50 protein-coding genes (1 of these 50 running past the window's edge) are annotated in these 57,671 nt (G+C 49.3%); 24 read left to right on the forward strand and 26 right to left on the reverse strand.

Annotated features, from left to right (window positions below):
• Positions 1 to 242: 242 nt before the first annotated feature.
• The 9 genes from AC4IE7_RS16665 to AC4IE7_RS16705 form a co-directional block, all read right to left on the reverse strand.
• A complete protein-coding gene (locus AC4IE7_RS16665) occupies positions 243 to 953 on the reverse strand; it encodes a sulfite exporter TauE/SafE family protein (protein WP_490777989.1) in 711 nt (236 codons plus the stop codon).
• A 7-nt stretch (positions 954 to 960) separates the two neighbouring features.
• Positions 961 to 1,767 (reverse strand): acyl-CoA dehydratase activase, encoded by an 807-nt coding sequence (locus AC4IE7_RS16670; protein WP_490777990.1) that lies wholly within the window; start codon positions 1,765 to 1,767, stop codon positions 961 to 963.
• A complete protein-coding gene (locus AC4IE7_RS16675; RefSeq protein WP_490777991.1) occupies positions 1,764 to 3,035 on the reverse strand; it encodes a double-cubane-cluster-containing anaerobic reductase in 1,272 nt (423 codons plus the stop codon). The genes AC4IE7_RS16670 and AC4IE7_RS16675 overlap by 4 nt, the downstream gene beginning before the upstream one ends.
• Entirely contained in the window at positions 3,022 to 4,005 is a 984-nt protein-coding gene (locus AC4IE7_RS16680; RefSeq protein ID WP_490777992.1) for a 4Fe-4S binding protein, read from the reverse strand. The genes AC4IE7_RS16675 and AC4IE7_RS16680 overlap by 14 nt, the downstream gene beginning before the upstream one ends.
• A gap of 35 nt (positions 4,006 to 4,040) precedes the next feature.
• The gene (locus tag AC4IE7_RS16685; RefSeq protein ID WP_490777993.1) at positions 4,041 to 5,015 is read right to left on the reverse strand and encodes a hypothetical protein; all 975 of its coding nucleotides are present in this window, start codon (positions 5,013 to 5,015) and stop codon (positions 4,041 to 4,043) included.
• Between the two features lie 87 nt (positions 5,016 to 5,102).
• Complete coding sequence (locus tag AC4IE7_RS16690) at positions 5,103 to 7,136, reverse strand: TonB-dependent receptor (protein WP_490777994.1); 2,034 nt, start codon at positions 7,134 to 7,136, stop codon at positions 5,103 to 5,105.
• Positions 7,137 to 8,346: 1,210 nt separating this feature from the next.
• Positions 8,347 to 11,475: an efflux RND transporter permease subunit gene (locus tag AC4IE7_RS16695; protein ID WP_490777995.1), complete on the reverse strand. Its 3,129-nt coding sequence runs from the start codon at positions 11,473 to 11,475 to the stop codon at positions 8,347 to 8,349.
• The gene (locus AC4IE7_RS16700) at positions 11,472 to 12,674 is read right to left on the reverse strand and encodes an efflux RND transporter periplasmic adaptor subunit (protein WP_490777996.1); all 1,203 of its coding nucleotides are present in this window, start codon (positions 12,672 to 12,674) and stop codon (positions 11,472 to 11,474) included. Before AC4IE7_RS16700 ends, AC4IE7_RS16695 begins: the two co-directional genes overlap by 4 nt.
• The gene (locus tag AC4IE7_RS16705) at positions 12,671 to 14,068 is read right to left on the reverse strand and encodes an efflux transporter outer membrane subunit (protein WP_490777997.1); all 1,398 of its coding nucleotides are present in this window, start codon (positions 14,066 to 14,068) and stop codon (positions 12,671 to 12,673) included. The genes AC4IE7_RS16700 and AC4IE7_RS16705 overlap by 4 nt, the downstream gene beginning before the upstream one ends.
• A gap of 651 nt (positions 14,069 to 14,719) precedes the next feature.
• Between AC4IE7_RS16705 and AC4IE7_RS16710 the strand changes: the two genes are divergently transcribed.
• On the forward strand, positions 14,720 to 14,836 hold the full coding sequence (locus AC4IE7_RS16710; RefSeq protein ID WP_490778035.1) for a GyrI-like domain-containing protein: 117 nt from the start codon (positions 14,720 to 14,722) through the stop codon (positions 14,834 to 14,836).
• A 697-nt stretch (positions 14,837 to 15,533) separates the two neighbouring features.
• Here the strand turns inward: AC4IE7_RS16710 and AC4IE7_RS16715 are convergent.
• On the reverse strand, positions 15,534 to 16,151 hold the full coding sequence (locus AC4IE7_RS16715) for a DUF1294 domain-containing protein (protein WP_490777998.1): 618 nt from the start codon (positions 16,149 to 16,151) through the stop codon (positions 15,534 to 15,536).
• Positions 16,152 to 16,434: 283 nt separating this feature from the next.
• Between AC4IE7_RS16715 and AC4IE7_RS16720 the strand changes: the two genes are divergently transcribed.
• On the forward strand, positions 16,435 to 16,917 hold the full coding sequence (locus AC4IE7_RS16720; RefSeq protein ID WP_490777999.1) for a hypothetical protein: 483 nt from the start codon (positions 16,435 to 16,437) through the stop codon (positions 16,915 to 16,917).
• A 37-nt stretch (positions 16,918 to 16,954) separates the two neighbouring features.
• Here AC4IE7_RS16720 and AC4IE7_RS16725 read toward each other — a convergent pair whose 3' ends face one another.
• The 3 genes from AC4IE7_RS16725 to AC4IE7_RS16735 form a co-directional block, all read right to left on the reverse strand.
• A complete protein-coding gene (locus tag AC4IE7_RS16725; protein ID WP_490778000.1) occupies positions 16,955 to 17,131 on the reverse strand; it encodes an ABC transporter permease in 177 nt (58 codons plus the stop codon).
• Positions 17,103 to 17,417, reverse strand: a complete 315-nt coding sequence (locus AC4IE7_RS16730; protein ID WP_490778001.1) for an ABC transporter permease — start codon at positions 17,415 to 17,417, stop codon at positions 17,103 to 17,105. The genes AC4IE7_RS16725 and AC4IE7_RS16730 overlap by 29 nt, the downstream gene beginning before the upstream one ends.
• Positions 17,418 to 17,525: 108 nt before the next feature.
• Entirely contained in the window at positions 17,526 to 18,332 is an 807-nt protein-coding gene (locus AC4IE7_RS16735; protein ID WP_490778002.1) for a MipA/OmpV family protein, read from the reverse strand.
• A gap of 378 nt (positions 18,333 to 18,710) precedes the next feature.
• Here AC4IE7_RS16735 and AC4IE7_RS16740 point away from each other — a divergent pair, with 378 nt between their 5' ends.
• The 3 genes from AC4IE7_RS16740 (at position 18,711) to AC4IE7_RS16750 (ending at position 22,218) form a co-directional block, all read left to right on the forward strand.
• Positions 18,711 to 19,457 carry a hypothetical protein gene (locus AC4IE7_RS16740; RefSeq protein ID WP_490778003.1) on the forward strand — a complete coding sequence of 249 codons (747 nt, stop codon included), beginning with the start codon at positions 18,711 to 18,713 and terminating at the stop codon, positions 19,455 to 19,457.
• 546 nt (positions 19,458 to 20,003) lie between these two features.
• A complete protein-coding gene (locus AC4IE7_RS16745) occupies positions 20,004 to 21,821 on the forward strand; it encodes an ATP-binding protein (RefSeq protein ID WP_490778004.1) in 1,818 nt (605 codons plus the stop codon).
• The gene (locus tag AC4IE7_RS16750; protein WP_490778005.1) at positions 21,811 to 22,218 is read left to right on the forward strand and encodes a GNAT family N-acetyltransferase; all 408 of its coding nucleotides are present in this window, start codon (positions 21,811 to 21,813) and stop codon (positions 22,216 to 22,218) included. Before AC4IE7_RS16745 ends, AC4IE7_RS16750 begins: the two co-directional genes overlap by 11 nt.
• Positions 22,219 to 22,245: 27 nt before the next feature.
• Here AC4IE7_RS16750 and AC4IE7_RS16755 read toward each other — a convergent pair whose 3' ends face one another.
• Both AC4IE7_RS16755 and AC4IE7_RS16760 read right to left on the reverse strand, forming a co-directional pair.
• On the reverse strand, positions 22,246 to 23,832 hold the full coding sequence (locus AC4IE7_RS16755; protein ID WP_490778006.1) for an ATP-binding protein: 1,587 nt from the start codon (positions 23,830 to 23,832) through the stop codon (positions 22,246 to 22,248).
• A gap of 8 nt (positions 23,833 to 23,840) precedes the next feature.
• A complete protein-coding gene (locus AC4IE7_RS16760) occupies positions 23,841 to 24,569 on the reverse strand; it encodes a response regulator (RefSeq protein WP_490778007.1) in 729 nt (242 codons plus the stop codon).
• 513 nt (positions 24,570 to 25,082) lie between these two features.
• On the opposite strand from AC4IE7_RS16760, the gene AC4IE7_RS16765 reads away from it, so the two are divergent.
• From AC4IE7_RS16765 to AC4IE7_RS16775, 3 genes are all read left to right on the forward strand, one after another.
• Positions 25,083 to 26,093: a dihydroorotate dehydrogenase-like protein gene (locus AC4IE7_RS16765; RefSeq protein WP_490778036.1), complete on the forward strand. Its 1,011-nt coding sequence runs from the start codon at positions 25,083 to 25,085 to the stop codon at positions 26,091 to 26,093.
• A gap of 122 nt (positions 26,094 to 26,215) precedes the next feature.
• Positions 26,216 to 26,983, forward strand: a complete 768-nt coding sequence (gene zapD, locus AC4IE7_RS16770; protein ID WP_490778008.1) for a cell division protein ZapD — start codon at positions 26,216 to 26,218, stop codon at positions 26,981 to 26,983.
• Positions 26,983 to 27,174, forward strand: a complete 192-nt coding sequence (locus AC4IE7_RS16775) for a DNA gyrase inhibitor YacG (protein WP_490778009.1) — start codon at positions 26,983 to 26,985, stop codon at positions 27,172 to 27,174. Before zapD ends, AC4IE7_RS16775 begins: the two co-directional genes overlap by 1 nt.
• On the opposite strand, the gene AC4IE7_RS16780 is transcribed toward AC4IE7_RS16775, so the two are convergent.
• The gene (locus AC4IE7_RS16780; protein WP_490778010.1) at positions 27,171 to 27,842 is read right to left on the reverse strand and encodes a hypothetical protein; all 672 of its coding nucleotides are present in this window, start codon (positions 27,840 to 27,842) and stop codon (positions 27,171 to 27,173) included. The genes AC4IE7_RS16775 and AC4IE7_RS16780 overlap by 4 nt on opposite strands.
• Before the next feature lie 269 nt (positions 27,843 to 28,111).
• Between AC4IE7_RS16780 and AC4IE7_RS16785 the strand changes: the two genes are divergently transcribed.
• From AC4IE7_RS16785 to AC4IE7_RS16825, 9 genes are all read left to right on the forward strand, one after another.
• Positions 28,112 to 28,489, forward strand: a complete 378-nt coding sequence (locus AC4IE7_RS16785) for a thioredoxin family protein (RefSeq protein ID WP_490778011.1) — start codon at positions 28,112 to 28,114, stop codon at positions 28,487 to 28,489.
• Positions 28,489 to 29,127 carry an MBL fold metallo-hydrolase gene (locus AC4IE7_RS16790; protein ID WP_490778012.1) on the forward strand — a complete coding sequence of 213 codons (639 nt, stop codon included), beginning with the start codon at positions 28,489 to 28,491 and terminating at the stop codon, positions 29,125 to 29,127. Before AC4IE7_RS16785 ends, AC4IE7_RS16790 begins: the two co-directional genes overlap by 1 nt.
• 246 nt (positions 29,128 to 29,373) lie before the next feature.
• Positions 29,374 to 31,419, forward strand: a complete 2,046-nt coding sequence (locus AC4IE7_RS16795) for a ribonucleoside triphosphate reductase (RefSeq protein ID WP_490778013.1) — start codon at positions 29,374 to 29,376, stop codon at positions 31,417 to 31,419.
• The gene (gene nrdD, locus AC4IE7_RS16800) at positions 31,403 to 31,576 is read left to right on the forward strand and encodes an anaerobic ribonucleoside-triphosphate reductase (RefSeq protein ID WP_490778014.1); all 174 of its coding nucleotides are present in this window, start codon (positions 31,403 to 31,405) and stop codon (positions 31,574 to 31,576) included. The genes AC4IE7_RS16795 and nrdD overlap by 17 nt, the downstream gene beginning before the upstream one ends.
• On the forward strand, positions 31,576 to 32,223 hold the full coding sequence (locus tag AC4IE7_RS16805; protein ID WP_490778015.1) for an anaerobic ribonucleoside-triphosphate reductase activating protein: 648 nt from the start codon (positions 31,576 to 31,578) through the stop codon (positions 32,221 to 32,223). Before nrdD ends, AC4IE7_RS16805 begins: the two co-directional genes overlap by 1 nt.
• 177 nt (positions 32,224 to 32,400) lie before the next feature.
• Entirely contained in the window at positions 32,401 to 32,967 is a 567-nt protein-coding gene (locus AC4IE7_RS16810; protein ID WP_490778016.1) for a NapC/NirT family cytochrome c, read from the forward strand.
• Positions 32,968 to 33,015: 48 nt separating this feature from the next.
• The gene (locus AC4IE7_RS16815) at positions 33,016 to 33,948 is read left to right on the forward strand and encodes an ankyrin repeat domain-containing protein (protein ID WP_490778017.1); all 933 of its coding nucleotides are present in this window, start codon (positions 33,016 to 33,018) and stop codon (positions 33,946 to 33,948) included.
• Positions 33,949 to 34,136: 188 nt separating this feature from the next.
• Positions 34,137 to 34,754: a c-type cytochrome gene (locus AC4IE7_RS16820; RefSeq protein WP_490778018.1), complete on the forward strand. Its 618-nt coding sequence runs from the start codon at positions 34,137 to 34,139 to the stop codon at positions 34,752 to 34,754.
• 14 nt (positions 34,755 to 34,768) lie between these two features.
• Positions 34,769 to 36,067 (forward strand): FCSD flavin-binding domain-containing protein, encoded by a 1,299-nt coding sequence (locus tag AC4IE7_RS16825; protein ID WP_490778019.1) that lies wholly within the window; start codon positions 34,769 to 34,771, stop codon positions 36,065 to 36,067.
• Positions 36,068 to 36,170: 103 nt separating this feature from the next.
• On the opposite strand, the gene AC4IE7_RS16830 is transcribed toward AC4IE7_RS16825, so the two are convergent.
• Both AC4IE7_RS16830 and AC4IE7_RS16835 read right to left on the reverse strand, forming a co-directional pair.
• Positions 36,171 to 36,953 carry a c-type cytochrome gene (locus AC4IE7_RS16830; RefSeq protein ID WP_490778020.1) on the reverse strand — a complete coding sequence of 261 codons (783 nt, stop codon included), beginning with the start codon at positions 36,951 to 36,953 and terminating at the stop codon, positions 36,171 to 36,173.
• A gap of 338 nt (positions 36,954 to 37,291) precedes the next feature.
• Positions 37,292 to 37,543, reverse strand: coding sequence for a hypothetical protein (locus tag AC4IE7_RS16835; protein WP_490778021.1), 252 nt, complete (start codon positions 37,541 to 37,543; stop codon positions 37,292 to 37,294).
• Positions 37,544 to 37,659: 116 nt separating this feature from the next.
• Here AC4IE7_RS16835 and AC4IE7_RS16840 point away from each other — a divergent pair, with 116 nt between their 5' ends.
• Both AC4IE7_RS16840 and AC4IE7_RS16845 read left to right on the forward strand, forming a co-directional pair.
• Positions 37,660 to 38,277, forward strand: coding sequence for a c-type cytochrome (locus AC4IE7_RS16840; protein WP_490778022.1), 618 nt, complete (start codon positions 37,660 to 37,662; stop codon positions 38,275 to 38,277).
• 50 nt (positions 38,278 to 38,327) lie between these two features.
• A complete protein-coding gene (locus AC4IE7_RS16845; protein WP_490778023.1) occupies positions 38,328 to 38,837 on the forward strand; it encodes a DUF302 domain-containing protein in 510 nt (169 codons plus the stop codon).
• A 506-nt stretch (positions 38,838 to 39,343) separates the two neighbouring features.
• Here AC4IE7_RS16845 and AC4IE7_RS16850 read toward each other — a convergent pair.
• A complete protein-coding gene (locus AC4IE7_RS16850) occupies positions 39,344 to 39,784 on the reverse strand; it encodes a CBS domain-containing protein (protein ID WP_490778024.1) in 441 nt (146 codons plus the stop codon).
• Positions 39,785 to 40,513: 729 nt separating this feature from the next.
• On the opposite strand from AC4IE7_RS16850, the gene AC4IE7_RS16855 reads away from it, so the two are divergent.
• Both AC4IE7_RS16855 and AC4IE7_RS16860 read left to right on the forward strand, forming a co-directional pair.
• Positions 40,514 to 43,342, forward strand: a complete 2,829-nt coding sequence (locus AC4IE7_RS16855; RefSeq protein ID WP_490778037.1) for a ribonucleoside-diphosphate reductase subunit alpha — start codon at positions 40,514 to 40,516, stop codon at positions 43,340 to 43,342.
• A 38-nt stretch (positions 43,343 to 43,380) separates the two neighbouring features.
• Positions 43,381 to 44,541 (forward strand): ribonucleotide-diphosphate reductase subunit beta, encoded by a 1,161-nt coding sequence (locus tag AC4IE7_RS16860; protein WP_490778025.1) that lies wholly within the window; start codon positions 43,381 to 43,383, stop codon positions 44,539 to 44,541.
• Positions 44,542 to 45,214: 673 nt separating this feature from the next.
• On the opposite strand, the gene AC4IE7_RS16865 is transcribed toward AC4IE7_RS16860, so the two are convergent.
• Both AC4IE7_RS16865 and AC4IE7_RS16870 read right to left on the reverse strand, forming a co-directional pair.
• Entirely contained in the window at positions 45,215 to 46,174 is a 960-nt protein-coding gene (locus AC4IE7_RS16865) for an NAD(P)-dependent alcohol dehydrogenase (RefSeq protein WP_490778026.1), read from the reverse strand.
• Between the two features lie 199 nt (positions 46,175 to 46,373).
• The gene (locus AC4IE7_RS16870; RefSeq protein ID WP_490778027.1) at positions 46,374 to 47,402 is read right to left on the reverse strand and encodes a hypothetical protein; all 1,029 of its coding nucleotides are present in this window, start codon (positions 47,400 to 47,402) and stop codon (positions 46,374 to 46,376) included.
• Positions 47,403 to 47,505: 103 nt separating this feature from the next.
• Between AC4IE7_RS16870 and AC4IE7_RS16875 the strand changes: the two genes are divergently transcribed.
• Together AC4IE7_RS16875 and AC4IE7_RS16880 are read left to right on the forward strand one after the other, a co-directional pair.
• Positions 47,506 to 48,633: an HDOD domain-containing protein gene (locus AC4IE7_RS16875; RefSeq protein ID WP_490778028.1), complete on the forward strand. Its 1,128-nt coding sequence runs from the start codon at positions 47,506 to 47,508 to the stop codon at positions 48,631 to 48,633.
• A gap of 85 nt (positions 48,634 to 48,718) precedes the next feature.
• Positions 48,719 to 49,609, forward strand: a complete 891-nt coding sequence (locus AC4IE7_RS16880) for an MBL fold metallo-hydrolase (RefSeq protein ID WP_490778029.1) — start codon at positions 48,719 to 48,721, stop codon at positions 49,607 to 49,609.
• A gap of 136 nt (positions 49,610 to 49,745) precedes the next feature.
• Here the strand turns inward: AC4IE7_RS16880 and AC4IE7_RS16885 are convergent, their stop codons facing one another.
• A complete protein-coding gene (locus AC4IE7_RS16885; protein WP_490778030.1) occupies positions 49,746 to 51,284 on the reverse strand; it encodes a fused MFS/spermidine synthase in 1,539 nt (512 codons plus the stop codon).
• Between the two features lie 809 nt (positions 51,285 to 52,093).
• On the opposite strand from AC4IE7_RS16885, the gene AC4IE7_RS16890 reads away from it, so the two are divergent.
• Positions 52,094 to 54,568 (forward strand): beta-propeller domain-containing protein, encoded by a 2,475-nt coding sequence (locus AC4IE7_RS16890; RefSeq protein ID WP_490778031.1) that lies wholly within the window; start codon positions 52,094 to 52,096, stop codon positions 54,566 to 54,568.
• Here AC4IE7_RS16890 and AC4IE7_RS16895 read toward each other — a convergent pair.
• From AC4IE7_RS16895 to AC4IE7_RS16910, 4 genes are all read right to left on the reverse strand, one after another.
• Positions 54,538 to 55,446 carry a GNAT family N-acetyltransferase gene (locus tag AC4IE7_RS16895; RefSeq protein WP_490778038.1) on the reverse strand — a complete coding sequence of 303 codons (909 nt, stop codon included), beginning with the start codon at positions 55,444 to 55,446 and terminating at the stop codon, positions 54,538 to 54,540. The two genes, AC4IE7_RS16890 and AC4IE7_RS16895, sit on opposite strands and share 31 nt — an antisense overlap.
• A gap of 204 nt (positions 55,447 to 55,650) precedes the next feature.
• The gene (locus AC4IE7_RS16900) at positions 55,651 to 55,926 is read right to left on the reverse strand and encodes a hypothetical protein (RefSeq protein WP_490778032.1); all 276 of its coding nucleotides are present in this window, start codon (positions 55,924 to 55,926) and stop codon (positions 55,651 to 55,653) included.
• Positions 55,927 to 56,034: 108 nt separating this feature from the next.
• A complete protein-coding gene (locus tag AC4IE7_RS16905; RefSeq protein WP_490778033.1) occupies positions 56,035 to 56,826 on the reverse strand; it encodes a response regulator in 792 nt (263 codons plus the stop codon).
• 145 nt (positions 56,827 to 56,971) lie between these two features.
• A protein-coding gene (locus tag AC4IE7_RS16910; protein ID WP_490778034.1) for an OmpA family protein crosses the window boundary here: on the reverse strand, positions 56,972 to 57,671 show its 3' portion. The gene runs 296 nt beyond the window's last position; 700 of the gene's 996 nt are visible here — the last part of the coding sequence; its start codon lies beyond the right edge, outside the window; the stop codon is at positions 56,972 to 56,974.

Genomic DNA, 57,671 nt, shown 5'->3' on the forward strand with positions numbered 1-57,671 from the left:
AATTGATCGGATCGTACCGCATAGGATTCAGTTCATAAGCGCTTCGCGCGCACCCTCTCCCCAACCCCTCTCCCGTCAAGGGAGAGGGGCTTTTAGAGTAATCGTAGGGTGGGGCCATGCCCCACCAAGTGTGCCGAAATGTCATAAAAAACACTTCGTCTGATTTTTTTGGTTAAGTGGAAAGAAGTACTATCCTCGAAGGGATGCAAAAGTTATTGCATGCCAGGTCTCTCTATTAGTGATTATCGCCACAGATTACCAATCCCACTCAGTATAAGAAGGCCGGCACTCAGTCGAATGATGATCAACTGTCTATGCTGAAGCTGCTCTCGCAGACGGCTACCGAGATAGGCAGCTCCAATGCCGTAGATAAGAGAAGGGATGATAATGGCACCGACACCGAAACCCAGGCCGAGCATCAGACCATGCCAGGGGCTGGCAACGGCTGCAGCGGAGAAGAGTACCGCCCCGAGTGGTGCACATGGGGTTAGCGTCATGCCTATACCAAGCAGAAAAAGACCACCTGGGAGCAGCGGACGGGGTACGTTGTCTTGAGAGGCAGGCGTGCCAATCTGCTCAACCGGAACCGTGGCAATCGATGATCTACTATCTTTACTGCAGGCTGTGACGCCTGGGCCACGCAGCCACAGTGCGATACCGATCAATATCGTTGCCCCCCCCACTATGGCGCGCACCTGGGTATCGTCGGTGATGGCTCCCTCAAGGTAGTGGCCGGCAATTCCTGCCAAAGTAGCCAGGCTGGCGTAACCGCTCAAACGTCCAACTGAAAAAGGCAGCAGGATGCGCCAGGATCGGCGGATACCACCATCGCTTGCAAGGAATACAGGCCCCAGGTAGGGCAGACAGGCGATGGTGCAGGCACCCATACCGAATACCAGACCAAGCGCCAAAGCCATGGGGAAGGTCACCAGTGTTTGTTCAATCGGAATCATCCCAGGATCACCCCTCCTGCTCCGCATAGTATTCACTGCGGGCCAGAGTGGCCGCGCCAAAAGCGGTAGTGGTCTGAGGATGCTCAGGGACAACCAACTCCCGTTGCAGTTCATCTTCAATGGCGGCCACCAGACCTTTGTTGAGGGCAGGACCGCCATCGAAGTAGACCCGATCCTCAATACCGACCCGCTTCGCCAGGCGCACAGTGCGTTTAGCAATGGAGTAGTGGATTCCGGCGATGATGCTCCCTTTTTGATGACCATTCGCCAGCAGGCCGATGATCTCGGACTCAGCAAATACGGTACAGGTGCTATTGATGGTCATTGGCGCAGCTGTGCTGTTGAAGTGGTAGTCACCAAGCTCTTCCAGATCGATCTCCAGGTTGCGTGCAGCCACGTCTAGGAAGCGTCCGGTGCCGGCGGCGCATTTGTCATTCATGGCGAAGTTGGCCACATGGCCGTCGTCATCAATCTGAATCGCTTTGGAGTCCTGGCCGCCAATGTTGATGATGGTGCGTACGCCACCGAATGCCTTACCGGCCTCGTGTGCGCCGATGGCATTTGCCGTGATCTCACTGATCGAGTCATCCGCCTCCTTGAACAGCTTACGGCCGTAGCCGGTTGCAATGAGGTAGCTTACATCATCCTGGTGTATCTCCTGTTCGGTGAGCAGTCGTGCCAGCGCCTCCTTAGCGTTTTTGTGGAACAGACTGCCAGAGGCAGTGACCTGGACGCCTGCGATAGTGCCACTCTCGTCCACCAGAGCAACCTTGATGGCGGTTGATCCAATATCGATACCTGCGAAATAGTTCATGATCGTTTTTTTCTCTTGCGTGTCTTGATCGATTCAAGAAAGGCTTCAATGCGGGTGGAGAGTTGGCCCATATCATCCGGGCTATAGTCGGTCTCCACATAGAGCATGGGAATGTTTTTGGCGCTGAGTGCATCGGCGATACTGCGTTGCTCCATCTCGTAGACCTGGCAACCCGAGAAGGCCTGATAGACCACGCCATCAGCGGCAAAGCCCTCCGCCAGTTCGAGCAGGCGGCGTTGTCGATCGTCATTACGGGTAAAGATGGGACAGGTACAGGGTTTGAGATAGCGATCCGCAAGGGCATCGACCATATCATTCAGCCGCCATTCGTCCACTGCACTCATGTCATACAGCATACGGTTGGCCGAACAGGTCTCGTCAGCCACCACCACACCACCTGACTCCTCGATCAGTAGCGGTAGCTTGAGGTTGGGAAAGATCGGTGGTGAACCGGTAAAGAGAATGCGGGGTGCTTTGCGCTGAGCAGCTTGAAAGCCCTCCTGCTGGCGCTGTTGAAGTTCAGCATTGAGTGTATCTACCGCCTCTGTCCAGCGCTCTATATCATCGAAGAAGAAAGCATTGGTAACCAGGAAAGCATCCTTTCCAAGGAATAGGGTCGGACTGCTCTTGCGCAGATTGTGCAGGGTGCGAAATGCCGCCTGAGCACGGGCGGTGCGCGCCATCGCTGCTTTGAGCGCTTTGCGGGTCATCTTTTTCCCGGTGACCTTACTCAGCTGAACTGCAAATCGCCGTACTGTCCGTTGCCAGTAGAGTCGCGACTCCTCGCTCTCCTTGGCGGAGGGTAGCTCCAGGTCGTGGACCTGGTAGCCCATTCCCTCGATCATCGTGCTCGCTTTCTTTTTCTGGTCACAGGTGGTTGGGTTGACCACCAGGTCGAGCTCTCCTATGCGGGGGACTGGATTCTCGCTGTTGAGCATGCCTAAGGTCGCTTTGACCAGAGAGCAGGATTTGGCGGGCATGAAGTCACCGCCGATTTGATCATAGTGATAGGAGCCGTTACAGAGTCGTATCGGCGTTGCACCTACCGCATAGATCAACTCCTCCGGCGCCTGGATGCAGGTGGTGCCGATTTGCATGCCCTTTCGTGGCAGCGCTTCACCACGACAGTAGACAGAGCGGAACAGGTCATAGAAATATGCCATGCTTTGCGGGTTATCATCGAAACGATCGGTGATCTGATCGATCACACTCTCCGCCTCTCTGGCCTGTCGGCTCTGGTGAAAGGCTGGTTGTTCAGGACGGGTCACTATCGGCTCCTTTATTCATGCGTTTGATGAATCCCTCTTCGGTCGCTTTAAAGATCGGAATACCAACGAAGGTGGCTTTGAGTGCATCTTCTTCCGGGCAGGCAGCGACACACTTCAGACACATGATGCAGTCATCCTTCATGATGCGTGGATCATCCACCTGATCAGCAATTTCCGGGATCTCCATATCGCATACCCGGTAGCAGTCGCCACAGCGGGTGCACTTGCTGCCATCTTTTTTCAATTTCAGAAACGCGGGCTTGCTTACCAGATAGTGGAGTGCAGCCATCGGGCAGAAGAAGCAGAAGAAACGTTTTTTTATAAAGGCACCTGCGAAAAAGAGTCCAGTGATCAACATCCCAAGGCCGGTCAGAACCATGCTGGTCTTGCTGGAGAAGTCGATGGTGAACTGTGAGTAGTCTCCGGTGAACAGAGGGATAATCATGCGTCCTGGACAGATGTCGCAGAAAGGTGTGCCCATGCTGTGAGGCAATAAACCGCCACCGATCGCCAAAGGGATCAGAATGGTAAGCGCCAGCAATCCATATTTGACCCAGGTCAGAGTGCGGAATGAGCGTTCGCTATAGCGGGCGAAGTGTATACCCAGGGCACGGCGCAGGCTGCTGAGCCAATCCTGCAGGGTGCCGAGAGGACAGGCGTAACCACACCAGGCCTTGTTGAGCACAATGAACCAGAGGGTGAAATAGAGAAAGCCCTGCAAGACCGCGATACCGGCCCAGCTGAAGAGTCGTTCCCAGGAGCCACTGAGTTGATGCTGCAAGGGCAGCAGATAACAGACACCACCACGTCCCTGGTCGTTAAATCCGCAGGCGAAGGTGGGCAGGCTGTTACCCAGGTTGATCGCCAGATATCCACCATAGACAAACAGTACGAAGAAGCCGAGCTGCAGCCAGAAACGGAATCGCTTGAGATCAGCGTTATAAACGCGTTGCCGAATGTTAGCCAGCATGATTAAACCCTCTATGGCTGAGCCTGTGGTTCCATTTAGTCATCGAACCGAACCTCTTTGTATGGCCGCACCCGACGACGACGATAGAGATAGATGGAGAGCCCGCTGAAAGTAAGCCCGAACAGACCGAACGTTAAGCCGTAGCCATAGGATTGATAGTCGCGGCTGGAGGGGAAATAGGCGCCAGGCAGGGTTGCTATATAACTCACCTCTTTGTAATCCTCTCCCTGGTAGCTACCTATTTCATCGCTCTGCAGTCTGGCGACTGCCAGGAACTCCTGCCGATGACGCGACTTGAACAGCTCCCAACTGGGGAAATAGTCACGAATAATGGTGAATTTAACCCGTCCCTGCTCATCGCTGGTCGAACTGTTCTGCCAACCCGAGCTGGTGTGGAGTGTTACCTCGGCACCTGATACGGGTTCTCCGTAGGCCAACACTAGCAAGGAGATGAGATCACCATAGGCAACCCGGCCATGAAAATTCTCATCTGGCAGACGCTCGCGCACGATCTCTAACGGGATAACAGATAGATGGTTTGGTGGCATCAAGTCTTTGACGTGGTCGTGGCCTTCTCGACAGCTGTGTTTGAGTACCTCTGCTTTTGCAGTAGTTATTTCTAATCGGTTGTTCTCTACCAGGCGTTGGGTCAGGTAGGCGTTGTAGAAGCCCTCATCAGGCATGTTGAAGAGCAGTTGTGCCTGTTGATCCTTTACCGGTTGTTTCAGTTTGCCTTGCTTTTTATCAGGCGTGATCAACTCCGCAGACAGTTTACCTTCGGGTGCAACATAGGCAGCTTCAGCCAGTCTCTCCCCGCTGCGTATCCATAGTCGTTTTCGCGATACACCACGTGGCCCTCGCTCTATCGGCCCACCATGAGATCGGCGTTGAAGACTTGCCGACTCTTCATCTGGCGGAGCATCTGATAACCACAGTGGTACGTTTGCATGGATGCTCTGACTACACAGTGCCAGGAGGAAAAATGTTCCTTGCCAGATCTTTCTCTTCATGATTGATGCTCTCCTGGAAGACGCCGCAATTCACTGCGGCGTCCAGATTCAACCTGAATCCGTGGATTCAGGATTGCCAAATTTTGCCTACCAGTTATAAGCGATACCGGCATAGAGGGTTCTTGGTTTACCGGACTCATACTTACGACCGCTACGGGAGCTATAGGAGATCCGCTCTGCATATTTTTTATCAGCCAGGTTCGATACGTGTCCCCAATAGGACCAGGAACCACGCTCGTATGAAACACGAAGATTGAAAATACTGGGGCGGTACGCCTTGCCTTGCGGATCGCTGTTATCAGTTGAGGTGTAGTAGTCGGAGGTGCGATTCCACTCCAACTCGGCTTTGAGCCCCTGAACTGGCATCCAGATAGTGCGTAAGTCGATATGATGCTTGGGCGAGTAGGCTAGAGTGTTGCCACTATAGTCATTGGTGCCGTCGACGAAGTCGACATACTCATTGTCGGCATAGGTATGGGTCACGTCGAAGCGCAAGCTCTTGAATGGCTTCCAGCCGAGCATGGTCTCCAAACCTTGGACACGTACCTCACCGGCATTGACGTACATTTCGAGTTCGTCCTCTGTCACCAGCATATCTTTAATGTTGGTGTGGTAGAGGGCAAAATCGTAACTCAATTTTGCTGGACGATATTGACCTCGGAAGCCTAACTCGTAGTTTTCCGCCTTCTCGGGATCAAGGTCGGGATTGGGGGCTGTACCCCGGCTGCCGACAAATAGATTGGTGCGGCTTGGGGCAACGAAACCTTGTCCATAACCGAACCAGAGACTGTTCTCTTTGTCCAGTTTGTAAGTAATGCCGGCTTTGGGGCTGGTATTGCTGAAAGTAGTTGATTCGTCATACTCGGTGGTCGTGCCACGTGAAATTGTGTAGCCCTCAGCTGAGTAGCGGATACGGTCATAGCGTGCGCCCAGGGAGACGCGGACTTTGTCAATTGGTGTAAATTCGTACTGGGCAAATGGCGAGGTATTGTTGGCTACCACATCCCAGTGCTGGGCAATGCTGCTGGAGGTGGTGCGCTCAGTATAGGTATCTGAGTCCGATGAGCTACGTACCAGGTCAGTACCGACAATGAAAAGAGAATCCAATGTTTCAAGACTATGGCGATAGAGAGCAACTACATTGTGGTTGGTAACATCGCTACTGGAGAAACCGCCGGTCGCGTTGTATGAGGGAGGACCTTCACTCTCAGTGTTCCTAACGCCATAGGAGATCTCGACGCCTGATTGCTCACTGAGATCGTGCTCATACTTGGTGGAGAAAGATTTAGCCTGTGTATCGGTATAGGCGTCTTCGACAGCCGCTTGCATCCAATCTTCTTCGTATTGGGCTTGGGTTAGATTGCTCGGATCCTCAAGGTAAGTGTCAAGGTATTCGGCCCGCATCGTGAGTAACGAGTAGTCACTGGTTTCAAATAGGAGTTTGCCACTGACCTGTTTGCGCTCGTTCTCGGTGCGGTCTTGTGAGCCTTCGAAGTTCAGGCTGTTGGCATCCAAAAAATAACCAACAGAGTTGGCAGTTCCTGCCGCAGAAACGCCAGCTCGCTGACGGTTGTATTGCCCGCCCTCAGCCCAGACCCGGTATTCCGGTTCAAGAGGCGGTTCACGAGTGATGATGTTGATAACCCCACCCAAGGCATTACTACCATAGAGTGCTGAGGCTGGCCCTCTGATTACTTCAACGCGTTCGATATCGAAGGTGTTGGTACTGTCTCCAAAACCGATAGTGCCACTACCGAAAGTTGATCCAATAGAGAGTCCGTCGATCAGATTGATAGTGTAGTTTTTGCCACCCATGGGGATTCGAAGGTTGCGCGACATACTGTAGCCGGGGATGCGTTTCATCAACTCTTCGCGGGCATCGGTGTATTTAATCCTATCCAGCTCCTCCTTTTCGATCACAGTGATGGCAGCTGTAGTGTCTTGCACTTCAGATTCGAATCTTGTTGCGGTAACCGATATGGAAGGCACCCCTTCTTCATCAGACTCATCATCGAGAGGCTGCTCAGCTTGGGCCCCCAGGGAGATGAACATACCTATCACCAGGGCAGTGCGTTTAAAACCTTGCCTGGAACGAAGGCGATGATCGAAACATAATTCCACTATTCTCTCCTTACTACTGTTCTACTGTTCTACTATCAGAAAGCACTGATTAAGCCTGTGCCATGCAGATTGGCTATCAATGACTTGTTCAGAGATTCCCCTGTTACCTGGGTGTGATTTTGTTATCTGAAGTCAGCACTCAGTTTGAAATTTTCCATCAAGCAAACTCACCACGTACGCCAAAGCGGATGACCGGGGTCATTTTAAAAATCACATTTTGGGTAACGGGTATAGGTACCGAGTATGAGGAAGTGCGCAAGCGTATCTACACTCTGCTTTTTCTACATCATATTGAGTTAACTTGGCGTCACTTTTTTCTACTTAGAAGTAATCTGTCTGGGTTATCTCTCCTTAGATTAAGATGCTGATTTCAGTCACGAGAACTACTTCAGCTGCTATTACACTGCTCAAGAAACATGCCATTTGTAATTGATTGATTGTTATAGAGATGATTTTTCCTACAGCTTAAATATAAGGTCATATAACTTAAGGGATGGGTGATATCCCGCATTGAGGTGCAGATAGATGAGAGGCGTGTGGGTCGAAAGGGGAGTGACCAATGGGTTGAAATAGAATTGAGTAGAGGTCAGCAACTGAGCTGAATAACAAGTTGCATTTTAAGAGAAATCGGGTGAGGGAGAGAGGGTACTTACTTAGCAGTTTTTTGGTGGGGCATGGCCCCACCCTACGCTTTGAATCAAAGGGTCTTGTCCCACTGCACTCCAATTCACAGGTGGGGCATGGCCCCACCCTACGCTTCGAATCAAAGGTCTTGTCCCACTGCACTCCAATTCACAGGTGGGGCATGGCCCCACCCTACGCTTCGAATCAAAGGATCTTGTCCCACTGCACTCCAATTCACAGGTGGGGCATGGCCCCACCCTACGCTTCGAATCAAAGGGTCTTGTCTCTCTGCACTCCAATTCACAGGTGGGGCATGGCCCCACCCTACGCTTCGAATCAAAGGATCTTGTCCCACTGCACTCCAATTCACAGGTGGGGCATGGCCCCACCCTACGCTTCGAATCAAAGGTCTTGTCCCACTGCACTCCAAATCACAGGTAGGGTGGGGCCATGCCCCACCATAGCAAGGTGAATAGAAGACGGGTGCAGCAGGGCCGCGCCCTTGCTCGAATTTACTCCGGAGCTTCAGGTCATATAACACGAGACTAAAGAAATAACTGGGAGAGTAAGCAACCTCTGATTACTTCTACACCACTTCATTCTGCTCTTCCTCTGCTTGCTCTTTTACCTTACGACCTGTCACTCTTACCACATCATCCATAATCACATATAGGCTTGGCACAAGCAGCAACGTTATAGCAGTTGCAAATAGAATTCCGAAACCCAGGGATATAGCCATCGGGATTAAAAAGCGAGCTTGACGTGAAGTCTCAAAAATCATCGGAGCAAGACCTCCGAATGTAGTTACCGTAGTCAGCAGAATCGGTCTGAATCGACGCACACCCGCAGCAACCATCGCCTGAAATGCAGACAATCCTTCACTACGACGAGCATTGGCATAATCAATCATTACCAGGGCGTCATTCACTACCACACCACCCAGTGCAATTATTCCCATAACGCTGATCAAGCTGAGGTTATAACCCATTATCAGATGCCCTAGTATCGCCCCGACAGCACCAAAAGGAATGGCGCTCATGACGATCATAGGTTGAATATAACTGCGAAAGGGAATAGCCAGCAGCGCATAGATAATGATCAAGGCGCCAGTGACACTAATAAAGAAACTGCGCACAGCATCCCGCATACTTGCCTGGCGTCCTTCGAAACTGTAACTGAGTCCAGGGTAGTCACGTAACAGTGCGGGTAACAACGTCTCTTTGACCTCCGCCAATATCCGAGCTGTCTCACTGATCGGTTCAACATTGGCGGTCACAGTAACTGTTCGTCGACCACCACGTCGGCTGATCTTGGTGAAGGCTCGGCCTGATTCGAATTCCGCCACCTGGGTAAGGGGCACATAGCCGCCATCAGGCGTTCGTATCAGCAGCTGTTCAAGATCGTACAGTCGACTACGTTCACTCTCAGGCAGCCGAACCACTATCTTGACCTCATCGTTACCTCGCTGTTGTCGCAAGGCTTCAGCACCATAAAATGCCGATCTGATCTGACTGCCAATCTCATTACTTGTAAGCCCCAGGCTTCTCGCTGCGGCGGTCAACTTGAAATCAAGTTGCCTCTTCCCTGGGGTAAAACCATCATCGATATCTTTGATGTTGGAGAACTGCTGCAAACGATCCGCCAGTGCACTACTGGCTTGATCAAGCATAACTGTATCCCGATGACTGAGCTCAACACTGATCGATGCGCCACTGCCTGGCCCTCCCCGATCTGACTCGTATCGACTTGATTCCGTACCGGGGATAACACCGACCTCTTTTCGCCATAACCTGGCCACTTGCGCTGTGCTGATGGGACGCTCATCCGGGGATTGCAGATAGGCGCGAACGGAGACCTTGTTTTCATCCACCAGGGCAAATGTCCCCTTGCTGAGTCTCTCTCCCCCATTCTCTTCAACCACCTTATCAAGCGCAGTAAGTAGACGATCACGCACAGCTTCGACCCGTGCCATTGGTGTACCCACTGGCATGGTCACCCGGGTATCAGCACGATCAGACTCCACCTTGGGCATGAGAATAAAGTTCATGCGTCCACTCAGGGGAAGGGATATCACCACCGCCATAATTGCCAACGCACAGGTCACAGTAAAATAGCGATGACGAACCGTTGTATGCAGGAAAGGCCCGTAATAGTCTTCGACAAAATGGCGGAATGCGAGACTGAATCGCTGCTGGCGCTGATGCAACGCTTCACCCAAACGGGTACTGCGCTTATCTCGCACATGGGCTAAATGGGCCGGTAGTATAAACAGAGCCTCCAGCCAGGAGATCAGGAAGACACTGCTCACAACCAGTGGGATCACCCCCCAGATCTTGCCGAACGATCCAGGGATAAACAGCATCGGCATAAATGCAACGATATTGGTTAGAATACTGAAACTGATTGGTATGGAAATATCCTGAGCACCACGGATAGATGCTTCCAGAAACCCCATACCCCGCTGGCGATATTCGTAGATATTCTCGCCTGCGATGATGGCATCATCCACGACGATACCCAGCGCAACAATAAAGGCGAACAGGGAGACCATATTGATCGAGACATCCACCCCTGGCAGAAACAGTAATGCGCCTAGAAAAGCGGTGGGAATACCCACAGTCACCCAGAAAGCCAGTTTGAACTCCAAAAACAGACTGAGCAAAACCAGTACCAGCATCAACCCCATAAAACCGTTCTTTAACAACAGACGGAGTCGTTGCTGGTAGATTTCTGATCGATCCCTGAGTATCGCCACCTCGATCTGCGGCGGCAGGTTGGCCTCAATTTCGGGTAACACATCTCGGACTGCTTCTGAAACTCCGAGGGGCGTCTGCTCCCCTACCCGGGAGACATTAACGCCAATCGCGCGCTTACCATCGAAGGTCGCAATCCGATTGCTGTCGGCAAAGCCTTCACTGACATCGGCTATATCCCCAAGCCTGAGTAGAACGCCACCTTCGCCGTTGATAATGGGCAAAGCTGCAAATTCAGTCGCCCACTGACGACGCTCTTTAACCCGTAACAGAATCTCACCACCCTGGGTTTCGAGGGTACCGCCAGCACGATCGACAGCCATCGCCCGCACTGTCTGAGCCACCTCGGTCAAGGTCAGTCTATGGGAACGCAGCACTGCTTCAGGGATTGAGATATGCACTTCCAGATCACGGGCGCCTTCGAGATCCACCTGAGTGATGCCGGATTGTTGCAGTAGACCCTCCCGCACACGCTGGGCCGCATGGTAGAGGGCCTGTTCATCGGCGTCGCCATAGACCTGGATATCTATAACGCCATGTTTATGTACATCCAGGGTAATACTGGGGCGCTCAGTCTCTGATGGCAGGGTCGTGACCCGCGCCACCGCTTGCTGCACATCCTGATAGAGCTTCTGGGCATCGGCGTCTGTGAGCAGATCTATGGTGACCGAGGCACTACCCTCAGATGCTGTGGAGTGCACCTCATCAATACCTTCGAGAGTGCGCACTGCCTCTTCCACCGCCAGTATCACACCCTGCTCCACCTCTTCCGGGGTAGCACCGGGATAAGCAATACTCACTGTGACCCGATCCATTTCGAAGGCAGGAAATACCTCCTGCTGAATCTTGGTGGTCATGAACAGACCGCCCAGGATCAATACCAGCATCAGCAGATTCGAGGTGACTGAATTCCTCGCCATCCATGCGATGGGGCCTTTGTTCCAGACTTCGTTAACACTCATGGCCTGGCTCTTTCCTGAGCAAGTCTCAGTGGCATGCCTTCAACGGCCACAGCCAATTCACTGGTAACCACACGATCCCCTGGTTCAAGGCCACCCCGTACAAACACTTGATTGACGCCCCGGTAGACCACTTGCGGAAGACGAATCGCGAGCTTGTCATCTCTGTCCATAACCCATACTTTGTCATCATCTCTCAACCAGCCCCGTTCCAGGGTAACTACATCCTTTAACTCACGCCCTTTGATTTCAGCGCGAACAAAGGCGCCAATCAGCAGCGGCTGCTGGGATGGGTCTTCCAATCCCAGTGGGTCAGTCACCTCAACCAGCAGACGGGCCATTCGGCCTATCTCCTCCAGGTCGCCTCGCAGTCGAATCACGCGGCCTTGCCGAAAATAGCCTCTGTCCCACACCTTGTCCTGATAGATATAAACCTCAGCACCTGGGGTGTCCTGATTAGCTAGATCGATCCAACGAAGCGTAGCGGCAGGTAGTGCCAACTCCACCCAAAAGGTGTCAGTGCCCACCAGGGTTGCGATATTCCCGCCAACCGCAACCCGCGCGCCAAGATCGGTATGACGTTCCAGAATCAAAGCATTGAATGGTGCTGTTACCCGGGTTCGTGTCAGATCCAGCTCTGCAGCGGCCAATATCGCCTCCGCTGAGGCTACACTTGCACGGGCGGTTGCCTGTTGCGGTTCACGTAACATCAGACGGCGCTGTGCCGGTGAAGGCACTGCCTCCTGACTCAGCAGACCAAACTCCTGCTCCGCTACTGCTGCCTTACCCACCTCCAACGCCAGATCCGCCTTGGCTTTGACCAGATCGGCACGACGCTGGCTTAGCGTTGACTCGTAGTCCGCTGTGTCTATCTGCAACATCAGCGATCCCTTGTCAGCATAAGCACCAGGTTCGAACTGTTTACCGATTTCCCGAATCTCGCCCGCCACCTGAGACTGCAGATTGATCTCTCGTGCCGCTTCAACAGTTCCCCAGGCTTCAATACTCAAAGGTACTGTAGCTGAGGTAACCTCAACAACATCAACCAGGCGAGCCTCACGGGTTGGCTTCCCCCGTTTCGCATGTTTGCTTGTATTCATCATATAAGTTACCGCAACTGCAGCCACTACGATTACCACAACCGGCAACACAGCCCGTTTAAGATACCCGGTCAGTGATGACACATGGGTTTTCTGATTCATTGGGGATCATCCTCTGAGGTCATCGACCAGCCACCGGCCAAGGAACTGACCAGATCAATTCGGTAGCTGATCAGCTCACGCCGGGCACTCAATTGCTGACGCTCAAGCGCCTGCCTGGAGCGCAAGGCATCAAGTACTGAAAGGTAATCTGCATCACCCTGGAAATAGCGTTGGCGCTCCTGGGTTGCTACTGTCCCCAAGGCATCTAGCTGTGCATCGATAGTAGCAAGATAGCGTCGCTGACCAGCTTCAGAGACGAGCGCATCCTCCACTTCGACGAGGGCTTCCAACAGCGTTTGAGCATAGTCATTCAGTGACTCTTCGACAACCGCCTGGGTACGTGTTACTTCTGCACGACGCTGACCACCATCAAACAGAGGCGCACTCAGCTGGGCAATAATATTGCCAAGCCAGTTATCAAACACCCCACCGCTGACGCCCGGTGTTGTCAGAGTGGCACTGAGATCAAGACGTGGATAGCGTGCTGCCACGGCCGCCGCCGCCCTGGCATCTGCAGACCGCAAACGTAATAGTGCCGCCTGAAGATCGGGACGACGGCGCAACAGATCCGCAGGCAGGCCAGTAGCTGGCAGAGGCCCCAGCAGAGGCAAGTCAGAGTTCTCTGGCAGGCTCGTACCGCCTGGAACACTTCCCACAAGAATCGCCAACTGGTGTTCCAGATTGCGAAGCTGAGTCTCCGCCTGTGTTGCCTCGCCCTCGGTCTGGGCCAGTAGCTGACGCTGGCGATAGACATCACTGGCATTCACCTGACCGATGCGGAACCTGGCTTCAATCAGTTTCAACAGCTGTCGATTCAGTTCGAGCTGACTCTCTATAAGCTTGCGTTGCGCCCGCTGCTCCAACAGCTGATACCAGGTATCTGCCAGAGTTACACTGAGACTCAAGGCCGCCGTCTGCAGGTCAGCTTCTGAAGCCTCGGCATCCAGAGTCGCCGCATCAGCTGTGGCCTGAACACGCCCCCAAAGATCAAGCTCATAGGCGGCGTAGAGCCCAAACTGGCGACTGGTACTCCCCTTCGCTTCATTCGAATCCTGATGGGTAACACTACCTCTCATGTCCAGGCTTGGCAGTCGTGCTGCACCCTCCCGTAGCGCCACGGCTTCAAATTGCTGCAACCGTGCCCAGGCAGCACGCAAGGAGAAATTATCGGCCAAGGCCTGTTCTATCAGGTGCTCGAGACCCGAATCGGAAAAATCTCGCCACCAGCGATCCGAAACTGGACGCTCACCACCCTCAACACTGAATTGCGCAGGCGGTTTCAATGGCAATGCCTCACGAGAAGGCATAGCGCTACAAGCCGACAGCAACCAAGCCACCAGAAGGAGTGAAAAGCAAAAATGGTGGGAACAACAACGCAGTAACAAACAGCACACCCTTAGTTAAGCCAGGAATCCGGTCAAAATATTGCTCATCATTATCCCGACCTGACAGAGAATGGAAAACTCTTTTCTTGTATCACAATGTGTCTTCTTACTCCTTTGAAACATCTTGACACAATCGAGACTCTGTCAGGTTTGAAATATTCATTTCTAACCGATTGATTGATGCTGCAGCGGCAGAGATAGGTTAGCTTGCTTGTGTACGACAGCAGAATTGCAGATATTCTCAATCTGGAAGTCACTCACCTCCGGCCGGGCATCGACAACATAACACCACTCTCTGACATTTATCAGTGGCAGAGTGAGTGTATAACGATAAAAGTGCGCTACGTATCCACCTGGCCAGAAAAAGGAGCACGCTCAGTCAGGATAGAGATCAATATTCACCCTACAGTGTCCGCCTGATTGAGGAGATATCAACGTGAAGCAAGGGCAAGTCACAAAATATGCGGATCGAATGAACCGAGTTTTCGATAAGATCGATCAACATCTTGATGAGGATCTATCAATTGATCAGCTGATATACCTGTGAATGCGCAAGGGGTGACAACGAAACGAATTCCAGCAGGCCGCTGTGCGAAGGTACGCCACATCGGTTCTACGGATCGTATCGACGAGAGCATCTACCCCTAATATCGCGACTGGCTGCCAGAGAGCGGCGAAGAGTTACGGGATTTTCCACCCTTCTTCCACTACTTGAAGCGGGTTCCGGATGTACCGGAACACGAACAGATAACAGATATCTATCTGCCTTTAAAATAAGACTCCTCGAAAAAACCCGGAGGTCGATTTTGAATGACAACCCCCAACAACCAACCGAAAGATATAGACAGAATTGAGTTAAATTGTAATATCTTGCGGAGGTCAGCCCTCAATACCGAAATTGCCAAAATGATTGACGAGCTGAAAACCAACGATCACCATATCACCACTATCCGGAATAGATTCAGAAGCTGAATTCCACCAAAAGCCATGATGAATCGTAGGGTGGGGCCATGCCCCACCTGCAGGGTGTGGTTTTCAAAAAACCCAGATATTTATTCATTACCAGCAGCGTATCTATATCGACTCATCAGGTGGTTTTATTTCAGTTGGGCATGGTGCGGCAGGGCCGCACCCTCGCCTATTCACCTTACCATGGTGGGGCATGGCCCCACCCTACCTGTGAGTTAGAGTGTGGTGGAGCAAGACCTTTCATTCAAAGCGTAGGGTGGGGCCATGCCCCACCTGCAGGGTAAGGTTTTTCTAAAAAACCCAGATATTTATTCATTACCAGCAGCGTCTCTATACCGACTCATCAGCTGGTTTGGTTTTAGTTGGGCATGGTGCGGCAGGGCTGTACCCTCGCCTATTCACCTAACCATGGTGGGGCATGGCCCCACCCTACCTGTGATTTAGAGTGTGGTGAGGTAAGACCTTTGATTCGAAGCGTAGGGTGGGGCCATGCCCCACCTGGCACTCAAGTTACCGCACCAATTACTGATCGCCATAAAACCCCACCCTGTGGTGTAAGTAGCCCTATCAATGCCGCACAGTTCAGCACAACAGTCATCCAAAAGAGTGCCCGAAATGGCTGCTTCTTTGTTTTATGTCGCAAATGGCTTTGCGCCATCAATGCACCAGGCCAACCGCCAACAAGAGACATTAGATGGAGCGCATTCTCACTGGTACGCCAACCGCCTCTTACTGCAGCGACCTTATCAAGCGCATAGGCAGAAAAAGTTATTGCACTGGCAACAACATAGAGAAATATGACCGGTACTGGAATGAGGGAGAGATAGACAGCTCCACCAACAAACATCAGGAAACCTAATACTGAAAGGTTTGCCAGAACGCTTGAAGAAACTTTTCGCTTTACAGTTTTAGCAACACCGGCAATATTAGCTTTATCAGCACATGGCCTGCCACGGGAATCGCTCGAAATCGAATAGGTAACAACATCGCCAACGACTGGACGACGAGCCCTGTTCGCAAAGGCTTTGATATGAACAAATGTTCGCTTACCTCCAGCAAGCGGAACGATGAATCCATAACCTTTATCGTCATACCAGGATGTGATTTTTCCCTTTCTTCGCACCAATATACCTCGTCAAAGATTATGTACCATATGGTTGATCGGTTCATCTTACAAGAGCAAGGGGCTTGATAGTTCCTGGCGCTTGATAACACAAATTGCTAATGTCAATTGCAAACAAATCTTCTACAATCATACTTGGCTTTACGAGCTTATATTAATAACAGGGGTCGGAGTCGAGAGTCCACATATCGTGAATTACTTCAAAAAATAAACTAGTGCGATTCTATATCAAACCATTCAGCTCTCGATTCGACTCCGACCCCGGGAGATACGAGATATCAAAATGAGCAAAAACAACAGGGATGATTACCAATCATTATGGGAAAAACTATCAGTCGAATGTTTCAATAAATGCTGGGAATATATCGACAAAGAAAGCCGAAGTGTTGAAGATAATGAGGAGATGATACTTCTGGCTTCTACCTCTCTCTGGAGTTGGAAAAACCGCTCCGATTGCACACCTCAGAACCTATCAACAGCTTATTGGCAAATGGCGAGAGTTCACTGTCTGTCCGGCAACCTGCAAATTGCTGAAGAGTATGGCAAAAGAAATGTGGAAATTTCAAAAAAACATCAACTACCTCCTTTTTTCCTCGGGTATGCCTATGAAAATTTAATTCAATGCTCTGTTCTCTCCAACAACCTGCATGAGGCAAAGGCGTATCTTCAACTGGCAAAGGAGCAATTGGAGAGAATAAAGATTGAATCTAATAGAGAGTTACTTTCGGCTGACCTCAAAACATATAGCCAAGCAGTTGAAAAATGATCATGACAATATCTGTTTTCATTTACTGAAATTGACCCTAGTCTCTACGTAAGGCTTCAACAGGTAGATAGTTTGCGGCCCGTCTTGCAGGATAGTAACCAGAGGCCAGGCCCACCAGAACCGAAACGATTAATCCTGTTAAAACACCACTCAGCGTTGGCATCAACGGAAAACCGGTGACCAGATCAAGCACGCACCGCAGGGCAACACTCACCCCGTAATATCGCCAGGTCACGGGTCTCCACCCCAGAGCCTGTGCGTACTCGTCTCTGTGGATCTTTATCTCCATAATCACGAAACACCCATACTGAACGCAGCCCAAAAGTCTCCAGCTCTTTCAAGACGAATGCTTTACCCCCACTGCTTACCGCACTGACAGTCATCACTGCTGCAATACCGATGGCAATACCAACCACACTAAGCAGTGATCTCAAGCGGTTCTGCCATAGGGCATAGATTGCTTCATTCAAAAGCTCGATGAAGACCCGCAAACCGTTCACACCACCACTCCATCATGCAGCATGATCACCCGATCAGCATCAGCCCAAGGAACAGCAGAGCAACGATCGTCAATACAAGAGTGCGCTTCAGTTTCATATCGGTTGAGATCAGAAATGGTATACCGCGCCGATAAAGCCACCAGCCATATTACGCTTATCAACGATGGGACTGTCACCGATACCATCACCTAAACGTCCGACACCAACGCCACCAACCAAATGGGTATGCTTCGTAAGTTGATACTCTGCCTGAATGCCAAGGAATGGCGTGACAGTGGATCTCCCTTGATAGGCCTCACGTTGGGAATTCACCTCATCCTCGTCAACACCAAAGTAGTAGTCAGCCAGGTCACTGCTTTGCCAACTGACTCCAACCTCAGGTCTCAATGTCCAACCACTAAACTGCATGGGATAGGCATAACTGACAACCAGCTCCTGACCTTTCGAACGACCGCTGATATCTGCCAAAAGTTGTCCATTCAACTGACCGAGTTCACTGCCCCAGCTGAAATCTATGCCGGCATCAAAGCCAGGTTTACGTTTATGTAAACCCTCCAGCTCATCATTGTCATCAGGGTCAATACCCATGGCACGAAATCGTCCTACCAGGTCAAGGTTAAAATTTTCTTCTTTAATCAGACTGTATCCCAGGCCACCAAAATTTGTGCTTCCATTGAAGTAAGAGAGGCCAGGGTTACCCAGATTGGCATGAAAGCGATCCCCCCGGTAGGCCACTACCGGAACCAGTGCAGCATAACCGTCTTCACCGACAACCGGATTACGCCCTCCCCCCAGATTGGCGCCGACAAGCCATTCACCAGCGGATGTCTGAGCAGATAGAAGTGATATACCCAGGGCAAGCGCAACAGTCGGGATATTGCTCGTACTTGAAGAGTGAAAAACAGGGTTTTGCATAGTAACGTCTCCTTTTTATTGATTGACGTCACCAGAGTAAGAAACCGGCCTGTTAATGTCTGTGGTGGTATTGTTTGGGAATGTATCTCTCTGTAACAGACTCTTGTAAAAGGCCTGCCATTCCCTGCGAGCCACGCCTTGATCTGACGTATTGGGGCGGCTCTGAATGGTACAGAATCTATGACGAGGTACACTAGTGCCTGCAGAATTCTGAATCATGGACGATATGCATTAAGCGCAGTTCAATTTTCAGCGTAGATTAAGTAACTAATAGATTTTAGAAATATCCATTAAAACTATATAGTTAGCCCTTATCTCAGCGCTTGAGCCAAATTGTCAGCTAATAGTATTTTTTTTCGTATTGCAGCAGGTAGCAGGATGTTCAGGTTATTCTCAGCTCTATTTACCGCGATGGTAGTCAGCACAACGTCAGTCTGGGCGACACCGGTCTTATATATCAATGACAGTGCGAGCTTTGAAGACGCTACAGAAAACCTGATCTTCAGCCATGAGAGTTTCGAACAGACCTCGCAACAGTGGTCAGAACGTTGTGGTGATGTTTCACCTGACGCCTGTGCACCGTCCAACCGCTATGCCGAACAGCTACAATTTGACCAGGTCAATGTCTCCACTGAAGAGGGTGAACACTTCAGACTCGAAACAGCCTACAAAAATAGTGGAGACTTTGTCAGTGACGGCCTCTCTTCTATCTCTGCTGCCCCAGGTGGCTATCAGAATTGGGGACCGGTGACATTCAGCTTTGAAAATGCGATCAATGCGATTCAGTTCGACCTGCTGGATGTAGCCACCTCTATTGGTGACACTGTACTGACCTTCACAACCAACAGTGGATATGAGTCACTTCTGTTCCACCTGCCGGGATCAGACGATAATAACGGCCGATTGGATATCATCTCTTTCTACGACCCTACTCAGAGCTTTACAGCTTTCACGCTCAACTTTGACTGTTCTCAAGCAACAGGTTCGAGTTGCGCCACTGACGATTTAGTGGGCGTGGATGCCATGCGTTTTGCTGCGGTACCTGAGCCAGATCTGCGCTATCTGATGTTCGCCGGCTTGCTCATGTTACCTTGGCGCACCCGGCGCTATTGCAGAAATCGATAGATCATCCATTGGCAGATAGCTGACTGATTTAAAGACAACCACAAACCTATCACTGTTTAATTAACCCACAAATTCACCATTACCCTCCATCCCAACTTCAAGAGACTCTTGAAAACAAACACAAAACAGACGTAGGGTGGGGCCATGCCCCACCATAAGGCGTTAGATGCAAAGTCCTAGTGGTGGCTAACAGACCCTAGATCATGAGTTAACAGCAGCAACATCACTACAGTGTTTATCACCCTATTTTGTAGGGCAAAGCCCCACACCACAGCAAGTTGATAGCTACATTTTTCTCGCAGCAGTCATACCTTAGAGTATGAGTAATTTAAACTGACGGGTTGAAGCAACAATGACACTGATTACAAATATTTGAAAGTTGATGCTATATTGTAAACCCTATTTAATTTAGGAGGTTACTCGATGCCACATAAATGCCAGACAGCAGATGAGCAGTAGTTCTATTCATGAGGAACATCTCCTTTATACTAGGCAGGATTAAAAAATAATCCGCCAAAGCCAAGAAGAGAGACCTGGAAAACCATCTTGATAGTCGATACTAAGCTAAGCCTGGAGTTAGCAAAGGAGTATTACAAGCTAGCAATAAAATCCAGTATCGGTTTTTATGCTTTACTTGCACTGGTTACCTATTTCTACTGGGATTATATTTCGACACCGATTCTGCTTTCCCTGGTAGGCTTTAGCTGCATCACTGCGACTCTCTTCCTAATCTCTGCCTATCTATTCAAACGACTTGGAACAGAGGTCAATGCTGCGCGCTGGTTGAGAATCTTTACTTTTCTCGCACTACTCAATGACATACCCTGGGGATTGATTGGCCTAGCAGGCTACTCGATAGAGGTAGAGACCTATCAGACGATAACCCTGTTTATGCTTGCAGGTATAACTGCAGGTGGCATCATAACCCGCGCTTCGATATTCAAGAATTATGTTTTCTCACTTGTAGCAATACTCTCACCAATCTCTTTCACACTGGCGCTGGAGAATTCTGAAAAATCTATAATCATGCTAGGCATGATACTGATCTATACCCTCTTCGTGCTATCAGCAGCAAAAGAGTACAGCACAGCCATAACTCGAAATATTCGCCTCTGGCTTGATAATGAGAAACTGGTCAGTGAGCTAAGAAACTCAAACGCAAACGTTGAAGAGGCCAGGGAGAGAGCAGAACAGGCGAACATTGCCAAAAGCCAATTTTTGGCCACGATAAGTCACGAACTTCGCACGCCACTGAATGGCGTTATAGGTTTTACCGATTTATTGCAGAGTGAACCACTTGATTTGAAATATAAAGAGTCTGTAGATCAGATTGAAAAAGCCGGTAAGAGTCTTCTGCATATCGTAAATGATATTCTTGATATCACTGCTATCGAAGCAGGGCATATTCACATCACTGAGGAGTCTTTTTCTCTAACTAAGGAGATGCAGGACCTTGTTGCCATGCTCCAGCCCATAGCCAACAAAAAAGGGTTATCCTTCACATTGAAAGTCGATAGTGACGTAGAGGATGTGATACGCGGAGATGTCAGTCGAGTTCGACAGATTGTGGGCAACCTGTTATCCAATGGACTTAAGTATACCGAATCTGGGTATGTCACTCTTCATATCAGTACAAAAGAGAAGTCACCAGATAGCACAATTCTAATATTTGACATACAAGATTCCGGCATTGGCATCCCTACAGATAAATTGACCTCCATATTTGAGAACTTTACACGACTAGAGGGGTTTGAGACTCGTCGAAATGAAGGAACCGGCCTCGGCCTGGCTATTGTCAAGAACCTGGTAAATCGGTTGGGTGGTCAGCTTTATGTCCAGAGCGAAGTTGCTCAGGGAACCTGCTTCAGTTTAATTCTGAGATTTGAATCAGGGAATAGGAACGAAATAGTTGAAAAACAAAAACCCGTCAATACTGATACCGAGTTACACAACCTAAAAGTGCTTATCGTTGACGACAACGATATAAATCGTCGACTGCTTAATGTCTTTCTCACCAAGCTGGGCGCAAAATTTGATGAGGCTAAAAATGGAACAGAAGCTCTGAAGCGAATGCGTAACGAACAATATGATGTTGTACTGCTTGATATTCAAATGCCCGACATCACTGGCCTGGAGGTTGCAGCTGTAGTTCTTGAAGAGTTTCAATCCCCACCTATACTGATCGCTATTACAGCTCATGCATTTCCTGAACAACGCAATAGCATACTCGATGCAGGCTTTACTGATTTCCTGAGTAAACCAGTCACGTTGAATGTGCTTACAAATATGCTCCTCAAGGTTTATGAGGAGAAATCCGAAAATTTCTTTCACAGCAGAGAAACACCGAATCAACATGGAAGTTAAAATTCAAATCAACGATTCGATTGAAGAGAATGAAGTGGTTGAGCTGTACCGTGCAAATGGATGGTCTTCAGCTGAAAAACCAAAACCACTATTACTCGCCTTAGAAAACTCCCACACACTGGTAACAGCTCGCATTGATGGTAAATTAGTTGGTATTGGCAACGCGATATCAGATGGGCATTTAGTTGTTTACTACCCACACATGCTGGTTCACCCGGTGTACCAAGGCAAAGGAATTGGTTCCAAAATGATGCACGCCATGCAGTCAATCTATAAAGAGTTTCACCAGCAGATGTTAACTGCTGACATTAATGCAATCGAGTTTTATAAAACAGTAGGCTTTGAACCAGCGGTGAATACTCAATCGATGTGGATTTATGAAGGTAACGATCACTAGTGTGCTGTACCTGAATAGATATCATACTCAGACTTGTGTAGCTGGCCAGGCAACAATAAAACGTGCCCCACCACTGTCGGCACGCTCTACCCAAACCTTGCCATCATGCCAACGCACAATCTGCTGCACAATGGCCAACCCCAAGCCAACACCACCAGATTCCCGGTCTCGTGCAGCGTCCAGTCTGGCAAAAGGTTTGAATATTCGCTCGCTCTCTTTCTCAGGCACTCCGGCACCATCATCTTCAACAACGATTCTAGCCATACCCTCTCGATACTCCCCTCTGATCACTAAACTCGATTCTGCGTGACGACGTCCATTTCTGAGTAGATTCTTAACCGCTCTGCCCATCAGTTTTGAATCGAGAGCAACTTGTAGTTGATCATATTTTGCCTGTGAAATAAGTTCAGGCTTAAGTTCTGAAAAATCATCCTCAATCTCAATCAGCAGTGCCTGCAGCCAATCCTGCAAGTAGACGGTATCCAACACCAATTCCGGACGCTCCCGGTCGAGACGTGAATAGCTGAGCGATTCATTCACCAACTCTTCCAGCTCAACAATATCTTTGCGCATGGCGGTGATATGGCGATCTCTATCCTCCTCTGCAAGCGGTTCTGCCAACATATCCACACGAAAGCGTAAGCGGGCTATTGGTGTACGCAGTTCATGGGAGACTGCTCCGGTCAACTCTCTGTGAGATAGAATCAGCTTTTGTATACGCTTTGCCATGGCATTAAAGGTCTCAGCCAGGGCTTTCAGAGCCGCACCTTTACCTACTGTCAAACGGGTATCGAGATCCCCTGCTCCTAGCCTGCTGACCCCTTGATCAAAACGGTTCAACTCCCGCCACACAGGACGCACCCAGAGGTAGACAGCCAAAGCAACCACTAAGGCAAAAACAACCAGTAACAGCATATTGAAATGGCGCAATACAAAAGGCGCTTCATAAGGCCCGGCGCGAAACACCAGATCAGAATCAAGCACTCGGGCATAGTAAGTTTCACGGCTATCCTGCATACCGAGCACTACAACCTTGCCTGCTTTTATCTCAGTCAACCGGTCTGCTGGTAGCGAAGGGTCATCGAGGGGCAGCAAACTCAACGGCATTTTGAATCTTTGGCCCAGCATCTGCAGAACCTGTGGCCACTCTGCCTGCTCTTTCTGCAGAAACAGATCTTCAATCAAACGTACTATACCCTCGACATCCTCCACCTCCTGCTGCTCTTGACTCACACCCAGAGCCAACATCAGATAACGATCAGAAGCGGGCACTCGTTTGTAAAACCGAGTCTGGCCATCCTTGTCAGTAAAAACAAATTCACCCTGCTTGAGTTCGGATTGTTCGGAAACCTCCGTTGGCAACTCATCAAAATCGAATAACACCAAGCCACTTTTGAAATTTACTTCCAGCTCAACAATCACCTGATCCCATTCGTCATTGGGTCTGGCTTTCAATCTATCTTCCACCAGACCAAAAACGCCAAACATGGAACGTTCATAGTGATCATGAATCGTCCCTTTCAGTGCCACTTCGGGCAGCCAGATGAGCCCTAAAACAAAAAGGGTACAGGTAAAAAAGAGTACGCCGTAGAGGGTAAGGTAGAGCCGCACCATGATTCCGATCAGCCCCAGGCATCTGGCACGAACAGATAACCCCGTCCGCGCACTGTCTTGATGCGGTAGGGTCGATGGGCGTTGTCGTTCAGTTTACGTCGCAATCTCGAAATACCAATATCCACAGAACGATCCAAGCCGTCATAACCAAAACCGCGCAACGTCTTCAATGCACTATCCCGGTCAACTACTCTGCCGGCAGTGCCAGCCAGCAACCACAACAGATCAAATTCCCCCGTTGAAAGCTCAATCGGCTCTCCATTGAGGGTTGAGGTTCTTGCACTGGCATCAACATGCAATCCACCAAAGGTAAGTTGATCACCTACAGGAGTAGTTGGTGGGGAGGTGATAACGCGATATCGTCGCAGTAAGGATCGCAGTCGAGCCAGTAGCACACGAGGTTCAACAGGCTTGGTCAGATAGTCATCAGCACCCAACTCCAATCCCACCACTTCATCCACATCCTCATCCCGGGCGGTGAACATGGCGATAGGGCCGTTAAACTCCGCCCGGATCTCACGACAGATCTCCAAGCCATCACGCCCTGGCAGATTCAGATCCAACACCAGAATATCCGGCTTGAGTGTTCGCACTCTCTCGATCGCTGTATCCCCTCGATGCTGCAGATGCACTTCAAATTCATATCTCTGCAGATACTCCTGCACCAACCCTGCCAGCTGAACATCGTCTTCCACCAACAGCACCCTGGGCGGTCTATCTGTGGTATTTTCGTGCATTTAAAAAAACCTCTACTTTCGTCACCCCTGACATTAGCACGCCATGCGCAAAAAGCCTGTTGCGCTGGGTATTCGACTGTAACATAGTGTAACAACCTGCCTGCATCCCAGGTATTTACTAACCAGGCCATCGATATTAATACACGACGGCCTGTCATTAAATATATGAGGATAGGGGCTACAAGCATGACTCAGCTCGGTGTTGCGGCTCTTGACAAGGGATGGGCTATTCCATCCTTAGCTCCGTAAACGGCACATCCCTGTGCCACTCCTGCCGGCGAGCCGCGCCCCGAAGGAAGTGCCCTTGGGGTGCGCCTTGATCTGAGCTACGCTTGTAGCCCTGAGTCTATTAATATCGTATGGCCTGGTTAGTATCAGCCAGTGAGACCTGATTGGGCATCGCGCTAAATTTGGCGCATTTCAACAGGGGTATGTTGACCGAGAAGGAAATGCCTATACTCTGCAAATAATATTTTGTAAACGTAATTTGGAATTCGATCTCAGATGAGTGATATGGACCTTACAACCGACTACCTTGGCTTAAGCCTCAAAAGCCCATTAGTACCTTCAGCCTCTCCGTTGTCACGCAGCATTGATGACGTGCGAAGAATGGAGGATGCCGGCGCATCGGCCGTAATCATGTACTCACTTTTCGAAGAGGCAGTTACTGCAGAAGAGGAGAGCATGGTGCGCTTTCTGCACCACCAGGACACCGGGTTTTCTGAAGCCGATGGATTTCTTCCTGATCATTACGACTTCTCCAACGGTCAAGAGCGTTACCTGGAAAACCTCCAGACACTCAAGAAAGCCGTCGATATCCCGATTATTGCCAGCCTCAATGGCACCACCCCAGGCGGCTGGATTACCCACGCTACTGAGATGGAACAGGCTGGCGCCGATGCCATTGAACTGAACATATATCAGGTTGCGGCCGATATCGAAACCAGCGGCACGGAGATTGAACAGCGCTATATAGAACTGCTGACCCAGTTGGAACAACGGGTAAACCTGCCTATCAACATGAAGTTATCTCCGGCCTTCAGCGCTATGGCCAATATGGTCAAGCAGCTGGAAGCAGCTGGTGCCAGTGGCGTCTCCCTGTTCAATCGCTTCTACCAGCCCGATATCAACATCGACAATCTGCGACTCACCAGCTCACTTCATACCTCCACCTCGTCAGAAGCCCTGCTGGCAATGCGCTGGATCGCAATACTGCATGGGCGCACCAAACTCTCACTGGGGGCGACTGGCGGTATTCATACCGCTGAGGATGCCATCAAGTTACTGCTGGCGGGAGCCGATGTGGTTCACCTTTGCAGCCTGCTGCTCGAACAGGGCCCAGGAGCGATCCGTGGTCTACTTGAAGGTATCGAATCCTGGATGGAGGAGAAGGGCTTTGAGTCAGTTGAGGAGTTTCGTGGCAGACTCAGCCAGGTCAGTGTAGCCGACCCAAGCGAATTCGAACGGGTCAACTATGTACATATTCTGGACAGCTTCAGTTTTGGACCTGGCGTGCGAAGTTAGATGTAGACTATGGCAAAATGATAACAGACACCCACTCTCTTATGCTTCGCGTTAGCAGTCAGCGTCAACCCCTGACATAATAAGCAGCTATTTACTCTGCCAGATGGACCAACAGATCTCTTGTGACTGATCAGATTCACTACGAACATCCATTGAATGAAAGGATTCGCACCTTTCTTCGACTTGAACACCTGTTTCTACAGGTGGATCACTTTCGTCCGCTTGCCGACAGCTGGAGCAACCGGGCTGCGGTTAGTGGTCTGCTCAGTATCATGACTGTATTCGGACGTTCAGACTTGAAGACGGAGATTCTCAAGGAGCTGGAGCGTCATATCAGCAACCTGGAGAGGGTACGTCAGCAGCCGGAGGTTAACATGCAGACCCTGGGGCTGGTTCTGGATGATCTGGAACAGGCGATCCACCAGGTCTATCGAATGGACGGACAGATCGCCCGCAATCTGCGCAATAACGAATTCCTCACTGCCATCATGCAACGCAGTAGCATTCCTGGTGGTGGCTGCAACTTCGACCTCCCCCAGTACCATCGCTGGCTCAATCAGCCCCATGAAGTACGTCAGAACCAGATGAGCGAATGGATGCAGGAATTGCATCCGGTACGCGAAGCTGTGGTGCTGTTGCTCAACCTGGTTCGTGGCAGCAACCTGCCCAGTGAAGAGAGAGCGCTACAAGGTTTTTTCCAGAAAACCCTGGAACCTTCATCACCAGCACAGATGGTCAGAGTGGGTCTGCCGAGACAGACCGATGTCTTCACAGAGATCAGTGGCAATAAGCACCGTTTCAGCATTCGCTTTCTGGAGACTACCGATAGCGGCAAGCCTACTCAGTCCAAGCAGGATATCCCTTTTCAACTCACCACCTGCATCTTCTAATGAAAAGAAAAGCACCGACAACAGTGCCTTGCCCCAACTGTGGCAAAGAGGTCATCTGGGCAGACTCTTCAAAATGGAAGCCCTTTTGCAGCGATCGCTGCCGTCTGATCGACCTTGGGGAGTGGCTGGATGAGAGCCATCGCATCACAGAACCAGTCAACGGATATATCGAAAAAGAGCAATCCGACTAAGCTGAGCCTCGCAAACTTTTCGTTATCTTCTCGCAAACACGTCGAATCTCTTTAATCCACTCAGCTGCTTGCTGGTTGTTTTGGACTAACGGTTCTACCAGAGTCTTCAATTGACTGCAGTGCCAATGAGCCTGGTGCAGTTGCTGCTCCTTCTCCAATCGCTCTGCCTGCTTGATATGGTGGTGATAGAGAGATTCGGCGTGCCTGAAATCGAGTGCTGCAATCAACCGATCCCTATACTCATCGGTCATTGGCGTGAGTAACCGGCGCTCTTTGAGCAGCCAATCCACCTCTTTCAACAGACGCGAAAACTGTTCCAGACGCAGGGCATCCAGATGGGTATCCTGAGGCTGAGCCTTGACCTCTCCCACGGCCTGCTCTGCGGCCTGAATCATCTGATTGATACCCTCGTACTTGTGATGCATCTGCTTCAGCGCCTGCAGACGAACCAAAATATCCTGACGCAGCAAGGTTTCAACCTCCACAGGCACAGGCAGCCCTGGAATACGTTGAATCAAGGCCTCGATCTCAGTTACCCGGTTAAGGATACGCTGAACCTTCTGGTTACGCTCTTCCACGAAGTCGTTATAGCGCTGGATAATACTTGCCAGCACCAGGGTGAGGACTAATAATCCCCCAACCACAATAAATAGTGTTGTCTGCTCCATAGGATCTATCGCTATGTCTCTGTTCTGGTTATTAACCCGGCGATTAAGTATGTTGTCTTCAGGGTTAATAGTAATAATATGCTCGCCCCATAATAGGCTATATGGGGCATGCCAATCAGTTAAATTTTATAAAACCTGCCTTAGAATTAAACTGTAGGTTTTTACCGAAGCCTGAACATAGAACCAGGGCCTGGTAACACTAATCGAATCGGCCCCAAAAATGGGTTATAGGATAGCCTAATATTGAAAACAGTCCTGGAGGGATTCTGATGTCCTGGGTGATGATCATATTACTGCTGATAGCCAGTTATCTTATTCTGGTCCCCCTGCTCACCTACCTCTCGGCAAAGCGCCAGATCGGTCAAAAAGTAGCGACTGATGGCCAGCAAGCAAAGGATCAGTTGATCTACTTCTATAGTGATAACTGCCCTCCCTGCAAAACAATGACGCCTGTGATCGACGAACTGTCAGAGCGTCATGACAATATCAGCAAGATTGATGTTAAGCGTGATCCAGAAGCGGCGAGAGCGTATAAAGTACGTGCTACACCAACATTAATTCTGGTAAAAGATGGCTTCATCGACGATATTCTCCTGGGCGCCAAAAACGCATCTCAACTTGAAACACTTCTGAGCAAAATCAGCTAATGCACTATAAAGTAATCCCCGTAACCCCTTTCCAACAAAACTGCACAATATTCTGGTGCGAAAACACGCGATCTGCTGCGATCATCGATCCAGGCGGGGATAGTGAGCTGATCATTGAGCAACTTAACGATCTCGAGCTGAAACCTGAAATGATCCTGCTCACCCATGGACACCTTGACCATGCCGGTGGCGCAGTGGAGCTGGCTGAAAGACTAGAGGTACCAATCATCGGCCCCAATCAGGAAGATGCCTTCTGGCTCGAAAATATGCAGCAACAAGCCAGTATGTTCGGCTTTGGGGATGCCAGGAATTGTACCCCGGACAAATGGCTGGAACAGGGCGATGAGGTAACAATCGGTGATGAGAGACTGGAGGTGATCCACTGCCCAGGCCATACACCCGGCCATGTCATCTTTTTTCACCGCGACAGCCGGCTGGCTCAGGTGGGTGACGTACTTTTCAAGGGCTCTATAGGCAGAACAGATTTTCCACGGGGCGACCACAACACCCTACTGCGCTCTATAAAAGAGCGGTTGTGGCCTCTGGGGGATGATGTGCGATTCATACCAGGCCATGGACCAGATTCCACATTTGGCGAAGAGCGCCAGACCAACCCCTTCGTCGCCGACGGATTATAGTAAGTTGGGTGAAACCCTGCCGTACCATCCAACTCCACTTTAGCCACCCATCTGCTCGAGACAAACAGACTGACTGGTGCGGCAAGGCCGCACCCATTCTCTTCGAATAGACTATTCGCAGCTCAATTTCTCCGACAGTTGATCCAAGTCAACTCTTACCCTTGAAAACACAACATATAGTGCTTCAATTAGTTGTTACTAACAATATGTTGAGTTAAATCAATAACAATGGGAGGAGAACCCAAGATGTCAGCCACCCTGTCTCGACAGCCACTATCTACGCCCACCAGGATTTTCAAACGTGATGGCAGTAAGGCTGATTTCGATCCGCTCAAGATCCACAACGCCATCCTCATGGCCGGTGAGGCCAGTGGGGAGTTCGACAATGACGAGGCAGAGCTGCTTACCGCTCATGTAATCAAAGTGCTCACCCACACCGGGTATCGGGAGAGAACCCCCAGTATTGAACGCATCCAGGATGTGGTTGAACAGGTGTTGATCAGCGCCAACCATCTGCAAACCGCCCGAGCTTATATTGTCTATCGGGAGCAGCACAAAAAGCTGCGTCAGGATCGCCGTACGCTACTGGATGTCGCGGACTCGGTGAATGAGTATCTACAGCGATCGGACTGGCGAGTCACAGCCAATGCCAACCAAGGCTACTCCTTGGGCGGACTGATATTAAATGCCTCCGGTAAGATGATTGCCAACTATTGGCTCAACCATGTCTACCCACCGGAGATCGGTGAAGCCCATCGAGAAGGGGCACTGCATATCCATGACCTGGATATGCTGGCTGGGTATTGTGCAGGATGGTCCCTGCGGGCCTTATTGCATGAGGGACTGAATGGTGTACCAGGAAAGGTTGAGTCCTCCCCCCCAAAACATATCTCCAGCGCCATAGGCCAGATTGTTAACTTTCTCGGCACCTTACAAAATGAGTGGGCCGGTGCTCAGGCATTCAGTTCATTTGATACCTATATGGCCCCTTTTGTAAGAAAGGATCAACTCGACTACAGCCAGGTAAAACAGGCAATTCAGGAACTGATATATAACCTCAATGTACCCTCTCGCTGGGGCACCCAAACACCCTTCACCAACCTCACCTTTGACTGGGTCTGCCCGGAGGATCTGCGTCAGCAGGTTCCACTGATCGGTGGCATCGAAATGCCCTTCTGTTATGGCGAACTGCAGGCTGAAATGGATCTCATCAATCGCGCCTATATCGAAGTAATGACAACAGGGGACGCCAAAGGCAGAGTATTCACTTTTCCGATTCCAACCTACAACATCACACCGGACTTTCCCTGGGAGAGTGAAAACGCCACAAGACTGTTTAAGATGACCGCGAAATATGGACTACCCTATTTCCAGAATTTTCTTAATTCGGAACTTAGCCCGAATATGGTCAGATCGATGTGCTGCCGCCTGCAACTCGACCTGCGCGAACTATTAAAACGGGGCAACGGTCTATTTGGTTCAGCTGAGCAAACCGGCTCTCTTGGTGTGGTGACACTTAACTGCGCCCGCCTGGGATTTCAATTTACAGAGAACGAAACAGCCTTACTGAAACGCACTGACGAACTACTTAGACTGGCTCGCAATAGCCTGGAAATAAAAAGAAAGGTTATTCAGCGTCATATGGATGCGGGCCTGTTTCCCTACACAAAAAGATACCTGGGTACGCTACGCAACCACTTCTCGACCATAGGGATCAATGGAGTGAATGAGATGATCCGCAATTTCAGCCGAGACAGATTCGACATCACTGACGCTGACGGCAAAGCCCTGGCGGAGCGTTTTCTCGAGCGGATTCGTCAACAAATGGTGGCCTTTCAGGAAGAGACTGGGCATCTTTATAATCTGGAAGCGACTCCGGCTGAAGGTGCAACCTACCGATTTGCCCGGCTCGATCAGAAAAAATTTCCCGACATTCTGCAAGCCGGAACTCAGAACAAACCTTACTACACCAACTCATCGCAATTGCCGGTAGGATATACCGACGACCCATTTGCTGCTCTGCAACATCAGGAATCACTGCAGCGTAAATACACCGGCGGCACGGTGCTGCATCTATTCATGAACGAACAGATCAGCAGTACTGAGGCCTGTAAAAAACTGGTGAGGCGGTCATTGGCTAATTTTCGCATCCCCTATCTGACCATCACCCCGACCTTCTCCATCTGTCCGGTGCATGGCTATCTCAGTGGCGAGCACGAATTCTGCCCCCAATGTGATGATCTATTGATACAACAGAAGCAAAAGGAGCAAGCAGATGACTCAATCCACTGAGTTAAGAGATGAAGAGCGCACCCGCTGTGAAGTCTGGACCCGTGTGATGGGTTACCACCGACCTATCTCAGCATTCAACCCTGGGAAACAGGCAGAACAGGCTGAGCGTCTATGCTATCGGGAACCGCATTCCGAGGTCAGTGAGCAGAAAGCATAGTGAATACCCCCACCACCCCCTCACCCCTCAGGGTGGGGGGGCTGACCCCCATGACCATGATCGACTATCCTGATCAACTGTCAGCGGTAATCTACTGTCAGGGCTGTCCACTGCATTGCGACTACTGCCATAATCCTGAACTCATACCCAGCAATGGCGCCCCACTTATCCCCTGGGGTGAAATAGTGGCATTTCTCGATCAGCGCAGAGGATTGCTGGATGCCGTTGTATTCAGCGGCGGAGAACCTACCTTACAGTCAGCTCTTTTCGATGCAGTAAAAAGTGTAAAAAAGATGGGTTATTTGATCGGCCTGCATACCGCAGGAATCTACCCGATACGATTAGCAAAGTTGTTACCCTATCTGGACTGGGTGGGTCTCGACATCAAAGCTCTTGAAGAGGAGTATCACACCATCACCAGGGTACCCAGTAGCGGTAAATCCCCATGGCAGTCTGCCCAGATACTGGTTTCAAGCAGCACACCCCACCAGCTAAGAACCACGCTTCACCCGATCAATTCAGCCCCTGACAAACAAAAGCTGCTGATCAAAAGACTCAAACTATTAGGTAATATCGATCATGTATGGCAAACCTGTCGGCCCAATGATTGTCATACAGATGAAAGCAATTTCAAGTTACCTCATTAGTTTCTACTAATAATTTCATATGATTTTGTTTACATAGTCTTTTTGCATTGATTATCGACTTGACGTAACATCCGACAGTCAAGAAAAAAATACCCCATCCTATAGGGAACATTTGAGGGGATAATAAGTAAACGACATAAGGAAAAGAGACTACTTTTCCGAAATCGAGGGTGGAGTATGTTCAGAGAGCGCGCTGCCAAACAGTCCGCGGGAAAAATATCTTTAATCCTGGTAGGCATAATTTTCATTGCAGGTATAGCCTTTTCCGGGCTATTCAGCATGGGCCTGACCTATACCAATGAAATGGAATTCTGCACCTCATGTCACTCCATGAAGGTCAATCTCGAAGAGTATAAAGAGTCACTTCACTACAAGAATGCCTCAGGCGTACAGGCAACTTGTTCCGACTGCCATGTTCCTAAGCCTTTCATTCCTAAAATGATCGCAAAAGTAATGGCCGCCAAGGATGTCTACCATGAGATCATGGGCACCATCGACACCAAAGAGAAGTATGAAGCCCATCGCTGGGACATGGCCAACCGTGTCTGGGACAAGATGCGAGCCTCTGATTCCAGAGAGTGCCGCTCATGCCACGAATTCGAGAACATGGATCTCAGTGAACAGGATCGAAGCGCTCGTAAACGTCACCCAAAGGCCATGGATGAAGGCAAGGCCTGCATCGACTGTCACGCTGGTATAGCTCATGAAGAGCCCGACGAGCCAGAAGAGCCCGATACACCATGACTGTCATTATCTGTCACAACCGATATTCACCAGGTATGTAGATAATCCATGAAAAAAACCAGACTGTTAATTGCCACGCTCACCCTGCTGCTTAGCACTGCGCTGATGGCTTCAACTACCGAGGATGAGAGGGAACTGCGGCTTGCAGCGGATGTCGGTGATGTGGAAACCATCACCCATCTTCTGGATAAGGGCGTTTCAGTGGATAGCGCAAACAAGTTTGGCAAGAGCGCTTTGATGATTGCCGTAGAGAGCAATAACTTCGAGACTGTAGTACTGCTACTGAGCCGAGGCGCCAATGTCAATGCGCGCACCGTTGCGGGCTGTACGGCACTGACCTTCGCTGCAGAAAATGGTCATCCGGCACTCACAGCCATGTTACTTGAACGAGGAGCCAATCTTCACGATCGTACACGGGCTGGCTGGGATTCCCTGATGATTGCATCCCGCTACGGCATTACCGACATGGTAGAGCAGTTGCTATTCAAGGGTGCAGATCCAAAGGCTTCAGATAAGCATGGCCAAAATGCCATCATGATGGCGGCAATGAAAGGCCATATCGAAACAACAAGAATGCTTGCCAAGCACCATTCAGATCTGAACAGCAAGGATAAAAACGGTTCTACCGCACTAATTCTGGCTGCAGATGCAGGACATGTGGATACGGTACAAGCTTTATTGGACTACAATCCTGACATCAACGCACAAGACAATGATGGCGCAACAGCGCTCGTCTGGGCAGTAGGTCAGAACGAACTTGAGACAGTAGAGCTGCTGCTGAAAGCCGGAGCCGATGTCAATCTGGCAGATATTGATGGCGTCACGCCGCTTATGGAAGCGGCTCGCACTGGATCTGAAGAGATTACAAAGCTGTTGCTACAGCACAATGCAGATAAAACGAATAAAGATAATGAAGGCCACACCGCAGCAGATATTGCGGCAAAAAAGAAACACAGCAAACTGTCAGGCCTTCTGAAATAAAAGAGCATAGCTCGGGTGGAGACACAGCATGTTGTCATCTGATGACAACATAAAATTGAGTAAAAAAGTTTCCCCTCAAGCTTAGGCAACAGGATCAGTCACTATGCTGCTCCGGTTCGTGTAACAGGGCCAGTTATGTCTCCTGTTATAAACTAGTGTAAGCCTGTTTAAATACCAAAGGAGGTAACATGGCGTACAACAATCTAAAGAGGGCCTTGATCGGGGCGCTGGTACTCAGTGCATCATCTGTGGCTTTCGCTGCTGATGAAAAACCCCTAATGTCGGGCGCCAGTGCCACCATGCTGGCGAACACCTGTGCTGGCTGCCATGGCACCCATGGCGCAAGTGCTGGGCCGGCAACACCAAGCATTGGCGGAATGTCCGCAGTCTACTTCGAAGAAGTCATGCAAGGCTTTAAAGATGCTGAGATTAAATCCACCATCATGACCCGTATCGCCAAGGGATACAGCGAAGATGAAATTAAAGCCATGGGCGAATACTTCAGTAAACAGCCCTTCGTAATGGCCAAACAATCTTTCGACGCTGATAAAGCGAAAAAAGGCGCTAAGCTGCATGACAAGTATTGTGAAAAGTGTCATGCCGACAACGGCACCTCTGCAGAAGATGACTCTGGCATTCTGATGGGCCAGTTGACCCCTTATCTTCACTACACCATGGCCGATTTCAAAGCCGGTGATCGTGAAATGACCAAGAAGATGAAGAAAAAGGTCAATCAACTGCTGAAAAAAGAGGGTAACGATGGTATCGATGCCCTACTCCACTTCTACGCCCAAGGCAAAAAATAAGGGGAATGAGGAATATGAAGATTACCCGAAGAGGATTTGTTAAAGGCGCAGGTGCAGCTACAGCTGTTGGCATGATGGGAACACCCTACATTGCCCTCGGCGCTTCCAAGAAAGTCGTAGTCGTCGGTGGTGGTACAGGTGGCGCAACCGCAGCGAAATATCTGCGTATGGCTGACCCTACCATCGAAGTCACCTTGATCGAAGCAAATAAACACTACTATACCTGCTACTTGTCCAACGAAGTACTGGGCGGTGACCGCAGCATTGACTCCATCAAGTTCGGTTACTCCGGTCTTGGCAAACATGGCGTCAAAGTGGTTCACGATGTAGTAACTGCAATCGACGCAAAGGCCCAAACTGTCACAACTGCTGGCGGTCAAAGCTTTAACTATGACCGTTGTATCGTTGCCCCTGGCATCGACTTCAAGTGGGAAACCCTGGAAGGCTATGACGCTAAAGTTGCTGAGACCATTCCACACGCCTGGAAAGCCGGCTCTCAGACCGTAACACTGCGCAAACAGCTTGAAGCAATGAAAGACGGCGGTACCGTTGTGATTGCGCCTCCTGGCAATCCATTCCGCTGCCCTCCTGGGCCTTATGAGCGCGCTTCACAGATTGCTCACTATCTGAAGCAGCACAAGCCTAAGTCCAAGATCGTGATTCTTGATCCTAAGCCTAAGTTCTCCAAAATGGGGCTCTTTTCTCAGGGTTGGAAAGCGCTCTACGGCTATGAGACCGACAACTCTATGATTGAGTGGCGTGGCAGTGCCCAAGGCTCAAACGATAACGCAGTAGTCAAGGTTGATGCAGGCTCAATGAGTGTCACCACCGGTTTTGATGACACCATCAAGGCTGACGTCTTGAATGTCATTCCAAACCAGAAAGCAGGCAAGATCGCCTTTGCAGCCGGTTTGACCAATGACAGTGGCTGGTGCCCAATCAACCTGCACACCTTTGAATCCACCATGCACAAGAACATTCACGTGATTGGTGACGCTTCTATTGCCAAAGGCATGCCTAAGTCAGGCTATGCGGCAAACTCAGAAGCCAAGGTTTGCGCAGCAAGTGTCGCTGCACTTCTGAATGGCCAGGAACTGGGCACTCCAGCTTATGTGAATACCTGTTATTCCATCGTAGGCAAAGAGTGGGGCATCTCAGTTGCGGCTGTATACAAGCTGGCTGAGGATGGTTCTAAAATCACCAAGGTTTCTGGTGGTCTTACCCCAACCGATGCAACACCTGAAATGCGGGCACGTGAAGTGGCCTATGCACACAGCTGGTTTACTAATATCACCAACGATATTTTCATGTAAGCCTACTGAGGATCATGGATTGATTCAAAAAAAGCGGGGCAATGCCCCGCTTTTTTTATCTCTTTAAACCACCCCTGCCCTGGAAGGTGATCCCTATGGTCTACTATGGCCTTGCTGGCCTCATAGGACGTGGAGGACGCTGATCGATGCTGTAGCCCGCCCCTGAATGTAGATTTGCAGGCCGTGCAAATTTTGGGAAATCCGGATTTCTCCAGCCCGGTTCTGCCAGCTTCTCTTTCGGTGGCTTAATGCGCGAAACATAATCCAACACCGCGCGGATATCCCGATGGCTGAAGCCATGTATCTGCTTGACCATCTTCTTATCCGCATTTCTACGTCTCTCACTCTTTATCCATTCAAACTGACGCAGCAGGTAACGGTAGTGTTGACCGTATATCGCAGGAATATGATCGTCCAGTATGCCCTCCCCATTATCACCATGACACTCAGTGCAGTTGTCCTTATAGAGCCGCTCACCCAGCATAAGGTCGTTACCCGGTCCTATACCATTGTGTGGACTCATGGGTAACTTAGAGATATAGGCAGCCACATCTGCAATCTCCTGTGCACCACCAAGAAGCTGCGGAGAAGTAAATGGCAACATGGTTGGGTTATCTCTATTTCTAGCACGGATATCCGCCAGTTGTTTGACTAAAACAGTAGGTAATTGACCGGCAACCTGGGGATAGGCACCACTTTCGAGCCCCCATCCTTCAGGGGTATGGCAGACAGCACAGATGCGGTAGACCTTTTTACCATTCTCCATGCTGGGAGTAAGATTCAAAGCCTCTTCATACTCCCGCATCGCATCATCTGAAGGTTCAGCCACACAGTGGGCCGATGACAACAAGCCAATAAACAAAGCTGCCAAAATAGACTTTCTCATTGAAACTCCTGAATTCAATATCGCTTGCGTGGCATCTCACCGGGTAGATCCAACCACCAGCCAACGCAATGCATATCAAACTGTAGCTATTCAAGGAACGTTTGAACAAGTCATGGTTCGAACCAGACTTAAATCATAGGTTCTTTAATGTGATGATAAACTTTTTATATGCATCGATGCGCTTATTTTAAACACCTCAGTGTTTAATATAGCGAGGCATATGCCGCTGCACAATAAAGAAAACAACATGATCGACAGTATAGGTGCCAATAGTCATCTAATAACGAATAAGAAGACTGAATTTTTTACTATTAACACACTTTAAACCAGGAAATTATTCAACTAGAGTCAGGATAGAATACTCTGAATTTGCCGAGCAATTCCCACCAACTATTTACCTGGTGACCAAATAGTTTAATTTCAGGGCTAAAGGCATGTTTTTGATCATGAGGTGGCTTGCAGAGAAGAGCTATTCTCTTGTCAAAAGCCGCATCACCAAGCAAGGGCACGTTAGAAGCCCCAGACGATTCGATAACAATAAAGAGATGCAGTAATCCCGCTTGCAGCAAGCCACAAAAATGCTGCTGCAACAATTTTCAACAAGCTTCATAAATTAAGAGTGCGAGCAGACTCACTGCGGCTGAAATTAAACTATTTGGCCGCCGGGTTAATAATAACGATCATTCACAAAACAGGTGCCGATAGTATGAACAGGCTATTCTTACCCTTACTCCTAATTCTCTCCACCCCTATGACGATCCAGGCTTTCGACCTGGAAAACGGACAACGTCAAGCAAGAAGCTGCGCACTTTGCCATGGATACTATGGCCAGGGGACACCAGGACCAGCCTCACCTCGCCTGGCAGGAACACCTGCCGGGTATATGATCAAACAGATCGAGGCCTATATCAAAGAAGACCGCATTAATCCCAGAATGGTGATTACCTCATCCCTACACTCATTGAGCGAAGATGATATCGACGACATCGCGGCCTACTATGAAAGTATCAACCTTGATAAGATAAACCCGGTATTGAATCATATCCCTCTATGGAAAGGAGATACGGCTCTTGGTAGAGAACTTTACGAGGGGGATTGTAAAAGTTGTCATCGCAAAAACGGTATGGGCAAATCCCGCAAAGGCATCCCAGCCCTGGCTCTGCAATATCCCCGTTACCTATTCCGCCAGATCAAGATGTTTCAGTGGGACAAACGGGTACACGACGATGATCCTGAAGACGACACCTTCGATAACCTTTCAGACAAAGAGATCGAAGCACTTCTCTCCTATGTCTCTTCGATGGCACCCAATAACATGAAGTAATTGGACATCTCGTCAACACTAAATATAACGAAAACATTTGGGAGAACCCTATGAAATTACTCAAGGCCGCGGGACTTGCACTTCTGATCAATCTGGCTTTTCTATCTGCATCTACAGCAGCAGAGCAGCCGGAAATCAATATTACAGACATCAAGCAGACTGTGGTGCAGATGAGCATCAAGGATGGTGTGAGTAGAGAGGATGCGATACAGGCACTGATGTCCAGAGCGACTGAGATCAATCTCAAATTCGTCGCCCGTCAGCAAGTCTCAAAAGAGCTTGAGGCACGTGGACTGAAGACCCCCTATCTCGACATCTTCCAGTTCTGTAATCCAGAGGATGCGAGGCAAATGATCATGCACGACCCAATCTATGCTGCCTATATGCCCTGCCGTATTGCCATGGTAGAGGATAAAAAAGGACAACTCTGGCTGATGATGCTCAATCTCGACATGCTGATCAACAGTGAACTGCTACCACCTGATTTGACTGAGATTGCAATTCGAGTCAACCAGGCAATGTTGGATGTCATGGTTGCAGGTGCGACCGGAGAATTTTAGCCGGATAAAAATAACAATAAACCTGTGTCGATAAGAGACAGGTAATTTAGACTTTATGCCGACAAATTAGTCGGCATTTTATTTTACCCCCCTTCACAACTTGTAGGGTGGGGCCATGCCCCACCAAAAAGCTCGATGCCAGGACAAAGTGACGTCTATCTTCCACAAGCTATCTAAACCAACCACAAAACACTACATATCTTTTAACCCACCCACATCACAACTCGTAGGGTGGGGCCATGCCCCACCAAAAAGCTCGATGCCAGGACAAAGTGACGTCTATCTTCCATAGGTTATCTGGTGGGGCATGGCCCCACCCTACGCTATTGTTTTTGTCACATCTTTTTGAAGCAGATGAACGACAAAATCAGCTGCGCTCCTATTGGCGACACTGGCTTTCCAACTACTTCTATTAGCCTAATAACAAAAAAACCCGAGCCAGTGATGACTCGGGTTTATGATATGTACGAGCTGGCAAAAAATTAGATAGCCAGCGTATTCTCTGTTTACGACTGGCACATATTATTGGCCAGATTGCTCTGAAATATCGCTTTGTGAATATCACCCAGACTCAGCATACCCAACAGTTGCCCACCATCCGCAACGGGAATTCTGCGGAACTTGTGGCGTACCATCACGGTAGCGGCTTTAAGAATATGCATATCGGGACTGACTGTAAGGACATTTGAAGACATCACATCGGATACCTTCAGGTTTACGACATCTTTATACTGCATCATCATGTTGTCGTAATCGGGTGCGGAGATACCATCCATAACCTCCTCAAGCGTAGGAAACATCCTGTGCAACACATCCTTCTCAGCGATTATCCCGGCTAGCTTGCCATCTTCCTCCACTGGAAGACCACTATAACGAAACAGGCACATCAGTGAGACAACCTCCAGCAGCTTCGTGTCTGGAGTCACCGTTTTCGGTGATTTTGACATTATTTCGCTTACCAGCATCGAAACAACTCCTCATCTTCGGTTAATTAATTATTATTCCGGGGGTTAGCCCAGAACCCAACCATACGCATTCTGTCGTGTTATGCCAATAGTTTTATAGGCCAAGCAGCTGAACAGGCAGGAATAATCTCCCATTTTTTGCAGCTCGTGACTGGCCGGGGCAAACTTGAGACAAGCACCAGCAGGAAGGAAATTCCTTACATCAGGGCATTTCAATGGAGCGACAGCAACTGAATAGTAATTGTAGATCTTTCACCCCCCCTTGGGGCTAAAAATAAAACAACCACATAAGCCAATGATTTACCGCAAAAAGCACCTAATTATCCAGAAGTTATCCACAAACAGCACACAGATAGAGAACCCTTTTCCACAAGTTAATGCACAACATGTTGTGGTTGACATCCGCCAGATAGGATATATATTGTGTTTACTGGTTTTGAAAGACGGATTCTCTCCAGTTTTTCAACAACTGGCCATAAAGACCGGGAATAACAACCGGCACCAGGGCTTAAGACCCAGGAAAAAAACGGACTGGCAATACTTGGCCAGCTAAAGACGACCAAACAGAATAACCACCACATCATTAAAGTGCAGGCCTCGGCGCGGACATCCCGCTCGACGATGACCGTCAACGAAAAGAATTTAGGAGAAGACATGGCGACACCAGTAGCCGATAGCGACGTTTCCGTTGCAGCGACCCAACCGCCTGAGATGCTGGAACCAGCAAAACAGACCCAGGCCAATCCTAGCAATGGCATTCAAGTCATTCGCCGTAACGGCAAGGTTACCAACTTCGATCCGAGCAAGATCAACGTTGCTATGACCAAAGCCTTTCTCGCTGTTGAGGGTGGCAACGCCGCGGCTTCAAGTCGTGTCCATGATACCGTCCGAGATCTGACTGAGCAGGTTGTCAGTGCCTTGACCCGTCGTATGGCGGACAGCGGCACAGTGCACATCGAAGATATCCAGGATCAGGTTGAGCTATGTCTGATGCGTTCCGGAGAACATAAAGCGGCCCGCGCTTATGTGCTCTATCGCGAACGTCAGAATCTGAAAAGACAGGAAGAGGCCGCCAAGCGCGCCGAGACCGAAGGCATTCCCGAAGAGCACCGGGTCAACGTCACCCTGAATGACGGCACTCAACGGCCACTGGATGTTGAGCGTCTGAATGCGTTGGTTAATGAAGCCTGCAACGGACTCGAAGAGGTAGATGCAAAACGCATCCTGCAGGATGCCTGCCGTAATCTTTTCGATGGCGTAAAAGAGAACGATGTATCCCAGACACTGGTGATGAGTGCCCGCACGCTGATCGATCAGGAGCCCAACTACTCTCAGGTCGCTGCACGGCTGCTGCTCGACATACTGCGCTGTGAAGCACTCAACTTTCTCGGTATCAACACTCAGGTCAATACACAGGCCGATATGGCCGGATGCTACGGCGACTATTTCAAGCGTTACATCAAACAGGCTGAAGAGCTGGAACTGCTCGACGGTCGTCTCGGCCAATATGACCTGGACCGACTGATCAACGCCATGCAACCTGATCGTGACCTGCAATTCACCTATCTGGGCCTGCAGACACTATACGACCGCTATTTCATCCATAGCGAAGATGGCATTCGCTTTGAGCTGCCTCAGGCTTTCTTCATGCGTGTCGCCATGGGTCTGGCAATCAATGAGATCGACAGAGAAACCAGAGCCATTGAGTTCTACAACCTGCTCTCCTCTTTCGATTTCATGAGTTCTACCCCAACCCTGTTCAACTCCGGCACCCTGCGTCCACAGCTCTCCAGCTGCTACCTGACCACCGTACCCGACGACCTCGACGGCATCTACAGCAGCGTCAAAGATAACGCCCTGCTCTCCAAGTTTGCTGGCGGCCTGGGCAACGACTGGACACGAGTGCGTGGCCTCGGCGCTCACATCAAAGGTACCAATGGCAAATCCCAGGGCGTGGTTCCCTTCCTCAAGGTAGCCAACGACACAGCAGTGGCGGTCAACCAGGGTGGCAAACGCAAAGGTGCAGTCTGTGCTTACCTGGAGACCTGGCACATCGACATCGAAGAGTTTCTGGAGCTGCGCAAGAACACCGGTGACGAACGTCGCCGTACCCATGACATGAACACCGCCAACTGGATTCCAGATCTGTTCATGCAACGTGTCGCTGAAGAGAAAGAGTGGACCCTCTTCTCACCCAATGAGACCCCGGATCTGCACGACCTCACCGGCAAGGCTTTCGAACAGGCCTACGTTGCCTACGAAGAGAAAGCGGCTCGTGGCGAACTGGGTATCTATAAGACAGTCAACGCCCTCGACTTATGGCGCAAAATGCTCGGCCTGCTGTTCGAAACCGGCCATCCCTGGATCACCTTCAAGGACCCCTGCAACCTGCGCTATACCAACCAGCACATGGGGGTTGTACACAGCTCCAATCTCTGTACCGAGATCACCCTGCACACCAATGATCAGGAGATCGCAGTATGCAACCTGGGCTCAGTCAACCTCACTGCTCACACCACTGAGCAGGGTCTCGACCAGGAGAAACTGGAAAAGACTGTAACCACCGCGATGCGCATGCTCGACAATGTCATCGACTACAACTACTACAGCGTACCCCAGGCACGTAACTCAAACCTGCGCCATCGTCCTGTAGGACTGGGCATCATGGGTTTTCAGGATTCACTCTACAAACAGCGTCTCGCCTACACCTCGGAAGAGGCCCTGGATTTCGCCGACCAGGCCATGGAAGCAGTCAGCTACTTCGCCATCCAGGCCTCATCTGACCTGGCTGAAGAGCGGGGACGCTACTCCACCTATGAGGGCTCCCTGTGGAGCCAGGGCATCCTGCCCATCGACTCCCTCAAGCTGTTAAAGGCTGAGCGTGGCGACTATCTGCAGGTCAATGAGAGCCACACCCTGGACTGGGCAACCCTGCGAGAAAAAGTACGCAAACAGGGTATGCGCAACTCCAACACCATGGCCATCGCCCCCACTGCCACCATCTCCAACATCTGTGGTGTCAGTCAGTCCATCGAGCCGACTTACCAGAATCTGTTCGTTAAATCGAACCTCTCTGGTGAGTTCACCGTGGTCAACCCTTACATGGTTCACGATCTGAAAAAGCTCGGCCTGTGGGACGATGTGATGATCAACGATCTCAAATACTACGATGGCTCACTACAACCTATCGCCCGCATTCCAGACGAGATCAAAGCAATCTACGCAACCGCCTTTGAGATCGACCCACGCTGGTTGGTCGAGGCCGGTTCCCGTCGCCAGAAATGGATCGACCAGGGCCAGTCACTCAACCTCTACATGGCAGAACCCTCAGGCAAAAAACTAGACAACCTCTACAAACTTGCCTGGGTACGTGGACTCAAAACCACCTACTACCTGCGCTCCATCGGTGCCACCGGTGCAGAGAAGACCTCAGTCCAGCAGGGCAGCAGCAGCGGCGGTGTCGACCTGGTCGGTAACAACAGTGGAGAAGCCCCCAAGGCCTGCTCCATCCTCGACCCGGACTGCGAAGCCTGCCAATAGAACCACCAAGTGATCAAGAATAGAGAGAGGAACACAATATGCTGAACTGGGACGATCCACTCGCCAAACCCGCACCGGTGAAGACCACACCTGTGCCTGCGACTGAAACCCAACCGGCTCACCCTCATGTGGTGGAAGAGGCAGTGCAGGCACTGCAGGTGGAAGAACAGGCTGAAGAGTACAACACCACGGTGATGGAACCGGTCAACCCGGATGACAAACGAGTCATCAATGGCATGACCGACATCAACCAGCTGGCCCCGTTCAAATACCCCTGGGCCTGGGAGTATTTCCTCAACGCCAACAAAAACCACTGGACACCGCTGGACATCAACATGGCCCAGGATGTCCACGACTATCAGCACAAACTGACCCTGGAAGAGCGTCACGTCTACGAGAATGTACTCTCCTACCTGACCACCTCAGATATTCTGGCGATGCGTAACATCGGTCTGGCGGTGATGGAGAAGATGTCCGCGCCAGAGTTACAGATCTACCAGGCCCGTCAGGTCTATGAAGAGTCACTGCACACCTGGACCTACCAACACTGCATCGAGACCATCGGTCTCGATCAGGGTGAGATCTACAACCGTTACCGGGTCGTGCCTGAGATCAACAAAAAGATCCAGATCACCAACCGCCGCCTCTCCTCGATCATGCGCGCCGATATCGACCTGCATGATCCCAAGGAGCTGCAGAACTTCGTCATGGCCTACATCTACTTTGCCGCCATCTTCGAAGGCTGCTGGTTCTACAACGGCTTCAGCCCGATCTTCGCCCTGCAACGCCGTGGCCTGATGAAAGGCACCGCCGAACAGCTGCAATACATCATGCGTGATGAGGTGATGCATGCCTCCTTCGGCATCCGCGTCGTCAAACAGATCATCATTGAAGAGAACCTCACCCTCGACCCACAAGCCCTGCGCGAAATGTGGGACGAAGCCGAAGCGGCAGAGATCGGTTACGCCAGCTACATCCTGCGCGATCCGATCCTGGGCTACTCCAAAGAAGACCATATCGGCCAATTCCGCTTCACTGCCAACCGCCGCGCCAGACAGCTCGGTATCGAGGAACCCTTCCCTGGTGCGGAAGCCACCCTACCCTGGCTCGACGAACAGGCAAATTTAAGGAAAGAGAAAAACTTTTTTGAAACACGAGTCACCGAATATCAAGCCGGTGGCGCGTTGAAATGGGACTGATGGACTCAAGCCCCAACACTGTTCCGGCCCCAACCGGAGCTCAAGGCCAGCCTTACTCGATACAGGAATCCGATCGAGGTAGACATTGCCGTTCATTTTTCGGAGACCACTAGCATGCATTGTTCACACTGTGCGTCACTTATGGCTGAGCTAGAGACCCTTCAGGAAGGACATACCGAACAGTCCAGATACGAATGTCCGATATGTGGTCAGATCCAGTTGACCACAAAGACAATAGATCAATGGAAAGAGAAGTTATCACAACAAATGGATCGTGCTTTAAAACACCCGTTTTATAACACTTAAAGAGGTGTCTCCTAATCTCCTCTCTACCTGCAATTGCAGGCAGGTTGTGGCGCTCTGCGCCACTGCCTGGTTTTTCACTCCCCCGACTATCTCTTTGCAAAAATATAGGGTGCGACCCTGCCGCTCCGTTGACCAAAGAGATTGACCATAACCAGTAGCTTCCAGTTACCTCATTTATAGTAGCAATGGAGAGGCTCTATCATGATCACTGGTGTCAGGGTTTTTGTACTGAAATTTTACTGCCCCGTTTTCCCTGCTTTTTCCTGGGTGAGCGATGGCATGCAGCAGTTGGTTAAGCTTCTGACTTGTCGGCACCTTGTACCTACGGAACCAGGCTGTTTCATTGGATGGTCGACATCGATTTTTTTTACAAGGTTATTACTATTTTACCTTTGAAAAGTCCTTCTCCAAAATACCGGAAAGCATCTGCACTATGTTCGAGAGGAAAACATTTATCGATAACAGGTTTTAGCTTACCGCCTTCAAACAACTCTACTAAATATTTCAAATCCTTGTTTGCTTTATAGCCTACCATATGCATTTTACAGCTCTTAGACAGTGCTTTGAATATCAATAGCTGAAGAATTCGTGATGTTTTTCCTCCGACTGTCACATAGGTACCCCCTGGATGTAATGCTCGTTTATAATCAAAAACAGAACGAGTAGTTTTGACATCAAAGATCAGATCATATTTCTGACCATTTTTTGTAAAATCTTCTTTTGTGTAATCAACCAGATGGTCAGCGCCAAGTGATCGCATTGTGTCTAATTTCTCTGTGTGGTCAACAGCTGTTAGTTCAACATCGAACGATTTAGCTACCTGAATAGCTAATGTACCTGTACTGCCACCCCCTCCATTAATCAAAACCGTTTGTCCTGATGCAATCTTTCCAAAATCAATAAGGCCCTGTACAGCAAGATTTCCTCCATGAGACAAGCATGCAGCTTCCTCGAACGTCATACTCGATGGTTTAAGAATTAATTCATTTTCACAAGCACAGGTATATTCAGCGAAAGCGCCCCAACCACCCTCTGATAAATCACCTAACACTTCATCTCCAACATGAAAGTGTTTTACTTTTTCACCGACTGCTTCGACTCTACCTGCTATGTCACATCCATGAATCATCGTGCTTTTTGGTTTTAAAAGGCCACTTAAAAAGCGATACTCTAATGGCTTACCTGTTAACATATCCCAGTCCCATGAATTTATTGAGACGGCATAAACTTTCACTAAGACTTCATCGTCACGAGGTACTGGTTTTTGGATCTCTTCTAACCTAAGAACATCGGGTGAGCCGTAGTTGTGATAGACAATGGCTTTCATAATGATTCTTTTTAAGACCTCCTAAAACAAACCAAACAAAACCGGGATACCCATCATTCGTCGTGCAACAAAAAACATACAAAACAACAAGTAAACGCAGAGAAAGCTTCCGTGGCTTTCATAAATAATTATAGATATTCCAATTATTGCTTATACTTTTTGCTCAGTTATTCACAGAAATTAACTTTGACAGTGATCTTTATGGGTCTCGGACTTTTTGTTGCTCTTGCAGGTTTATAAACAGGTTTTTTCCTGGATCAAATTCAATATTCGTATCATTATCATTAGGATTAAGGTAGTAATTAAAGGCAACAAATGGATTATTTTGTTTTCGCCTTAGTGAATAATTATATAAGTTGATTGATCCATGTATCTTCCCATAGCGCCCACTTATAACATTTCCCTGTTTATCAAGTTGAGTCCTGATACGGAAAAAATAATTTTTATCATATTCAGGATCGCCACTTTCACCAACTCTTCTAGTCCCTGGTTTATTTTCATATCGTCGCGTGAATTCAGGGAGGTAACCACTGCTGGGGGCATGATAGGGTAGTCGTAATGCAGATTTCCCTTTGCTGGTATCAGGAAAATATTGAATCAACCCATCTCCCTCGTTTGGAAATTGAATTGTTAAAATCACATCGTGATCCTGAAATGATACTGCTCGATTGACATCTACCTTAATTAAAAAATCTTTATCAACCCCTAACCCATATGGTGCGACCCAGTCACCAACTACCAGATCAAAACCAACGAACCTTCCTAGCATTGGAATTTCAGGTTTCGCACCTCTTTCAACAACATTTAGTGGGTGAGCGTACATTGCGATAGGATTGAGTTTCTTTTTTAAAACAAGCTCAACTGTTGGATTCCAGGGTTTGTATTTTTTAAACCCCAAAAATCCTGATGTATCTGTAAAACCATTGAAATGACTACTGACATCATAATACCCATCCTTTTTTACAGATAAGCCCACGTAACCAGCAGTTTCTCCTTCTCCAGTAAATAAGCCATCAGCATCTGTTAATCCTGAAACCCAGGATGTATTCGTCCCCCAGCCCTCTCCCCCTTTTTTAGCGACTTCCAGAACCAAACCTGCTTTGGCCTCTTCAACGGGCAGACCTGATTCATCCATTACTTTAATGGTTATCCTTGCCGTCGGTAATGCCATAACAACAGTTGATACAGACGAAACCAATAGTAAGAAAAAGATCCTGACAAATTTCATTTTAACGCTCCTTTCGTGTCTAAATCGTCAAAAGTATCCTAAATAGTGGAGTGAGAAACTCCCCTCTCCCCTCGCGGAAGAGGAACCGGCGGAGAGGGGGAGAATGAACACCCTATTTTTCCCAAACAATCAGCAAGATAAATATGAACGATCAGTGCAGTTTTTTTCAACCACATCAAACGCTTCGCGCACACCCTCTCCCCAACCCCTCTCCCGTAAAGGGAGAGGGGCTTTCAGAGTTGTTCTGAGAAGATTGAAAGTTAATCGGACAGCAGAGGGGCAGTATAACCTCTTTTCCTCCTCTGCTGCCCCTGGCTTGACGCTGCCGGCAAAGGCGGTAGAGTTAAACTTTTATTACGGGTGGGCGAGGCTTATGGCGATTAATGCAGAAGAGGTACCCGGTTTAGTCGAGCGCATGCCCGCTTTTCCTCAGGGGGTGACCAAGGTGCTGGACCTGGCTTCTCGACCCGAGTGTGCCCCCAAAGCCTTGGTTCAGGTCATTGAGCATGACCCGGTAATGACCATGAAGGTGCTGAAACTGGTCAATTCAGCCTATTTTGGTCTATCACGCCCCATCAACTCCATCAAACATGGCGTTGTTTACGTGGGGATCAACACCATCAAAAATCTGGCCCTCTCTATTGCTGCCATTGGCATGTTACCCAAGAGCAATAAGGCAGGCTTCGACATGAATCAGTTTTTGACCCATTCACTGGGTGTGGCTTCGGTGGCCAAGTTGCTGGCAACACACTTGGGTGTGGCGGATAAAGATGCCACAGATTTCTTTGTTGCTGGATTACTACACGATTTTGGTAAAGTGGTGCTGGCTCAGTTCAAACCAGAGGAGTTCCGCCTCTGTCTGGATCAAGCCGCTGAGCAAGAACGCAGCTTACATGAGGTAGAGAGGGAGACCCAAGGGATCAGTCACGATGAGATTGGTGGACGCTTGGCTGAGGCCTGGAAATTACCCCCCGCTTTGGCACATGCTATTCATCACCATCATCACCCAGAACTTGGGGCTGAAGAAGCCAACGACGGTATGTGCGAAGCAGTGTTTGCCGCTAACCAGATCGTGCGATCCCTTGGCTTTGGTGATGCAGGCAATCATCTGATTGCGGATTTTCCACCCTCGGTATCTGAACGGTTTGGCAGTGATTTATCTGGCCTGATGTCTGCTCTGGGAGATCTCAGTGGAGAAATGGAAAAGGCCCGTTTGTTCACACAACTTTAATTGATGGTTTATGGTGTTTACATGATGCTTGGTTTTGAATGGGTGCAAGGCCCCTGTTTTTCATCACTGGAAAAGGATATGCCGCGTGCGTTTTAAATTTTGGGGTGTAAGGGGTTCCATCCCATCACCCGGACCCAAGACCGTTCATTATGGGGGCAATACCACCTGTATTGAGGTGCGTGGAGACAATAATGAACTGCTGATTCTGGATAGTGGAACGGGCATTTTCCCTCTGGGTCAGGTGCTGATTCCCGAGTTCCCCCTCAAGGCCCATATCTTTATCACCCATACCCACTGGGATCACATTCAGGGCTTGCCCCTGTTTTTACCCATTTTCGTAGCGGGTAACGAAGTCACTATCCACGGCGCTGCCGACCCCATCACCCAGCGGGGCATTGGTGAGGTGCTGTCCCGACAAATGGAATATGCCTATTTTCCGGTGCGTGAGGCCGAACTCAACGCCCGCATGGCCTACCTGGATATGCAAGAGGGTCAGGATGTGCTGGTCGGCGGGGTCAATGTGCGTTGCATGCTGTTAAACCACCCGGTGCTGAACTTCGGCTATCGCATGGAATGCGGCGGCAAGGTATTTATCTTTACCGGTGACCACGAATGGCCATACAACATTTATAATCCGGATGACGCGGAGTATGCCGATTACCAACAGATGGTGGATGAGCAACGGAGCCGCGTGCTGGATTTTTTCCGCGGTGCCGATGTTCTGGTGATTGATACTGCCTATACCGATGCCGAGTATCCCAAACGCAAAGGCTGGGGGCACGGCACCTTTGCCTCCAGTATCGAGGCAGCACGCGAAGCTGGAGTGAAACGGGTATTTCTCACCCATCACGAACCAACCCGTAGCGATACTGATCTGGACGCGGTATTCAACGAAGCCAAGAAGACCCATGGCGTGGGTAGGGATGGAGACCCTCAGTTCGAATTGGCACAAGAGGGGTTAATGCTAGAGATCTGAGCGGTTTTCTTCATCTCCGGGGCCGGAGTCGAAGCAAGAACGGACTGGTCTGCTAGAGAAATACACTTGTGTTGTTTCGAGGTGACTCACGCTATGGTAGCTCTCGACTCCGACCCCTTCAGGTGCAGGAAATATCTCAACCCCTCCCCCCGAGCAAAAGTCCCGCGATCAAACGTTCAACCGGAGCATAGTCATCGGTAATCACCGGTAACTCATCAAGCGGTTTTCCCAACGCCATCAAATTTTCCGTAACGCGATACCAGGTTCGCTCAAAGCCGAATCGTGCCCGGACGATCTCAGCCGGTCGCTCACTATTGGTTGCACTCAACACGAAGGTTACCCGTTCGGCTTCGGGAACACCCTCCATCCATAGGTCTACATGGGTGAACACCTCTCTCAGGGTTTTGGTGATGGCACGGACAAGACGAGGGTCGGGAAACGCATCAACGATATTCATCAGATAGATGCCGTCGGGTTTTAGTCGCTGACGCACGATCTCGGCAAACTCAAACGTCACCATATGCTCGGGGATAGCAACATCGTGAAAGACATCACCGACGATGACATCAAACTTGCTGGATTCAGCAGTAAGTGCACGACGTCCATCTTCATGCAGGATGCGCATTGCCTCCGGCTCCAGGTATAGCTTCTCCACCGCAGTCAGAGTCACCATCGGATCGAGCTCTGCTACAGTTATGGAAGATCCCGGACTCAGCGCCTGTACAGCACGGGGGTGAGTATAGCTACCACCGCCAAGGAAGAACCAATCGAGTCCATCCTCATAACCTTGATTGAAGTGTTGATAGACAATCTCATCAATGGCATGGACATAGGGGGCGATGATGACTCTCGGATCGCTTTCATGATTGATGCCGTGAAGCAGGTGATCAAGCACCATCCCGCGGGCCTGACCAAATGGAGCATCACTACTGCGATCGACCACACGGATACAGAAATACTGGCTCTCCCGATCACAGGAGCCACGAAGCCCCTGCTGAGATAGACTCAGAGTACCGGAGAACAGAGTCACCAGGATAAATACGGCAACTACCGGCCGTCGCAACCGCAGCAGAAATGGTACGGCGAGAAGAATCAACCCAACACCAGTGCCGAACAGAATAGCCCGAGAACCGAACGACTGAACCAACCAGTATCCGGTAGCGAAGGTACCAAAAATACTGCCGATTGCCGCCAGTGCGTGCATTCGCCCGACCACATGCCCTGCCCTGGGATCTATATCGAGAGCACGGGTTGTAAGCAGTGGTGTCACAACACCAATAGCCACAGCGGGTGGCGCAAACAGGGCGAAGGCAAAAACAAAACTTGATCCGAGCAGACCTACCTGTTGCGAGTTCAGTAAACTGCCTAGGATATCCATGAATGGCAGAGCGAGCATGGCATAGATACCCGCCATCGCCATGGCGACACCTGCCACCCGACCGTCGGCACCCCGGTCAGCCCAAACCCCACCAAGCCAGTTACCGAGCGACAAACCTGCGAGGATAACCCCAATGATTGATGTCCAGGTGTAGAGCGACACTCCGATATGCGGTGCCAACAACCGGCCGGCCAGTATCTCAAGCACCAGAAGTGCGGCAGAGGATAGAAACACGGTCAGGGAAAAACCTAAAAGTCTCAGACGATTGGAAACAGTTACTGCAGGTTGATCACTCATAAAATTCTCTCAATCAGGGGTGGCATCCGAAAAACACCTTCAGATACAGGAAGAAATTTGAAAACTCAGTTATAGAATCATCACAGCAAGGATTAATAACCGCAGCAGAGCTAACCATCAAAACAGTGCGAGTCATAACAAAAGCTTGCTATGTTTTTATTGTTCGACTGAAAAAAACAATTATAAATCCTGTATCAAAGTATATCGCTTTCAGTCGAAAATTGACTGCTTACAACTTCTGTTTTTATCAGATAATCTCATAAGAAAATGGTGGTTGTTGAGATAACCCATTACAATCAAACAGTATAGAGATATGGCACATACTTACCTCATTAGGCATTTAACCGTATAGGAGAGTGAAAAGCGGCAGGAGTATCGCAGTAAGGTGGCAGCTGATGTAGAGTTGCTGACCTATTAAAGGTAAATAAAAATCATCGGACACTCGTCAGAATATTCTCATAAAGGTTTTGTAGGGTGAAATATCACTACGCTATCTATGAGTATAGAATCCAGTTACTTTGAAGTTGGGGTGTCCTTGATTCTCTTGATTCTTTTTGCATTAAATATAAAGAATAAAAACATAAGCTCGATAGAAAAGTTCGTGGCTTGTTTGCGGCACGGGTAACGAAACATAGAAACCAAAAAAAAGTTCTCTGTCATATTATAGTTCACTAGAGTGACATACTTTCTTTGACATCTACTTACTGTATTTGGCTTTAAGATGAAGAATCAGATACCCTTTGTTCTCTAAAAAACTGCTCTCTGGTGATTCATCTCTCAGACTCTGGCAATCAGGGGTTGAGAGGGTTATGATGAGTGGACAGTTGAAATTCGAGGGATCGATCATGGGAAATATGCTGTCTTCAACATTAAGAATCTGTTCACTAGGACTTTTATTCGCATTTAGCCCATTCAGTACAGCCGCCGATCCCACCAATCAAACGTCAGTTACCACCTCGGGTGGGCCGGCAAATGCCACCATGTCATGGTCTCTCTCTACAGCAGAGACGAGCGAATACTCCCCTCTATACAATACAGATGATTCTATCTCAGTTGAGCTCAACATCCATATAGATGATGCCTCAGTAGGATCTGAAAGGAACCTCTACCTGGTTGCCCGTGCACAGGATAACTGGCATGTGCGGGATAGCGAGGGGGTGTGGCGTAGCTGGAATGGTCAAATGAGTGATTTGGTTCCATTCACACGCAAGACCCTCGCTTCGACTGAGGTGATTGATGTGCATAGTGGCAGCCCCTTGCCGCCTGGAGAGTTTGCACTCTATGGTGGTTATGAAGCAGAAGATGGCGCCGTTATCTATAATAATCACCCCTTAACATTCATTGTTTTCGATACCGACAATCCCAGCCTGCATCGGTTCCGCCACAATGTCATGTTGGAAAGCTACTTAACTGAGGCGATGATAGTGGCATATGGATCTGATCGAGAGCTGCCTGTGAATAGTAGCGATGATTTTAGTCCGGCGCCAATTGACAGCTCTAGCCCTATATCTCTAACCAATATACAGGAGCAGGGGGTTGATGAAGCGGATTTAATCAAAACCGATGGCCAATATCTATACAATATGGGTATATGTGACTCAAATACCTATTACGACGATTGCCTCATCACCTACAGTATTGAGGAACAACCCGCCTCCAACCGTTTATTGAGTGAGACCGTAATACCGGGTGAGCAACCCGCTGAAGGCATTTATCTGCGCAAGCAGCGCGGTGAAGGCCTCTCTGATTTAGTTGTGACAGTGGGGGGTGGTGCAGACAATAACTATGTGGACGTTGGGTTCACGAGTCTGGTACCAATCTGGGAGGAGCCCAGATATTGGTCACATGGCAGCAGTGAGGTGAATCTGTTCAGCTTGGACACAGCAGCCACCCCCACCCACGAACGTACATTGAGTTTTGACGGAGCAATGATCTCCAGTCGTGTGATAGAGGATACGCTCTATCTGGTTACCCGCTTTACCCCTATGTTTGATGAGCTGGATCCATATGCCAATTACACATCGGCTCTTGATAGCAACCGCAGCCTATTAGAGAGTGCTTCATTGGCTCAGTTGATTCCGACTGTAACCAGTGGTGATGAGCCGCAGCCCCTCATCGATACTGAAAGTTGCTATCTAGCTCCAAGCGCCACCGTCGGTATGCCCGACCCTACCATTATCAGTATCATCTCCATCCCATTGGCTGATCCTGACAACTTTCATACCAGCTGTTTTATCGGGTCGTCGGAAGTACTCTATGCTTCTCAAGAGGCCATCTATTTGGTTGCGGAGGCTGCTGGTCAAGTCCGACTGGAAAACGGTGTATATGCCCAAATAAACGAGATTCATAAACTGGCGCTGGGTAGTGATGTAGAAAACGGGCAGGCAGCCAGTTATCGTGGTTCAGCTCATGTTATTGGTAATCTTGGTGACAATCCTGACTACAAACCCTACCGTATGGGTGAGTATCAGGGGGTATTCCGTATCGCGACCTCAATTGGCCGACTGGGCTCGGAGAGCAGCTCTACCAGCGTGACCCTGTTACGTGAGGCTGCGGATAGTGGTCGACTGGAAGTGGCCGGCCGTCTTGATGGTCTTGGGCGACCGGGAGAAGCGCTCTACGCCAGCCGTTTTCTGGGTAACCGGGGTTACCTGATAACCTTCAAGAAGGTTGATCCTCTCTACGTGCTCGATCTCTCCGATCCGGAAAATCCCGTCTCTTTAGGCGAACTGGAGGTTTCGGGCTACTCGGAATATCTCCACCCCGTGGGAGAGAACTATCTCCTCGGTATTGGTAAAGAGGCTGTCGATGCTGTGAACTCGGGTGACAGAGGCGGGTTAGGTTTTGCCTGGTACCAAGGGTTGAAGGTCTCCCTGTTCGATGTATCTGATCCCACCACGCCTACAGAAGTAAACTCACTTGTGCTGGGTCACAGGGGAACCAACTCGACTATTCTGCAACAGCCCCATGGTTTTGCTTCTATCCCGCAAACAGCTAGCCTGCCGATGCGCTTCTCTATCCCAGTAGATTTATATGATGAGTATCCCAATTCCGGCAGACCCAATTTAAGGTGGGGTTGGACTCATACCGGTCTATACACTTTTGATGTAAATTTGGGAGATACCCCCGGCATAGAACTCGTAGATCAATTCGTGGTAAATCAAAACAGCGATAGCAATCGTTCGACAGGTGTTTGGAATGACAGATCTGTCATCCTGGGGGATAGCGTCCACTATCTACATAATCAGGTTCTCTACTCATCGGGTCTCCCTGCGAGAGAGTAACAGATTCTATTAACCCGGCACCTTAAATAATCAGTGACTCTATTACAACCAAACGCAGCTGTTAACGATATACATACAGTTAAATTCTTTGCAAATCCGGATAGTCTAGAATAGGTAGTTGGACGATACATTTCTGCATTCTGGTGCTTCAATAATATATCCGTATTATCTATGCAGGTGGTTTTAGTATCAGCATTCATCTGTTTAAATAGTATGCATTGTGCACTTACTGAAATAATGCTACTGAATCTGCGATTTATTAATTTTAACATGTCCCGATTATATGAACGGACTTGAAATATCGCACGACTCACATCAGTTTCTTGATGACGTCGCACAGACTCAATGATCAGCAAAATACCTGTAGCTAGAGTTCTGTGTTCTTGAGCTACAAATAGTGATGTATATTGTATGACATCTTCTGCTACCCTATGAGTGATCAACCAGCCAACAACTTCATCATAGAAGCGTAATCCGAGACTGTTTGACCACTCTATGGACGACTCTTGCTGAAATGGTGCCAGCTCTTTTGGGAACCACTCTTTGGAATTTTGTCTTTTCAGTATCTGTTCTTTATCAATTGGCAGTAACTTGTTCCAGGAAAATATAGAGTAACCCTTTCGAGCCTTCACCTGTGCAAACCATGCGGGCTCAATAAAACTGTTTCTTGTTACTTTATAATATCGCAATGTTTCATTAGCAGACCAACCACCTCTAGTCAGTATATTTTCCACTACAAGATATGAAGGCAAATCAGTGCGAATAGAGTGGCTAAGGACTTGTGTACCCTTCGCAAACAGGAACTGTTCCAATCGTAAAAGCAAAGCAGTGCCTATGCCCTTATTTCGATACTGAGGCAGAACATTCCAGCAGATTATTCTTGCATTAACAACTCAGGTGGAAATCTATGTATAGACATAGGAGGTAGAGAGGAACACATCCCTAAGCAGAATGAGTACACCTAAGATTTGGAAACTATGATTTGGAGTTGAACTGAGAAACAAATTTATTTATATACAACGGCATAGGCCTGTTTACTGCTATAGACATTTTACACTATCGGCAAACGAGGGTACCCAATGTCATGATACTTTGATTCGCACAACCCTCATAACATCCATATCTATTCCAGCGACACTCTCCTTATCGGAGTAGTAAGTCAGGTTGACTCGTTGACCTGCTAGACTTTTATACAGTTTCTTCCTTTTATATTTGAAAGGCACGTCAGTGCCCTCAATCAACAAAGTATTGAGCATCCACTCCCCACTCTCACGTTGAACATGCGAAACAACTTTCTTCATTTCTGAGTGGGTTAAATCCCGATGCGCTTTAAGTAGATCATCCACAGGTGACTTCATAATAATTCCAGCCTATTCTCAGGGTGCAATTATAGAGTAAATCAACAACATGATGAACCAAAACAGAGTAATATTGAAAATGATACTACTACCTATAGGGATGCCCCACTAGGTCTCTGACAAAGCCTTCTGAACCAGATCCCGCACCACACTGGCTTCGAAGGGTTTATCGCAGATTGCAGAGACACCCGCCTGCTGAACCGCAGCCAAGCGACTTTCATTCTCTTCGCTGGTTACCATCAATACCGGGATAGAGGCCTGGTTGCTGGCAGTTCGGATGTGGTCAACCAACTCCTTGCCATCCATGTTCGGCATATTGTAATCCGTTACCACCAGATCCAAGTAGTTATTAGCGATTATCTCTACCGCCTCCTGACCATCTCTCGCCTCAGTGATTTGCTCAATTCCCAGAGCATTGAGTATCCGGCTGATGTGCTTACGTGCCATACTGCTGTCATCCACTACAAGAACCTTGAGATCCTCAGGACAGAAGTTATCCAAATCAAGTTGTGTGGGATCAATAAATTCCACTACTGAGTTCATCGCAATACGAAGTTCGGCCAACTGGAACGGTTTCGGCAAAATAGCTACTGCACCCGCCTGCCGAATCGGGTCTAGATAACGAAAACGGGTCTCACTTGATATGAGCATGAAAGCCATTTCTACCAGCTCGGAATCATTACGCATGGCGTGCACCAGATCGGTGCCTGTCATATCAGAAAGATAGAGTGTGCTGATGGCAAGGTCTGGGTGTTCAATTCGCATAGCCTGCAGCGCTTCCTCCCCAGTGTTTACCGTTATTATATGCTCTATACCCAGTTCAGAGAGTTGTCGCCGTATAACCCGTTGCTGGGTGATTGATGGCTCGACGAGCAGTACCAATAGTTCTTCCAGATGCACTTTGCCACCTATTATTTTTTTGGCTATCTAGTCTGTAGTCGGTCACTGACCAAGGAACTTTAATCCTAACTTCATAATCCACACCCCTGGGTGGGTGTGGCATACAGAAACCTGAACATAACAGCACAAACATCTTATCAAAACCTCAATCTGCTACTGTGCGCTTAACCAGCTCAACCCGACGGTTTTTTGCTCGACCAGTCTCAGCTGCATGACTGCTGACCGGTGCAACCGGCCCCACACCTATTGCTGTGAGTCGATTTTGATTAATACCAGCAGCAACCAGTGCTTTGACAACACTATTGGCACGTTTCAAGGAGAGATTCTGGTTGTAACTCAGGCTACCGACATCATCGGTGTGACCGACTACATATAGTTGCAGAGAAGAGTCAGATTCAAGTGCTTTAACTATCTCCGCCAAGGTCTCCTTTGACTCAGGTCGTAAAGTTGCTTTGTCATGGTCAAATTGGATGCCATATAAGGCAATATGCCCGGACTCCTGAAATTGTTGCTGCATAGCAGAAGCATCCACAAACTCCAATGTCGCTTCGAAGTTACTGGCCTCCAGTATTTCAACCAGTATCACAGTACGTTTTCTATATTTCTTATTTGCATTGTTCTCAGCGAGAACAGCAGTAAACACACCAACATGATATCGTGAATTTTCCGTCACCACTTCACTGTAACGATAGGCTGGAGAATTATAATTATGTGAGAACGCCAACAAGTAAAACGGTTGTTTAACCCCCTCAGTTGGAATCATACTATCCCGCGACCATAGCGTTGTCGAAAGTATATGCTTGTTGCACTTCTTTTTTTTACAACTATATATTTCTTTAGCTTTT

Source organism: Candidatus Thiodiazotropha sp. AKAK3, from assembly GCF_058244645.1.

Bases quoted from the DNA above. Each gene is read 5' to 3' on its own strand.
- AC4IE7_RS16665 (WP_490777989.1), bottom strand. From the start codon at position 953: ATGATTCCGATTGAACAAACACTGGTGACCTTCCCCATGGCTTTGGCG.
- AC4IE7_RS16670 (WP_490777990.1), bottom strand. From the start codon at position 1,767: ATGAACTATTTCGCAGGTATCGATATTGGATCAACCGCCATCAAGGTT.
- AC4IE7_RS16680 (WP_490777992.1), bottom strand. From the start codon at position 4,005: ATGCTGGCTAACATTCGGCAACGCGTTTATAACGCTGATCTCAAGCGA.
- AC4IE7_RS16685 (WP_490777993.1), bottom strand. From the start codon at position 5,015: ATGAAGAGAAAGATCTGGCAAGGAACATTTTTCCTCCTGGCACTGTGT.
- AC4IE7_RS16695 (WP_490777995.1), bottom strand. From the start codon at position 11,475: ATGAGTGTTAACGAAGTCTGGAACAAAGGCCCCATCGCATGGATGGCG.
- AC4IE7_RS16700 (WP_490777996.1), bottom strand. From the start codon at position 12,674: ATGAATCAGAAAACCCATGTGTCATCACTGACCGGGTATCTTAAACGG.
- AC4IE7_RS16720 (WP_490777999.1), top strand. From the start codon at position 16,435: ATGAGCAAAAACAACAGGGATGATTACCAATCATTATGGGAAAAACTA.
- AC4IE7_RS16735 (WP_490778002.1), bottom strand. From the start codon at position 18,332: ATGCAAAACCCTGTTTTTCACTCTTCAAGTACGAGCAATATCCCGACT.
- AC4IE7_RS16740 (WP_490778003.1), top strand. From the start codon at position 18,711: ATGTTCAGGTTATTCTCAGCTCTATTTACCGCGATGGTAGTCAGCACA.
- AC4IE7_RS16750 (WP_490778005.1), top strand. From the start codon at position 21,811: ATGGAAGTTAAAATTCAAATCAACGATTCGATTGAAGAGAATGAAGTG.
- AC4IE7_RS16755 (WP_490778006.1), bottom strand. From the start codon at position 23,832: ATGGTGCGGCTCTACCTTACCCTCTACGGCGTACTCTTTTTTACCTGT.
- AC4IE7_RS16760 (WP_490778007.1), bottom strand. From the start codon at position 24,569: ATGCACGAAAATACCACAGATAGACCGCCCAGGGTGCTGTTGGTGGAA.
- AC4IE7_RS16765 (WP_490778036.1), top strand. From the start codon at position 25,083: ATGGACCTTACAACCGACTACCTTGGCTTAAGCCTCAAAAGCCCATTA.
- AC4IE7_RS16775 (WP_490778009.1), top strand. From the start codon at position 26,983: ATGAAAAGAAAAGCACCGACAACAGTGCCTTGCCCCAACTGTGGCAAA.
- AC4IE7_RS16780 (WP_490778010.1), bottom strand. From the start codon at position 27,842: ATGGAGCAGACAACACTATTTATTGTGGTTGGGGGATTATTAGTCCTC.
- AC4IE7_RS16785 (WP_490778011.1), top strand. From the start codon at position 28,112: ATGTCCTGGGTGATGATCATATTACTGCTGATAGCCAGTTATCTTATT.
- AC4IE7_RS16790 (WP_490778012.1), top strand. From the start codon at position 28,489: ATGCACTATAAAGTAATCCCCGTAACCCCTTTCCAACAAAACTGCACA.
- AC4IE7_RS16795 (WP_490778013.1), top strand. From the start codon at position 29,374: ATGTCAGCCACCCTGTCTCGACAGCCACTATCTACGCCCACCAGGATT.
- nrdD (WP_490778014.1), top strand. From the start codon at position 31,403: ATGACTCAATCCACTGAGTTAAGAGATGAAGAGCGCACCCGCTGTGAA.
- AC4IE7_RS16810 (WP_490778016.1), top strand. From the start codon at position 32,401: ATGTTCAGAGAGCGCGCTGCCAAACAGTCCGCGGGAAAAATATCTTTA.
- AC4IE7_RS16815 (WP_490778017.1), top strand. From the start codon at position 33,016: ATGAAAAAAACCAGACTGTTAATTGCCACGCTCACCCTGCTGCTTAGC.
- AC4IE7_RS16820 (WP_490778018.1), top strand. From the start codon at position 34,137: ATGGCGTACAACAATCTAAAGAGGGCCTTGATCGGGGCGCTGGTACTC.
- AC4IE7_RS16825 (WP_490778019.1), top strand. From the start codon at position 34,769: ATGAAGATTACCCGAAGAGGATTTGTTAAAGGCGCAGGTGCAGCTACA.
- AC4IE7_RS16830 (WP_490778020.1), bottom strand. From the start codon at position 36,953: ATGAGAAAGTCTATTTTGGCAGCTTTGTTTATTGGCTTGTTGTCATCG.
- AC4IE7_RS16840 (WP_490778022.1), top strand. From the start codon at position 37,660: ATGAACAGGCTATTCTTACCCTTACTCCTAATTCTCTCCACCCCTATG.
- AC4IE7_RS16845 (WP_490778023.1), top strand. From the start codon at position 38,328: ATGAAATTACTCAAGGCCGCGGGACTTGCACTTCTGATCAATCTGGCT.
- AC4IE7_RS16850 (WP_490778024.1), bottom strand. From the start codon at position 39,784: ATGTCAAAATCACCGAAAACGGTGACTCCAGACACGAAGCTGCTGGAG.
- AC4IE7_RS16855 (WP_490778037.1), top strand. From the start codon at position 40,514: ATGCTGGAACCAGCAAAACAGACCCAGGCCAATCCTAGCAATGGCATT.
- AC4IE7_RS16860 (WP_490778025.1), top strand. From the start codon at position 43,381: ATGCTGAACTGGGACGATCCACTCGCCAAACCCGCACCGGTGAAGACC.
- AC4IE7_RS16865 (WP_490778026.1), bottom strand. From the start codon at position 46,174: ATGAAAGCCATTGTCTATCACAACTACGGCTCACCCGATGTTCTTAGG.
- AC4IE7_RS16870 (WP_490778027.1), bottom strand. From the start codon at position 47,402: ATGAAATTTGTCAGGATCTTTTTCTTACTATTGGTTTCGTCTGTATCA.
- AC4IE7_RS16875 (WP_490778028.1), top strand. From the start codon at position 47,506: ATGAACACCCTATTTTTCCCAAACAATCAGCAAGATAAATATGAACGA.
- AC4IE7_RS16885 (WP_490778030.1), bottom strand. From the start codon at position 51,284: ATGAGTGATCAACCTGCAGTAACTGTTTCCAATCGTCTGAGACTTTTA.
- AC4IE7_RS16890 (WP_490778031.1), top strand. From the start codon at position 52,094: ATGATGAGTGGACAGTTGAAATTCGAGGGATCGATCATGGGAAATATG.
- AC4IE7_RS16900 (WP_490778032.1), bottom strand. From the start codon at position 55,926: ATGAAGTCACCTGTGGATGATCTACTTAAAGCGCATCGGGATTTAACC.